A 57671-nucleotide genomic window follows, 5' to 3' on the forward strand; every position below is an offset into this window, starting at 1 on the left:
ACAAAGATAATGTTTTATTGAATACCAGTCAAGGAAAAAGTTAATTATTTTTGACAAAGAAAAACCCTACTGGAAGGTAGGGTTTTGAGGTGTGTATGATTAAAATATTTTCTTAGTTTTACTTTTTCAACAGTAAGGGTATGATACACAGTCAACAAGTTTTCAGTAATATCCATTTAAGGACAAAAGTAGAAGAGACTAATCAAATGCTTTCTGCTCTTCAGCAAATTACCAAATCCTTAGAATCACAGATTACTTCAAAAATTGACTTATCTGGGTTGGATGCTTTTCAAAAAGTGATGGCAGAAAATGCCAAGAATTTGAATAACGCTATGGCAATTTGGAATAGGTCGATTTTGGCAAGCGTATCTCCTTTTCATTCCCTTTCAAAGTCAATTGGGATTAATCCCTTTTTAAACAATCCTGGTTTTTCATATAGCAAAATTCTTTTAAACAGTAATTTAGCTAAAATTAATGACCTGCTAAAGGAATCACCTTTTAATAATATTGATTGGGAGAGGATGGTGGTAGAACGGATTTCAGCAGAAGAAAATGGGGAAATCATACTTAAGCAACCTGATGAACTTGAATCGTCACAGTTATCAATAAAACAGGGTGTTGAAAATTTGATTTCTACATTTCTGGGTTTTGATTTTGTGGGCAAATTTAAGGAATTGCCAATTACAGATAAGGTGATGTACATTTTAACATTACTTTCCTTTCTTCAAGGAATGGTTTCGATATTAACTGATGTTAGTAATAAACAAGCTGTGGAAGAAACAAAGGTGTCAATTGAAAATTTGCAAAAAAGCCTTTTTGAAAAGATTGAACAGGAGGTAAGACCAATTTATAGCTCAACATTGGCGAAGGTGGATGTTGATTTAATGTTCGTTCCAAAAGAAGACTCGCAGATAATTGGTTTGGTGTATAAAGGTCAAAAAGTAACTGTAGTGGAAATCTATCATAATTACTTCCATATTACATACCTTGATAAAGATACCTGTGAACCTAAAGCTGGGTATGTTCTTAAAAAGTATTTTGAAATAAATTGAAAGAGCCACCTTTCTACAGTGGCTCATTTCTTTGTTTAGTGTCAAAAAGCACCTACTTTTTAAGCCACCTTAAACAGCTCATTCATTTTATGGATTTCCCTAGCCTTAATGCTGTCTGCTATGTTCACATATTCTGTTAGCTGGTCTAAGGTGGTATGTCCCGTAATGGATTGGATAACATGCAGTGGAATACCTTTAATAATGGCATTGGTAATGAAGGTTCTTCTGAAGGTGTGGCTCCCTACCAGCTCATATTTAAACATTTGGACTGTGACATGTTCCCCATCCTTAAAAATCACATGTTCTGCCTTACTGGTGACCCCTGCTTCTTCCACCAGCGTCTTAAGGTATTTATTGTATTTCTGGTTACTGATTTTCAGAGGTGAGAAATCGTAATTGTATTTTTCAAACAACTGCACTAATGCAGGGTGAAGCGGAATGTAAATGTTTTGGTGTGTTTTGGTGGCTGTAATGTGAAGCTGTTGGTTTATAATATTGGCTTTGTTCACCTTAACTGCATCAGAATACCTTAGCCCTGTAAACAGTTGCAGAAGGGCTAAATCCTTTACCTTTTGAAGGGACTTAGTCGGTGGGTTGAATCCTAGTATCTGCTTTATTTCATCTTCCACAAAAACCATTTTCTTTTGCCTGAAGGTTTTGGGGAAATTCAGGTTCTTAAATTTATCATCAATCAGCCCTGTTTTATGGTAATGGTTCAGAATCTGAATCAGCAACCTAAAGCTCTTGTGGATTGTAGAAGGTGACTGTACCTTTCTTAGCTGTGGGTTTTCATGTTTTGGAAATTCTGTCTGTAGGTATTTAATAAAGGTGTTTACCCACCTTTGATTTATATGGGAGTAATACAGCTTCTTACCCTTGGTGAAATCTTCCATTCTCGTAATAAGATTATTGAACTTCCTTTTCATGGGTTGCTTAAAGTCCATCCTTAAAGAAACATATTCCTTTGAAAGGGTAATCAAATCCTTCACCCCTACCCTCTTCACTTCCTTAGTCATTTTAAGGCTATCGGCTGTCACTTCTTCACCTTTGGCTTTCAGGGTATCAATCAAGCTGAATACTTCCTTAATCTCCCTGTTTAAATGGTCGGTTAGTTCCTTCCTGTTTGGGTGCAGTTTGATTTTACCAGCAGGATTCCAGTACTTCTTTTCAATCTTGATAGGGGTTTTAAAAAACACCTGCTCCCTACTGCTAAGGTTGTAGAAATCAACACCTACATACACTGTACCCACTCCTGTCTTTGCGCTTACATTTTTCAGAATTGGCTTGATGTTCATAATCGCTTTTTTAAGGGTTTAAAATTTAGTCACAGTCCACAGATAAAAAAGGCTAAAAAACCGTCTAAACTAGCTGGAAATGCCGTTTTTACCCATGAAAATCTAGTCGCAATTTAGTCACAAAACATGCAGAAACAAGGATTTTAAACTACGGTCTTAATTATAAAAAGTGGGTTTAGAGCGTTTTTAAGGGGTTTTTTCGGCTCTGAGGGTTGAGGGTTCGAATCCTTCCGGGTACACACCAAAAAGCTTACACTTTCCGTGTAAGCTTTTTTTAGTTTTAAAAGATTTATGACACTTATTATTAAACTTTTAAGTACCTTGGACTAAAATTTTTACACCTGATTTTTTATAAGCCCAATATGACTATTCAACTCAACAATCAATTGGTAAGGAGAGCCCTTGAGCTGACCTTGCATTTCACACCTGAAACCTCCATTCCGGAGTGCTACAAGGCATTTGTGGCCGGCATGAAACCACACCATCGCGACTCGGAGTTCATAGTGAAAGCCTTTGTGGACAAAGTAAGCTCATGGGAACGGACCGTACACAACCTTATTAATAGTGACTTTGATGTCTGCAGACTCGAGCCTGTATTGTTTTTATCTCCCCTAATTTCTGAGGCAAATTGTGAGGATACCGAGGACTACAATTATTTCATGGAATATTTAGAATACAGGAGATATGTGGAGGACTGCTGCGATAGCGAATACGAAAACCTTATGAACCTGGCCGATGAGTACTGTCTGGAATATGACAAGCTGATGAAAAAGGACCGGAAATTAAAAAATCCTTTGGCGCAGGAGCTCATGGAAACGGGAGAGATTGAGCTAAATGGCCATCAGATTATCTTTTGGCGTGGCCACACCCGCGACACAGTACTGGTTCAGCAAGACTGGAACAGAATAGAGTCATTTGCAGCCCTCAATGCCAACACTGGCAATGAGATGGGCAGGGTAGTTTTTTCCGGTATTTTTCAAATCAGGAGAATGGAATTGGCAACTTATGCTTCAAATATGGGCTTCCGTGTGCAAGCAGCCGTCAATGGTAAAACAAATTTATTGGTGTATGGTAGCGAAAATGTCGGTCCCGAAAAGGTAGCCTCTTTTCTTAAGCAAAGAGAGTTAAGGGATGACATACAGCTGATGAGTGAAAATGAGTATTTGGAAATGGTACTGGACAACTGTCTGGTATAAAGAAAAACTCCGCAGCCAGAAGCCGCGGAGTCTTTGATTTTTTATAAAAAATCAATCAATCCCAGTTGAAAAAGTTATCCCTCAATCTCTATATCCTCTTGAATCATCTCCAAGGGAATGGTAATCCGTTTAATATTATATACTCCAGGCCCTACATCGGCTGAATTGTTTATTCTACCTTTATCTGACAGGATATGGTCAAAGCTTACCCTCACATCCTGGTCAACACTTTTTTCCTTGGGATAAATACTTACTACAAGAGTATGTTCCCCAGCCGAAAGATCCTTATCCAAATATACCACTATCTCACCGGTCACTTCATTTAGTGCCGCAATGGGAAGTTTCTGCAATCCTGTGCCACTCTCCACCATTTGGTAAACTCTCAGACTCTGTAATGTATCCTGAGAACTTACATTGAGCTTAACTTCTTTGAGGAAATGGTCCTTGGTAAGGTTAAGCTTCAATTCTGCGATCTCATTGTATTCACCCAAGTGAATGGAGTCTCGCACATTTCTCACATCAAATCGGTCGTTGCTTTCCCCTACCAGCGCTTTTTGCTGGCATGAGGTGGCTAAAAGTAAAGCGCAAAAAATACAGCTTAAATAATAGAATTTCGGGTACATAATCAAAATCAATTTTAAAGAACAAATATTTTTTGTTGAAGAAAGCAAAAAAATAGCCAATCTCCCTCCTTGATCTTCAGTGCTAATATACGGTGATATTTTTGAACTTTCCAATAGTTTGAATAGCTTTTTATAAAAATTTTTAGATTAAAAAATTAACTTTAGAACCCATTTACCCGAAGTATTATCACTTTTCAAAGCATATTTATCCCTATTACACTTTTAAGTTAGTCCTTTTTTGATAATTTCTGGTAAAAATACTTTTATAAGCCACGAATAATCAATATATTAGATTAGCAATTGGTTTACTGCCTTACGCAGTTCCTTTCACCTTTTTTTAAAATAAATTTTTTATCACTCTAAATTCCCCTTTTATGAAGTTCAGAAAAAGAACCAAGTTATTCCCCGGTGTCACTCTCAATTTCAGTAAGACCGGTATTAGCACAACTATAGGCATACCCGGTGCTAGCGTCAATATTGGCCGTAATGGAAGTTTTTTAAATACAGGCATTCCTGGCACTGGGATTTATGACCGAAAAAGAATTGGAAGAAGCAGAAAACCCTCCTCCACCCAAATCCTAACTTCTGAACACATCGCCCTTGAGGAAATAGATGACCTACTGTACGATGCATGTCCAAGCGAATACACTTCTAGCGAGCTGGGAGAATTGGCCCATAACCTTTCAGCCTGCTATGAAGAAAGGGGAAGACTTCAAACAGAACTTCACAAGGCCAAGAAAAACTTAAAGCATAAAAAAATTTCACGCACGATTGGCCGATTGCTTCTTGTAGGCTTTCTCATCAGCAAGTTTGATGAGGAAGTAAAACAGGCTCAAGAGACTGTCAGGGAAATTGAGGAAGATTTGGACGTTTGCCATATTGACCTTTCCCTAGATATGGACAAAAGCATGGAATATGATTACAAAAAGTTAATGGAAGCGTATTTTGGACTTTTGAACGCAGAAAATATCTGGGACATCAGTTCTTGCACACCAAATAAGTTCGACGATAAAAGACAGGCGAATGAAATAAGTCAAAATCGAGAAAGAATACTCTTGAACTATGCAAAATTAGACTTTATTCACGCCACTGCCAATGCCATGCACTTTCACAACAAGAAAGGCGAGGATTTATATATTTATCCCGGTTTTGCTTTGGTGAAGGGGTTAAACGATAGGCTGGGCATACTTCGATTCCAGGATCTGGAATTGGAATATAAGCAACAAATTTGGACAGAATTTGACCTGCCACCCGTAGACGCCACTATCGTAGGGAAGACTTGGGAAAAAGTCAATAAAAACGGCAAAAGAGATCTTCGCTTTAAAGTCAATAACATGGTGCCAGTGCTGGAATACGCCAGAATAAACCTCAAAAGTGAGTCAGGATTGCTCCAGAGCTATCTCGTCAGCAACAGCCCTGCTGCCAAGCAGTTTGTAGAAAGATTTCAGATTTTTAAAGAGAACTTAGTATAAGTAAAAGCCGGGGATCCGGCTTTCTTTTTTAAAAATGGAAAGGTTTTTGAATTACCCAGTTCAAAAAACTTTTGATATGTCACGATTTCTTTTTTACGATGATAAGATAATCAACCTGCTGTTAGAAAATGAAAAACCTACCGGCGGGGCTGCCGTACAGGCTTTAAACTGGGTAAAAGGCTTATTGGAAGAGGGCCATGAAGTGGCGCTGATGACCAATGTTCCAAAAGACAAACTCAAGTCAGAGTACCGAAACCTCAAGCTCATCCCTCTCTATGATGATAAGAAAGGCATGAGATGGATAAGATGGGTGAGTTATAGAATTCCTTTCATCCACGATCAAATCAGGGAATACAATCCTGACTTTTTATATCAAGGCGTACCTGGTTGGCAGTCCATGGTTTTGGCATTGATCTGTAAAAAACTAGGCATTAAATTCCTAATGAGAATATCCAGTGATGCCATGGTAGACGACAGGTTCTTGAGAAAATATTCCAAGCCACACCAAATAGTAGTTCAAAATGCATTTAACCTTGCAGATTGCATCATTTGCCAAAACGAATACCAATTTGGGCAAATGCAGGAAAAATATCCTAATAACAAAATTCTAAAGATCACCAATCCTATAGAATACAAGTCCACAACCAACAGCTATGCCTGGAAAGGTCACATTTTATGGCTGGGTTTATTTAAAGCGGTGAAAAATCTGGGATTGCTTTATGAAATTGCCTCCCTCCTTCCAAACGAAAAGTTTGTTGTGGCCGGTGAGCCTGCTAAAAGCATTGACTCCAAAACCAGGGAATATATCCAAAAGCTTGAAAAGCTTCCGAATGTGAAATTTGTGGGCTTTCTGCAAAAGACCGAAGTAACCGAATATTTGATCAATGCCAAATTCTTGCTCAACACGTCTCTATTTGAAGGCTTTAGCAATACATTCCTGGAAGCCATGCAGGTTCATACGCCCATATTGACCACAAATAAGGTCAATCCTGACCAGATTATTACCAAACACAATTTGGGAATTACGTATGATTCTGCCGAAGAATTAAAAAATAAAATTAATAATCTCACGGAAGAGCAAATTATTGCCAAACGGGAAAGCATCCAAAAATACCTCTATAATTACCACCATCACCGACATTTGGCCAAAAAGCTTGTAGAAGCTCTTACAGAAAATACCAAATCTTATAACAAAGGCATTCTACAGACTTTGACGCTGGGACAGTTCAAACCCTCTATTGCCAAATAGTTGTTTTCAAATGGCACCTAGATTGAGGCCTAGGATTAATCGATCACTATAAGGTTTTGCTAAAACCTTGTAATGACCGATTAATCTTTTGCCTATGAGAATAGCACAAGTATCTCCGCTCTATGAATCTGTGCCCCCAAAAATGTATGGCGGAACGGAGAGAGTTGTCAGCTACCTCACTGAGGAGCTGGTCAACCAAGGCCACCAGGTGACTTTGTTCGCTTCTGGTGACAGTGTGACCAAAGCCCGTTTGATAGCCCATACAAACGAGGCCTTGAGGTTGGGACAGACTTTTGACCCACTTGCCCATCATATTGTGCAAATGCAGGAAGTGATCGACCGGATCGAAGAGTTTGACCTGCTGCATTTCCATACCGATTACCTTCACTTTCCATTTACCTTCAGCAACCCCAAGCCCCACCTGACCACCTTACACGGCAGGCTTGACCTACCCGAACTTCAATACATTTATAAGAAATTTGGCTGCCAACCGGTGGTGTCCATTTCCAACTCCCAGCGTTTGCCAATTAATCGGGCAAACTGGCAAGGGACAATTTATCACGGATTACCCTTTGACCTTTACGAAAAGGGTTCTGGTGAAGGAAATTATGTGGTTTTTATGGGGAGGATTTCCCATGAAAAAAGGCCAGACCGCGCCATCGAGATTGCCAGAAGGGCTGGGATAAATATAAAAATCGCCGCAAAAATCGACAAGGTGGATAAAGAGTACTTTGACACCAAAATATCCCACCTCATGGAGCAACCTCACGTGGAATTTATTGGGGAAGTGGGCGAAGAAAAGAAAGGTGAAATTTTGAAAAATGCCAAAGCACTGCTCTTTCCAATCGAGTGGCCTGAACCATTTGGGATGGTGATGATAGAAGCCATGGCTTGTGGTACGCCTGTAATTGCCTATCACCGAGGATCAGTCCCCGAAGTGATTGACCGAGGAGAGACAGGATTTATAGTAAATAGTTTAGAGGAAGCGGTCAAAGCGCTGGAAAACATTGAGCTGTTGGACCGGGGTCAAATCAGGCGGATTTTTGAGAAGAGATTCAGCGCCAAAGTGATGGCTAGTAATTATGTAAAGGTGTATGAAAAGCTTCTGAATCGGCATAAACCCATACATCCAATTTTCGGTAAGCCCAATACTAAACTCGCCGGTTAAATTTTCTTCAACCTTCAAACCTCAACATCATGGCTCAAGATGCATCAAGTGCAAATTACCTCCATGAATCGGCCTATGCCGATGACAGAGTGCAAATCCTAAATGACTGCAACACCTTTGGGATTTTCAGCCGCAGCGGGGACATTTTCCCGGGCGCACGCAAGGCCCAGGGCATATTTCATGAAGACACCCGGTACATCAACCATTTGGAATTGAGGTTGGAAAACCTTCCATTTATCCTACTCAGTTCCAACATCAAAGAGGAAAACGAAATCCTCTCGGTGGACCTTACTAACCCCAAGTTAAAATTAAAAAGCGGGACTGTAGTTCCGGAGGAGACCCTTCATGTGCGCAGAAGCCAAATCGTGATGGCAGAGAAGTTTCACGAAAGGATTGAGCTGGAAAACTACGGGGATATTACACATACTGTCAAACTTTCCATCCTAATTAACGGAGACTTCTCTGACATTTTCGAAGTTCGAGGGGCCAAAAGGGCCAAAAGAGGGACGCTAAATAAACCTGAAGTGAGGGGCCAAAATCAATTGCTCATCAACTATACAGGTCTGGACAATGTAATGCGAACCACCGTGCTGACTTCGGAGATTGATTTTACCTTTGATAAAAAGGAAAGCATTCTCTATTACGACCTTACCTTGGAGCCACAAAATCCGGTTTACCTTAACTTCAGTATCCATTTTATAAAAGGAGAAGTAGAAAAGGAGATCAAAAAACCAAAGGCATTTCACGTGATAAAAGAGGAATTGATGCCTGATATTGAAAGTACCAAGTCACTTTTTCCTGACATTTTCTCCTCCAATGAGCGATTCACCCATTGGATCAACCGTTCGAAAACCGATTTGGCATCTTTGCTAGCCGAAACACCACACGGCAAATACCCCTATGCCGGGGTGCCTTGGTACAACACCGCCTTTGGACGTGATGGTATCATTACGGCGTTGCAGGTTTTGTGGGTTGCACCTCAGGTGGCCAAGGATGTGTTGAAGTTTTTGGCGGCCCATCAGTCGACCATTGAAGATGCGGAAGCTGATGCGGAGCCAGGCAAAATCCTGCACGAAACACGCGGAGGGGAAATGTCAGCCTTAAATGAAGTACCCTTCAAGAAGTATTATGGAACAATAGACGCCACTCCGCTCTTTGTGATGCTTGCAGGGGCTTATTATTCCCGAACTGGTGATTTACAAACCATACGATCCATCTGGAGCAACATAGAAGCAGCCTTAGAGTGGGTGGATAAATATGGGGACCTGGATGGGGATGGCTTTGTTGAATATAAACACAAGGCCAAGAACGGGCTGACCAACCAAGGTTGGAAAGACAGCTATGATTCCATTTTCTACAAAGATGGTGAGCTGGCCGAGCCGCCCATAGCCCTTTGCGAAGTGCAGGGATATGTATTTGCCGCAAAGATTCAGGCTTCCAAAATGGCGCTGCATTTGGGAAAAAGTGAGTTGTTTTTGAAATGGAAAAAAGAAGCACGCCAGTTAAAGATGGACTTTAACAGAGCATTTTGGGACAAGGAGATGAACTGCTATATTTTGGCTTTGGATGGAAACAAAAAGCCATGCCGTGTAAAGTCTTCTAATGCGGGCCAGGTTCTCTATACCGGCATAGCCGACGACTCTAAAGCAAAGCTGGTGGCCAAATCCATGACGGCAGAAGACATGTATAGCGGCTGGGGCGTGAGGACCATTTCTTCCAAGGAAGCCCGCTATAATCCCCTCTCCTATCACAACGGCTCCGTCTGGCCACACGATGTTGCCATGATAGCCGCCGGGATGGCCAGATATGGATGTAGGCTAGAGGCGGTGAAGCTCCTCACTGGGCTATTCGATGCCAGCCATTTTATCCAGCTGCAGCGGTTGCCTGAGCTTTTTTGCGGACTGGAAAGAAGGGAGCGCGAAGGACCTACCTCCTACCCCGTGGCCTGCTCGCCACAGGCTTGGGCAGTTGGGGCTGTATTTATGCTACTGGAGGCCTTGCTACAGATTAAAATCCGGCCCGAAAAAAAAGAGATATCTTTCTTCAAGCCCATTTTACCTGATTATATAAAATTCATCAATATCAGTGGTCTCGCTGTGCAGAAGTTTAAAATTGATTTGGAGATCACCAATTATGAAGAGGAGGAAATGTTTAGTGTCAATTGGAAAAATCAGCCTCCAGACTGGAAGTTGGTGGTGATAAAGTAAATTATATTGATTATCCTTAATCATGCAAGTAGCCTATTTTTCATTGATTGGCAGGACGGAAGACGGGTGACCGAAGACCGAACAAAAGTTCCATACTAGCATCAGTCCAAGTTTCTGGCAGTTTCAATGATTACCGGATCCTAGTCGGGATATTCATATAAAGAGTAATGGCTTGGTCATATCATAAATTTTGAGCTTCCTTTTGGGAAAAGTAGCGAAGTCGATAGCAGTTCATGGCGGTCTCCCCCAGATGGTTGACCAGGCGGTAGTTGACCACAACCCCTACTCCTGCCCCGATTACGGGGATCAGTTGCGCCAGCTTGGCTAGGTCCAGATAATCTCTATATTCCAATTGAAAAGTTTTCCAGTCAAAATCCTCAATCTTGGAAGGAAGTTTATGGCTGTATTTTTCCCAGTTTTTGATTAAATTCAACACCTCTAGTCTCTTGGCATGCGTGCAGAAGGCCAACTGGAAAACATGCAGTAAAAACAATCTTTCCCTGAAATCGGAAACGTGATAACCATATAAAGAACCAATTTCCATCAGCATCCTAAACTTGATACCCAAGAAAGCCGGAAAATCTACAAATCCCATGATAATCCCACCGGCTCCCGTAATTCCGCCTTCCACAGCGGCGGTTTTCTTATAAAATTTTATTTTATCGCTGACAAGTTTTTCCCGGATGGCGAGGGGTGTGTTTGGCTCAAGACTGGAAGTGAACATGGAAGTACCGAGCTGAATTCCTTTTACCATCTTTTCAACTATGGCTGTAATGGCCTGATGGAATTTTTCGGGTAGCCAGTTGTTGATTTTGTTTTGGACGGCTTTGGGAAGACTGCCTATGATACTGGGTTTTCTGGTTATTTTCCTCTCCCAATAAAGCATATCCCCATAAATCTCCTTTTCGTAATAATCCATAACGTCTCAATTTTCTCTGCTTTACTGTTCACGCAAATCCAATAGGTTTGTTCGGAATGAAAAAGCTTTAAAGCAAAAAAGCAGGAAAAATTTTCCTGCTCTTTATAATGAAAACTAAACCAACTATTATTTAACTACCACAATTAGAACAAATTTAACAACTTTTTCCAAATAGCAAAACAATTCAAGTAAAATCTTTCAGCGTGCTTACTTTTTATTACCAATTTTATACAATAAACCAATTGCTAGCGCCTGGCTATACTGAACATTCGGGTCCTGATCGAAATCATACAGGTTTATACTGGTAAAAGTCACGTTAACCCACTCCGTAATTTTGGCGGTTAAGGTGAGGTCAAATCGGTGATCTATTCTTTGCCATTCCAAGGTTTCGTAATTGGCAAACATCATATACCTAGACCTGATATTGAAATTTTCGGTGATGTCCTTATCCCAAGTAGCGAATAATTGGAAAGCCAACCACTCCGTTCTCATCCTGCTTCCGATTGGTACACCATAATTATCCGGCACATTTAGGAACAATTCCTGATTTCTCATAAATGTAAATCTTGGCGAAAGAGGTGCTATACGCAGGTTAAATTCCTGGTTAGGTTTGTATTCAATCCCCAACCCCGTGGTAAGGTAACCCGGTGAAAGAAAATCAGAGATCATCAATCTTTCGGGAGTATCATAGTCGTAACCCGGAGCGAATTGTGAAATGAAGTTGGCAGAGAAAAAGGCCCCCCAATTTCCCGTCAATTGATACCCGACTTTGGAGTCCATAAAAATCCGGTCATTTTGCTTTCGGGATTGTTCTCCTTGATTGTTGACTATACCGTAGAGCAACTCGACTTCGTTATCCCAGGTCATTTTGCCTTTCATGTAATTGGCTTTTCCAGCCACTATACCACCAAAGGCGATGGAATTGATACCTCCACCTCTCCAGTTTCCGCTGAAAGAAGCCTGATTAAAATTGATCCCAACACTAAAGTCACTAGTCCAAAAACCTTGTTCCAAGGTATTAATAAGTATGGAATCAGCGGGAATTACTTGTGATTTTGAAGGAAAAGCTGCAAATAGCAGAAAAAATACAATTAGTAAATAATTTTTCATATTATTAGTATATTTAATATAGGATATTCAAATATAACCATATAAAGTTAATTTTTAAATGCAATGGCTGAAGAAACTACGCTCATCATTAGGGATTATCTGGCAAGACAAAGAACAAGAATGGCCAATGAAAGAACTTTGCTCTCCTATATCAGGACAAGCTTATATTTTCTGGTAAGTGGCACAGCACTTGTTAAGGTTGAAGATCTAGCCAACATTAGTAGTTTAGGCTATTTTTCCTTTGCCATAAGTATCGTATTAATAATTGTTGGCTTTTTTAACTTCTTCCGTGTAAGGAGAAAGATGCGAAAAGGCTATTACCATAAAATGTAATGACCGGAGAAATCACCGCAGTTTTTGCCATCATCATTTTGGCCATGGTTCTGTTTTTTACAGAGAAATTCTCTATTGATACCGTTTCTGTTCTGGTCATGGCGCTGTTTATGGTCACAGGGATCCTGACTTTTGAAGAAGGGATTTCCGGCTTTAGCAATTCAGCCACCGTTACGGTCGGGGCAATGTTTGTTTTGAGTGCGGCAATCTTTAAATCCGGCTCCTTAAACAATTTAAACAAGGTTTTTCTCAGGATGAGCAAAAAGAATGAATTCTTGTTTATGCTCACCATGATGGCATTTGCTGGAGGACTTTCTGCATTTATTAATGATACAGCCGTAGTAGCCATTCTGATGCCTACTGTAATCAAAATAGCTAAAGACACCGGTATTTCCCCATCCAAACTATTGATGCCCCTTTCCTTCGGCGCCCTCATGGGCGGGGTTTGCACTCTTTTAGGCACCAGTACCAACATTTTGGTCAGTGGAATCGCCGAGAAAAACGGTTTACAGCCCTTCGGGATTTTTGAAATGAGCGGAATGGGCCTGGTTTTCCTTGTATCGGGCCTGGCATACATGCTCACTATCGGCAGATGGCTGAGCCCAGACAGGCCGGCAAAACGGGATTTGACGGAAACTTTCGACCTTGGGGATTACCTTACCGAAATCAGCATACAGGAAGATTTTAAAGACATTGGGACCTCTATCAAAACTTCCCAATTCTTCAGTGAGCATGAAATAGAAGCTCTGCAGATTGTGCGAAAAGACGGAGAAGTTTTAAATGCATATCCTTATTCTGTCATTAAAGAAGGCGATACCATACGGATAAGTTGTGATAAGGAAACCCTTAAAATAATCAAAGATCACCCCGGGGTATCCCTAAAGGTGGACCTGAAATTTACCGATGAGGACTTGGAAACCGGCAACACCAAACTGTATGAGGCCATGGTCACACCGCATTCTTACCTGGTGGACAAAACGCTAAAATCCATCAACTTCAGGGATTTTTATAGTGGCAATACCGTTTTGGGTATCCGTCATCGAAATGACATCAAGTCCACCAAATTGACCCATTCCAGAATGTCGGCGGGAGATGTATTATTGATCAGGTCAGAAGACAAAATGATCAACAAGATCCGAAACAGCTCGGAGGATTTGCTGATCATATCGGAGGAACCAACTTTCAAGTTCAGCTGGAAAAAAATGATCTTGACATTGAGCGTTGTGGCTTTGGTGGTTTTGCTGGCCACTTTCAAAATATTCCCTATAGCGGTGGCTGCCATTACAGGTTGCGTGTTGCTTATACTTTTGAGGTCCCTGACTGCCGAAGAGGCCTATAAGGCGGTTGATTGGAAAGTGATCTTCATGTTGGCTGGAATTTTATCCATGGGAGTGGCTTTGGAAAAGACTGGCGCGGCAGACCTTCTGGCCAAAGGCCTGACCGAATCTCTGGGTCAATTTGGCCCTACAGTTATAATGAGTGTTATTTTTGGCATCACGTTTTTGGCCACCAACATCATGAGCAATAATGCCACGGCGGCCCTTTTGGCGCCTATCGCAATAGCCGTGGCCAGTTCCATGCAGGTGAGCGAAAGGCCATTTTTGATGGCAGTCACCTTTGCGGCATCCTTGAGCTTTATGACGCCCATGGGATACCAAACCAACACCATGATCTACACCCCGGGTAATTACAAATTTGTGGATTACCTTAAAATAGGCACACCGCTTAATTTGTTATACTGGGTATTGGCAACCCTTTTAATGCCTTATTTCTTTCCATTTTAACCAAACATTGGAAAAATAGACCAATTTCATTCTTGAAATCCTGATAGTTTGGTCAATATTTTGCAGTAACCATTATGCACCAAACTTAACCACTATGAAAGTCTTTGGAATGATACTGGTTGTATTGGGGATTATCATGCTGATCATCACAGGATTTTCCTATACTACCGAAGAGACCATAATCGATGCCGGTCCACTCAATGTGACTGCCGAGCAGGAAGAAACAATAAACTGGCCCCCCTATGTGGGCGGTATTGCCTTGATCACAGGTGTGGTATTATTGGCTATGTCAAGGGATAAAAACTAAAAAGGGGGGGGACTCCCCTTTTAGTTTTTATTTTTTCAAATCCATAGGAATTTTAACCTACATTTTTCAATTTGCCAAAATCAAACCGGAACCAAAACCAGACAACGTATTGAAATTAGCTGCCGTAGATATTGGCTCCAATGCCATCCGTTTGCAAATTACCAATGTCATTAACTATCAAGGTAATATAAATTTCAAAAAACTTGAATACCTCCGATTCCCTTTGCGGTTGGGGAATGATGTATTTTACCATAAAAACATCAGCGATAAAAACAGGAGAAAGTTTTTGAAGCTTATGAAGGCCTTTAAAATCCTGATCGACCTGTATGAGGTAGATGATTACATGGTATGCGCCACTTCGGCCATGCGTGAATCCGAAAACGGGCGAAAAATCGTAGAGGAGGTCAAAGAGGATATCGGGCTGAAAATCCATATTATTGACGGCAACAAAGAGGCCGATCTCATCAATAAGGCGCTAGGCGCATACATCGACGACAAGGCTTATCTCCACATTGATGTCGGCGGGGGAAGCACCGAGCTCAATATCTATAAGGATAAAAACAAAATTGCAAGTAAGTCCTTCAAAATCGGTTCTGTCCGCACTATGGACAGCCAGGAAGACCCAAAGGTCTGGAAAAAGATGGACAAATTCATCCAAGAAAACATCTCTGAAAAGCAAAAGATAACCTGTATCGGCACTGGAGGCAACATCAATAAGATATTTGAGCTTTCAAAACCTTCAAAAAACAAGCGCTATCTCCATATAGAAAAAATACAGGAGATCCAGCATTACCTCGAAGGTTTTACCTTTGAGGAAAGAGTCAACGTGTTGAATTTGAACAATGACCGGGCCGACGTAATTATCCCAGCCTCGAAAATATACCTCCACGCCATGAAAGCCGCCAAATCCAAACGCATGATTGTCCCTGATGTGGGGTTGAAAGACGGGGTGATGAACTTGCTGTATGAGCGGAATAAATAAAAAGACCGGAGATGCAAAAACAAACTGGCCTTTCAAGCTAAATAGACTTGAAAGGCCAGTTTTTTAATCGATCAGTTTGACTTCTCTGACTTTGTTGATGTCCAGGTGGAAAAACTCCCGGTGGATATTGAAGGGTTCCTCGCCTTCTGCAGGACACTTAGGCACATAACTTCCATCTTCCTGCATGACATAACTGTTGACATTGTCTCTTAAATTGAAGGATAGAATATTCATCAATTGTTTTTGAAGCATTGGGGACTCCACACGAAACAGCGACTCTAACCTGCGGTCAAAGCTCCTCACCATCATGTCGGCACTGCCTACATAGGTGCGGAAATCGCCGTTGTTATGGAAATGGTAGATTCTGGAATGCTCCAAAAAGTCACCCACTATGGATATCACCTCAATATTTTCACTCAGATCCACTCTTCCAGGTCTTAAACAACAAATACCCCTTACCACCAATTTAATGGGGACTCCAGCTTGTGAGGCTCGATAAAGGGCATAAATGGTCTCGCTATCTTCCAGAGAATTGACCTTGATGAATATGCCACATTTCAGACCATTTCTGGCATTTTCAGCTTCATTTTCTATAAAATTGATCAGCTGATTTCGCATATCGCGAGGTGCGGTGATCAGGTTTTTATAGGTAGTAGGCATGCTGTGTCCGGTGATTACATTAAAGAATTCTGATACATCATTGGCCAAGATTTCATTGGTAGTCAACAGACCTATATCCGTGTACAGCCTTGAAGTATCTTCATTGTAATTCCCTGATCCTAGGTGGACATACCGGGTCACTCTATCCTCATCCTTTTTCACGATCAAAAGAAGCTTAGTATGGGTTTTCAAGTTACTCACCCCATATATCACAAAGCAGCCGGCTTTTTGGAGTTTTTTAGCCTCCCGCATGTTGTTTTCTTCGTCAAATCTTGCCTTGACTTCAAAAAGAACCGAGATATGCTTACCATTCTCCACTGCCCGCAACAAAGCAGAAGTGATCCTGGAATCCTTCGCCAAACGATAGATGGTCATCTTAATGGCCATCACATTGGGATCATCTGCGGCTTTCTCCAGCAAATCCAAAATCGGGTCAATGTTGTTGTAAGGATGGTGCAAAAGCACATCTTGGTGCTTTAACACTTGGAACACATCCTCCGTGCTGGCATCAGGATAAGAAAGCGGCGGAACCGGATCGGGTATTGGCGGGATTTTATCCTTAAAACGCTTGTTGCCTATCACTTGCCACAACCCTGTAAAATCGAGCATACTGGTTTTGGCTACGGTAAAAATACTGTCGTCCTTTATTACCCAACGCTCCTTCAGCAGGTTGACCATCCATTGGCTGTAGCCATCCTCAATTTCGATCCGGACCACGCGCCCGGTTTTTCTGGCGTTAAGTTTCCTTTTCACCTCCTCCAGGAAGTTGTTGTCCATGTCCTCACTTTCCTCCAAGGTGAAATCACCGTTTCTGGTAATCCTGAAAAGGTTAATGGATTCGATGTCAACATTCCTAAACAAGGACACAATATGCACTCTGATAACCTCTTCAATAGGGACATAAATCACCAGATCCTCCCTTTCGATTTCGAAAAACCTCGGGATATTGGATGGAATCTGAACAAATGAAAGTTTGCGGTTATCCTTTTTGTCTCCCGGACTGATTGTTACCACTCCAAATATCAGGAGCTTGTTCATCAATATGGGAAAGGTATGGTATCCATCAAAAACCATGGGAGTCAACATGGGGTAAACCGCCTTAAAATAATATTCTTTGATATATTCTTGCTCTTCGGGCAGGAGGTTTCGCACATTGCTTAGCATGAAACCGGAGTCTATGAGACTCGGCAACAAGCTGTTTTGAAAGTGATCTTGGATTTTGGCATGAAAATCCTGACATTCCTGCATCAGTTTCATTTTGAAGGGCTCTTCCCGAAGACCGGAATAATCGACCCTTTCTTTATCATAATCCAAGTAATTATATAGGGACCCTACCCTAATCATGAAAAACTCATCCAAATTGGAAGCGGCAATGGCCAGAAACTTCAGCTTTTCAAAAACCGAACGGGTCTCCTTGGTGGATTGATCATATACACGATCATTAAATTTGAGCCAACTCAAATCCCTGCTGATCAGGTCACTGCTATAAATTAACTGTTCTATTTTATCTTGCTGAGCTACTTTCATTTCCATATCAGTTTGGCAAAATCCTTTCTGAATCTGTCTCAAATTCTGCCTTATAAATATAAGGTATTTGTATAAAAAAAGGGGCCCATGGCCCCTTTTCTGCTATCTTTCGACAAACGCTTATCAAGTATCGATTTTGGCGTACTTGGCATTTTTCTCGATAAAATCTCTTCGGGGTGCTACCTCGTCTCCCATCAGCATACTGAATAAATGGTCAGCCTCTGCTGCGGATTCAATGGTAACCTGTTTCAAGGTACGCGTGTTTGGATCCATGGTGGTACTCCAAAGCTGCTCAGGGTTCATTTCCCCAAGACCTTTATATCGCTGAATCGAAACACTTTCCTCTTTCCCATCTTTGGCCAATTCCTTGATCATTTCCTTTCTTTCTTCCTCTGTCCAGCAATAGCGTTCCTCTTTTCCTCTTTTTAACAAATAAAACGGAGGAAGTGCAATGTAGACATATCCCTTTTCAATCAAAGGTCGCATGTATCTAAAGAACAGGGTCAAAATAAGGGTACGGATGTGGGAACCGTCAATATCGGCATCCGTCATGATTATTATTTTGTGATAACGAAGGCTGGTGACATCCAGCTCACGTTCGTCGTTCACCGTACCAAACTTAACCCCAAGGGCAGTCAGTATGTTTTTAATTTCGTCATTGTCATAAATTTTATGCTCATGGGCTTTCTCCACGTTAAGGATTTTACCTTTAAGAGGCAGAATAGCCTGAAAATCACGATCACGGCCCTGCTTGGCAGATCCACCCGCAGAGTCTCCCTCGACAAGGTATAATTCACAGACAGTCGGGTCACTGTTGGCGCAATCGGCGAGCTTTCCTGGAAGTCCCCCTCCACCGAGCACGTTCTTTCTCTGCACCATCTCACGGGCTTTTTTTGCCGCGTGACGTGCCTGAGCGGCCAATACGACCTTACCAACGATGATTTTCGCCTCTTTTGGATGCTCCTCAAGCCAAATCTGCAAAACTTCTGACACAGCCTGATCCACAGCCCCCACCACATCGGAGTTACCCAATTTGGTTTTGGTCTGTCCTTCAAATTGTGGCTCGGCTACTTTTACTGAAATCACCGCCGTAAGACCTTCTCTAAAATCATCACCTGAAATGTCAAACTTGAGCTTGTCAAGCATACCAGATTTATCGGCATAGCTTTTTAGTGTTCTGGTAAGGGCTCTTCTGAAACCGGATACGTGTGAACCACCTTCATAGGTATTGATGGTGTTGACATAAGAAACCACATTTTCAGAATACGAGGAATTATAACTCATGGCCACCTGTACGGGCACACTGTTTTTCTCAGATTCAATGTAGATAGGCTCCGCTATGATCTTTTCCTTGGTTTCATCAAGGTATTGAACAAATTCAACCAATCCGCCTTCGGAAAAGAACTCCTCAGACTTAGGCTGCCCATCCTCTTCTATTTCACGAAGGTCAGTAAGGGTAAGGCGTATACCGGCATTAAGAAATGCCATTTCTCTCAATCGAGTGGCAATGGTTTCGTACTTGTATTCCGTATGTTGAAAAATTTCCCCATCGGGTTTAAAGTGGATGATGGTACCTCTTTTCTCGGTAGTCCCAATTTCGGTCACTTCTGTTTGGGGAATACCTTTGGAGTATTCCTGTTCGAAAATTTTCCCGTTTCTATGAACCGTAGCCCTTAAATGGGTGGAAAGTGCGTTCACACAGGAAACCCCCACACCGTGTAAACCACCGGAAACTTTATAGGTATCCTTGTCAAACTTACCACCGGCGTGGAGCACGGTCATCACGACCTCAAGTGCCGATTTATTTTCTTTTTTGTGCAGGTCGGTAGGAATCCCCCTACCGTTGTCCTCCACCTTGATGGAATTGTCTTCTAAAACTGTAACATGAATGGTGTCACAATGGCCGGCCAAAGCCTCATCAATTGAGTTATCTACAACTTCCCAAATGAGGTGGTGAAGCCCTTTTACACCAACATCGCCAATATACATGGCGGGCCTTTTTCTTACGGCCTCTAATCCTTCTAAGACTTGAATATTACTCGCGCCGTAATCCGCGCGGTTTTCATTTTCTTGACTCATAGTAATCTCAATAACATTCTCAAAGGAGGCATGGGGCCTCAGTTATTCAAAGTTTTTCAATCTTTAATAATACGGCTTTTTTGGCGAAAAACCGCCAAATTAGAGGAAATTTCCTCATTTGGAAGGTAAAATCCGAAGGCGGTGAAAATTAGAACTGATCGGACCTCAGCATGACCAGGGTGCAGCCAAAAACAGTTTCCACACCCTGCTCTTTGGCTTTGTTCATAAGCGACTGATCCTCAGTACCCGGATTGAATATTATTCTTTTGGGATGTAGAGATAAAATGTAATCGTGCCACTCAGGCAAATTTCTGGCTCCAATATATAGCGTGACCGTATGCACATCTGGTACCTCAGGCTTTTGCCTTAGGTCAAGAATTTCCTTTCCGTTAACCTTTCCTGTTTTTATGCCCACAGGGATGTATTCCATCCCATATTCCTCCAACATGTTGGCTGCTACAAATGCGTAGCGGCTGGAGTTGGTCGTTGCCCCAAGTATTACCGTTTTTTTTGGTGTCATCATGTCATTATTTAGTGCGGTGGTATTGTTCGATGAGCTTTTCTGCACATCTTTCCCCATCCATAGCAGCTGAAACTATGCCACCTGCATATCCTGCGCCTTCTCCACAGGGATAAAGTCTTTTTAATTGGGGATGCTCAAAAGTATCCTTGTCCCGCGGAACCCTCACAGGGGATGAGGTACGGCTTTCCACACCGATTATTTGGGCCTCATTGGTCAGATAACCCCTCATTTTTTTCCCAAATGCCAGAAAAGCATCCTTCAACCTGCTCGCCACAAAATCTGGCAAGACTTCGTGCATATTCACAGAAGCCAAGCCCGGCTGATAGGAAGTGCTCAGCAGGGAGTTGCTGACTTTTCCATTGACAAAATCCTGCATGCGTTGGGCAGGTGCCACTTGTGTTTTGCCGCCATAAACCCAGGCATTTCTTTCCACTTCTGCCTGAAACTCCATGGCTGCCAAAGGCCCGTATTTTTGATATTGAGGCAGGTCCTCCAGCTCCACAGCCACGACCATACCGGAATTGGCAAACTTGCTATCTCTCCGGCTGGGGCTCATCCCGTTTACCACCAATTCCTCCTGTGCGGTGGCGGCAGGCACGATAAATCCACCCGGACACATGCAAAAGGAAAATACCCCCCGCTGCTTACCTTTAAACATAGTCTGCTCCACTAAGCTGTAGGAAGAAGCTGGCAGGTATGGCCCGCGGTCAATCTCGCAATGATATTGGATTTGGTCGATTAGATTTTGGGAATGTTCTATCCTGACTCCCAAAGCAAAAGGTTTCGCTTCGATCAGGACTTTATGTTCATGCAATAGGTGAAATATATCCCGCGCAGAGTGGCCTGTTGCCAGAACTACTCCCATACCGGTTATTTTTTCGCCATCCTGAGTCACGACACCCTTGAGTTCATTTCCCTCAATAACAAGGTCGGTGACTTTGGTATCGAAAAGTACCTGCCCCCCAGCATTGCGGATGGTTTCTCTCCATTCCTCTACTAGCTTGGGTAGCTTGTTGGTCCCGATATGCGGATGGGCGTCTACCAGAATCTCTTCGGTGGCCCCATGGGCAACCATAATTTCGAGAATTCTTCTGATGTCTCCTCTTTTCTTGGAGCGGGTATAAAGCTTACCATCGGAATAGGTTCCTGCGCCCCCTTCGCCAAAGCAATAATTGGATTCGGGGTTTACCTTATGCTCTTTGTTGATGGCGGCAAGGTCTCGGCGCCTGGCCCTTACATCCTTGCCCCTTTCAATCACAACGGGTTTAACCCCCAACTCAATAGCCCGCAAAGCGGCAAAAAGTCCCGCCGGACCAGCACCAACGATGATCATTTGCTGGGCATTGCTGACATTGGGATAATCAAAAGTGTTGGTCAGGCGTGATGGAGGTGTTTCTTTGACAAACACCTCAGCCTGTATATTCACCTTGACCTGGCGCCGGCTTCTCGCATCAATGGAGCGCTTCAAAACGCGGACATCCGCGCTTTTTTCCTGCGGTGAAACCCCTGCCTGCCTGAGCAGGATATCACGCAAAACCTGCTCCTGAAACGCCTCTTCCGGCTTCAGTACTAATTTCAGTTCTTTTCTCATATCAGTAAGGTATTTATCCTTAAAAATTTTCAATTCTAATCTTAAGGCAAATAGGCCTTGGTGCAACTTCTTTTAAAACTTTGTGCCCATTGTGCCCATTTCCTTTTGCACTTTCCTTCCTAAAGCTCTTCTTTTCCGAAAACCTCTTTCACAACCCAGCCTTTCCCCCACTCAGCTATCTCCTCCTCAGTCCAAAGTTCGGGATAGAAAATTACCTTTTGGAAACGCGGTGGCAAATACTTTTGCCAATTGGTACCGCCTGTCGCCGCAATGTCAACCGGATCGCGTTGCAAATAGCGCACGGCCGACTTGTAGTGCGAAAGCGGCCAATACACGTTGGCTTTCAGGTCAAAGGTCTTCATCAGCCCCTTCAGCTCCTCATCCTTGTCTTCACAAAGCAGATACTGCTGCCAAAGATTGCTGTGCTTATATTTATCGATCAGTTCCTTGATCTCCTTGCCATATTTTTGCTCAAAGGACTTTAGGGTCAACGTTTTTTCTCCCGTCGCAAGTTCAGTTGCCCCAAACTGCCAGTAAAGCTTATCAAACAGCTCCTGGGTTTGGCTTTCGGGGCTTAGCTCTTTTCTGAATTTCATGGCAGCCAGGGTGTGCGTATCAGTGGCCAGCAACTCGATAAATCTATACTGGGCACTTTGGAAACCACTGGATGGCAGAAGCGACATCCTGAATTTGAGGAATTGCTCTTTCTCCATCCCCTTCCACATCACTGCAAAAGATGAAATCAAATGGTCAAAATACATGATTACCCGCTCCAATCTTTGCTTGAAAAATTCAGCTTTGATATTTTTCTCTTCCGAGAGTTGCTCCATTTCCCAAAGGCATAATTTAAAGTACAGTTCGGTAATCTGGTGGTAGATGATGAAAATCTTCTCATCCTTGAAAGAGGTCTTTGGCTGCTGAAGCGTCAAAAGGGTATCAAGATTGATGTAGTCCCAGTAGGTTAAGTAATCCGCATAGAGTAGGCCCTCCAAATAAGAGGACAAATCCTGTCCGGAAGCCTTGAATTTCTGCTCTAAAAGCTCAATCTTTTGGGTAATGTCATTGTTGGGTTTATGCTTTTCCATAAGGAATAATTTCTGCAGGCAAGGTAGCTTTTTAAGAAAGTTCTTGCTTACTTGAGTTAATCTTAAAGCTGAGCATTTGATCAGCATTCGAAATGTAAAATTCTATTTTAAAAACCAATTAAGCAAAATTAATTATGGAGGCAGCCGAGGCAAAACACAAATCTCAAAAGCAGGACGCATTCGAGGGGGTGGATTTTTACAACTTGGACGATCTATTGACCGAGGAGCACAAGCTGATCCGGAATTCCATCCGGGACTTTGTCAAAAAGGAAATTTATCCGAATATAGAAAACTGGTGTCAGGACGCTTACTTCCCCTATGACATTGTGAAGAAATTTGGTGATGTGGGTGCCTTTGGACCTCAAATACCAGAAAACTACGGGGGCGGAGGATTGGACTATATTTCCTATGGCCTCATCATGCAGGAAATCGAGCGAGGCGACTCGGGCATGAGGTCCACCGCCTCTGTCCAGGGTTCATTGGTGATGTATCCCATCTATAAGTTTGGCTCCGAGGATCAGCGCAACAAATACCTGCCCAAACTGGCTTCCGGTGAAATGCTGGGCTGCTTTGGCCTTACCGAACCTGACCACGGGTCCAACCCAAGCGGTATGGTGACCAACTTCAAGGACATGGGCGACCACTACTTGCTCAATGGAGCGAAAATGTGGATCTCCAACTCTCCAAAGGCTGACATTGCGGTGGTTTGGGCCAAAAATGAGGAAGGCAGAATCCATGGCTTAATCGTAGAAAGAGGTATGGAAGGCTTCACCACTCCAGAAACCCACAACAAGTGGTCACTCCGCGCTTCCTGCACGGGTGAATTGGTTTTCCACGATGTGAAAGTTCCAAAGGAGAACCTGCTTCCTGGCAAATCCGGGCTTGGTGCACCCCTTATGTGCTTGGATTCCGCCCGCTACGGGATAGCCTGGGGAGCAATTGGCGCTGCTATGGACTGCTATGACTCCGCTAGAAGGTATTCGCTCGAAAGGCAGCAGTTTGGCAAGCCAATCGGAGGCTTCCAGCTGATCCAAAAGAAACTTGCCGAGATGCTGACGGAAATCACCAAAGCACAACTCCTCACCCACCGACTGGGCCAATTAATGAACGAGGGAAAGGCAACTACCTCCCAAATCTCCATGGCCAAGCGAAATAATGTCAACATGGCCTTGGAAATAGCGCGTGAAGCACGTCAGATTCATGGCGGCATGGGCATTACCGGAGAGTATCCGATTATGCGCCACATGATGAATTTGGAGTCTGTGATTACTTATGAAGGAACACACGATATTCACCTTCTGATATTAGGAAATGAAATCACCGGGATTCCGGCATTCAAATAAAGTAAAAAGGGAGCTACTCGCTCCCTTTTTTGATTTCCGATGGATTTATGATCACTTTCAGCCGGTTTTTCATGATCCCAATTTTTGCCTTTCTCACATCCCGCTCGACGTCTCCGTCAATTTGAAAAGTTGCCCCATCCGGGTTCTGGATGGTGGCCTCGGTACACTTCCAGGTTTTCACAAAATCGCAGCTTTTCAGCTCGCCTCTCATCAGGTGGTAAAAAAAATTTACAATTTCATCGATACCGTCTGGATTAAATGCCAAGATTTCAAACATTCCATCGTCAATCCTGCCAGCGGGGTTGATAATAGCTCCAGTCCCATATTGATTCCCATTGGCTATTAACAGCATTCTCGCCATCACTTGGATTTCCTTTCCATTTATCTGAAGATTAAATTGGTATGGCTTATTTTCAAACAGCTCTGATAACGCACCTTTTAAATAGGTGATCATTCCCCTACCCTCAATCTGCTCATATTTTGCCACCAAGCCCGCGTTGAATCCAAAATCACTGAGATGGAGACAGATGTTATCGTTGATGGTTAGGATATCCATTTCCGTGGAATCATTGGCAGCCATGGCCTCTAGGGCTTCCTCCAATTCTGACATGCCCAAGCAGGTGGCCAAGCCATTTGCTGATCCCAAAGGAAGAATGCCAAGTGGATAGCTATAATTATCTTTTATAAAAACCTCCACAATTCTCCGTACCGTACCATCTCCCCCTGCCACAATGACCAAATCCCATTGGAATAAATCCAGACTTTTTTTGATGCTCTCAGGTGATTTGTTTTCACCTTTGAGAATGTGGCTGTGCAAATTTTCCAATGCAGGAAAGGTGAGGTTAATCCTGGATAATAAAAACTCTTCCGCCACCTGGGTTCTTCCAGCAGTGGGGTTAAAAAAAAGCAAGATTTTCTTCATATTGTATTGGGCTTGATAAAGCCATTTTCAAGTGCATGGTCAATTGCTTCATGGGTGTTTTTGACGTAAGCAATCACCACCTTATTTTTAAATCTGTCGAGCAATCCCCGGCGTTCATCGTCCATGGGTTTGATGATCCGAATATACACGGCGATGACTTTGTCGGGAAACTCTTCGATGGCTTCAGCGTAAAGTTCCGGATCATGCTGCCCACTATCCCCTACAAGGATAAACTTCATGCTCCGATAAAGTTTAAAAAGTAGGATGATTTTATCTTTCTTGTGCTGATGGCTTCCCCCTCCCGATTTCCAGATGTTTCTGATGTTGACGTGCAGATCCTGCAACAAAAGAGGGCCTCTGGGTATATGTCGGTATTCCAAAAAGTCTTTGATCAATTCATTTAAATTCCAATCACTGCTAGAGACATAGAAAACCGGGTTTTCCTCATGGTTGGTAAGCCCTTTGTAAAACTTGCTAATACCGGGAAAGGGCCTACGGGTGTAGGCATTTTTGGAAATGGACAGCCATAATTTTTCGCCAAGCTGTGTAGCTTTTGACACCAAAATGGTGTCATCGATGTCCGATATGATGCCCAAAGGGTGATCGGATGAATAGCGGCTTACTGGAAATAGCACCTCTTTCTGCTGGTAGGAAAGGTCTCCATTCTCAATAAAGGTAAAGCTTACGAGTTCTTGCTTGGCGGTTTTTGGAGTTTTAAACTTCCCTTCCAAAATCCCCTCTTCATCACTCACCATTACAATTTCCTTATCCCCCAGTCGAGCAGCAACCTCCACATCGGAAACACTGCTACCGGAATACCTTCTCACAGCGGCCAGCATATTTTTTGGCGCTGACTTCCGCTCCGAGGGTACGCTTTGCTTGTAGGATTCTACCACCCGTGCTTTTATATAGACTTTCCTTTCATTGCCAAACGCATACAGAGGTTCAATTTGGATCATGTCCAACTTTCCCACGGCTCTTTTGAGCTTTGAAAACCCATAGCGAAAAGGTAATGTCAAAAGCCTAGCTATCATATGTTTTAGAAAACTGGTAGAACTAAACTTAGAGCAAAAAGAAAGCCTCAAAAAACTTTGAGGCTTAAAACTTATTTGATGCTGCTTTTTATCAGAATTGTTCTGGTGGGGCTAAGCGGGTCGTTACTGAAAATTGTAATGGTTTTATGGTCCAGCCCCTGTCTGCCCCGAGGGTCAAAGGTAAACCTCAGTTGCTCTTTGTCACCAGGCGCGATATCATAATTTCTAAGCTCCACTTGCAAACATTCACAATTGGAAACCACCTTGCGGATGTTGACAGGCTGCCCGCCCATGCTGCTCAAGGTCACGGCATTGCTAACCGGTCTGTTACTGGAAACATTACTCAGATTCACATTCACGTCGGATATTCCCAGCTTAGGCTGATCGTTTACCTCAGACTTTTTTACCGGAGGAAAATACTCATGCACTGTAGTCAAAAGGCGGACTTCCATTTCGGTAGTCCCCCTGTCTTCAATGAAAAACTGTATCCTCTCATCGAAAAAGCCCAGATCCCCCTTTTGTTCCCCATCATAGGTGATTTCCAAAATCCCTCTGGATTTGGCTGGCACAATTGTCGGGCTCATTTTCAGCTTGATATGGTCTGGCAGTACGGTTTTGGAATCGTTGAGCGTCACAGACATATCCTTGAAGTTAAAAAAGTCCACGTATTTGGTCTTGGGCTCATTATTAATTACATCCCCAACATTTACACTGGTAAATTTGAACCCCATATCGCCCACCCGGTGCGAATAATGCACATCCACATTTTCGGGGTAAGGCAGGTTATAACCTTCCAGAAAAAGTGTATCCCCGTCGGAATCAATGTTGGTTTTGACGATTACCATCTTACTGAACTGCCCTCCCCTATTGGTAGGGTCGTATGCCACCTTGATCTCACCGATTTTGTCTTGGTACAGGGTATCAGTAGTGTAGGAGGCCACTGTACAGCCGCAGTCGGTTTCTACATTTTGAATAAAAACTGGAAAATCAGCTCTATTCACAAAATAGAAATCGCTGGTGACCATCCCCGATTCTTCCATCACCATGCCGAGGTCTACCCGTTGTTTTTCCCAAATAATTGGCCGGTCAGCAATCGACTGAGCAGCAAGACCATGGGCAAATCCCAAATAGAAAATCACACCTAAAAGACTGAATACTGAATTTCTCATAATGGCAAATAACGGTAAAAAAACAGGGATTTGTGTGCACATTTCTTTAATTTGCGCCAAAAATTTTATCGATGGCGAGAGTATTAACAGGAATTCAAAGTTCAGGTAGGCCCCACTTGGGCAATTTGTTAGGAGCAATCGAACCTGCGATTGCCTTGACGAAAAAAAACAACAACGAATCTTTCATTTTTATTGCCGATTTTCATTCTTTGACCACTATCAAAGATGCTTCCACCCGAAGGGAAAACGTGCAGGCTGTGGCTGCTGCCTGGCTTGCTTTTGGGCTGGACATCAACAAAAGTGTATTCTACCGACAGTCCAGAATACCAGAGGTAGCCGAATTGACTTGGTATCTCAGCTGCTACACCCCTTTTCCAATGCTTGCCAATGCGCACAGTTTTAAGGACAAAGCGGACCGTTTATCTGATGTTAACGCGGGGCTTTTCACATACCCAGTGTTGATGGCTGCTGATATTTTGCTTTATCAAGCGGATATCGTCCCTGTCGGGAAAGACCAACTGCAACATTTGGAAATGACCCGTGATATCGCCAGTTCATTTAACCACAAGCTGGGAGAGGACTTCTTCACCCTTCCGGAGGCCCGAGTAAACGAAGAGGTGATGATCATTCCGGGTACCGATGGACAAAAGATGAGCAAATCATACAACAACTATATCGACATCTTCCTACCGGAAAAGCAGCTTAAGAAAAATATCAACAGCATAGTCACCGACAGTACCCCATTGGAAGACCCCAAGGACCCGGACGCCTGCAATGTGTTTAAACTATTTAAACTTATAGGTACAGCTGAGGAAACCCAGGTGCTTAGAGAAAAATACGAAGCGGGTAATTTCGGATATGGCCATGCCAAGAAAGAATTTATGGGCTTAATTCTGGACAAATACGCGGAGCAACGCAAGGAATTTGATTTCTATATGAGCCACTTGGAAGAGCTGGATTTGAAACTTTCAGAAGGTGAGGCCAAGGCTAGGGAAATTGCCAGTGAGCTGATGAGAGACATTCGGTTCAAGTTAGGCTTTTAAATAAAAAGGCGCGACGGGGAAATCCAGTTGCGCCTTTTTAATTGTTTTACTTCATTTATCTTGATCTCCAGAGGTCTTTTAAAGAGACCCCGTTGATTTGCATCACAAATCTCGTTGGATTGGGTACAAGGATAATTCTCACATCCTGTCCGTCAAATTGCTCAGATTCCACCGGCACACCTTCCATGCCTTTTACCTCATAGCTCACTACACCTCTTGCATCGGGAAGCATCGGGGTGTATTTGTTTGCCAAATAGGCGGAAGGCAATAAGACATCATTGTCTGGACAAAGCTTGTCATATATATTTTCCAACTGCGTTTCCAGATATGGTCCAAATTCCTCATTTAGATCATCTTCCAAATCGTGAAGCTCTTCTTCAATATCATCATAGTCCGGATCGGCATAGGTTTTCTTGCTCAGTGAGATTCTCTTTTCCACAATCGCCGTCAAATCCCTGTCGAGTTTGTCTAAATCCATAAATAAAGGTTTGTAGTTTTCAATGTAAATATGAAGGTAAAGAATAAGGAAAAAGTTTCCAAAAAGGGCTGAATTTAAAGTTTTCCCCTCATTTGGGCATAGTTCAACTATTGCGGGAATGTATTGCCGAAATTGGCTAGAAAATTTTATCTTTGTCTACACCAAAAATGAATATAAACCCAAAACTATAGATTATGCAAGAAGATTTTCTGCCTATAAACGGCACAGATCACGTTGAAATGTATGTGGGGAATGCAAAGCAGTCTTCACTTTTTTATCAGTACGCATTCGGTTTTGAGCAAATCGCTTATGCCGGGCCCGAAACCGGAGTAAAGGATCGCGCCTCGTATGTTCTTAAGCAGGGGAAAATCAGATTGGTGCTCACTACCCCTCTACAGCAGGATCACCCCATCGCCGACCATATCAAAAAACATGGTGATGGCGTGAAGGTTTTGGCCCTATGGGTGGATGATGCTGAAAAAGCCTATCAGGAAACCACTTCCAGAGGCGCTGAATCCTATGAGGCCCCAAAGGTGCTTTCTGACGAAAACGGCGAGGTGAAGGTAGCATCCATCAGAACATACGGAGAGACAATCCACACCTTTGTGGAAAGAAGTAAATACAATGGTCCTTTCCTTCCAGGTTTCATTGAAAAGAAAAGCTTGTACAAATCCACTCCGGTAGGTTTCAAGTTCATAGACCACTGCGTAGGTAATGTCGGATGGGGCGAAATGAACAAATGGGTAGAGTTTTATGAAAAAGTAATGGGCTTCAATTTGCTGGTTACTTTTGATGACAAGGATATTTCCACAGAATATACCGCCTTGATGTCCAAGGTTGTTTCCAACGGAAACGGCTACATCAAGTTCCCAATCAACGAACCTGCAGAAGGAAAGAAAAAAAGCCAAATCGAGGAGTACTTGGACTTCTACAATGGCGCGGGCGTTCAGCACATGGCTATTGCTACTGACAATATTATCGAGACCGTGACTGAGTTGAGAAATCGCGGTGTGGAGTTTTTGGAAGTGCCTGGCACGTATTATGATGACTTGCTAGACCGAGTTGGGGCGATCGAAGAGGACCTGGAGCCGTTGAAGAAGCTGAACATATTGGTGGATAGAGACAATGAGGGCTACCTGTTGCAGATTTTCACCAAGCCGGTTCAAGACAGACCTACCCTGTTTTTTGAAATCATCCAGAGAAAAGGTGCAAAATCCTTTGGAAAAGGCAATTTCAAAGCTCTTTTTGAAGCAATCGAAAGGGAGCAGGCGCTTAGGGGCAATCTGTAAGCTAAGATAAACAAATTAAACAAGTCCCAAGTTTTTAAAGCACCGAACAATCAAAAATGGTTTTTGGTCTTAGACTTGGGGCTTTTTTATTCCTTTAGCAAAACGTATTTTATTTATATATAACTTTTTATCAGAAAATGACAGATACACTTATCACCCAAAAAGCTGAAAAATGGCTTAAAAGTAACATTGATGAGGCAAGCAGGTTGGAAATCACCCGAATGATGGCCGCAGAAGACCAGTCTGAGCTGGTGGATTGTTTTTACAAAGACCTAGAATTCGGTACCGGCGGCCTTCGTGGAGTTATGGGCGTGGGCTCAAACCGGATGAACGTATATACCGTAGGCATGGCCACACAAGGCTTGGCCAATTACTTATTGGCATCCTTTCCAGGCCAGGAGATTAAAGTGGCTATCACCCATGACAACCGCATCAACAACACGCTTTTTGCCGAAACTACGGCCAATGTTTTAACCGCCAACGGCATCCATGTTCTTTACTTTAGGGAATTGAGACCAACCCCCATGTTGTCTTTTGCAATCAGGCATTTTGGCTGTAAAAGCGGTGTGATGGTTACCGCCTCACACAATCCAAAGGAATACAATGGATACAAGGCTTATTGGGAGGATGGTGCACAGATAGTGGCCCCTCACGATAAAAGTATTATCATGGAGGTCCAGAAGATCGACTCTTTTGACAAGGTAAAATGGGAGAAAAATGAATCCCTCATCACCTATATCGAGGAGGACTTTGACTTGATCTACTTGAATGAAGTGAAAAAACTAAGCCTTTCGCCGGAGGCTATTCTTACCCAAAAAGACATGCCCATTGTTTTTTCCCCAATCCACGGGGCAAGTGGCAAAATGGTGCCGGCTGCCTTGAAGGTATTTGGCTTCGAAAACGTTCATGTGGTAAAAGAACAGGCTGAGCCCGACGGAAATTTCCCTACGGTGGTATATCCTAACCCAGAGGAGCCAGAGGCTTTGGACATGGCCCTCCAATTGGGCGGAAATGTGAACGCAGCTTTGGTTTTGGCTTGTGACCCTGACGGGGACAGATATGCTGCGGCCATATTGAATGAAACGGGTGCCTATGAATTGCTGAATGGCAACCAGGCTGGCGTAATCCTCACAGAGTATTTACTCTCTAAAATGCAGGAGCAAGGCAGATTGACCGGGGAACACTTTATGGTGAGTACCATCGTGACCACCGACCTGATCCACGAAATTGCCAAAGCTTACCGCACTAAATATTATAGCACCCTTACCGGCTTTAAAAACATTGCGATGGTGATCCGGGAAAAAGAAGGTAAAGAAATCTACATTGCCGGCGGGGAAGAAAGTTTTGGATTTTTGATCGGGGATTTTGTGAGAGACAAAGATGGCGTGTCTGCATGCGCTTTGACTGCTGAAGCAGTTGCCTATTATAGATCCAAGGGTAAAAGCCTTATTGATGTACTCGCTGACATCTACATGAAGCATGGTTTCTACAAAGAGGCCCTCATATCCGTGACTAAAAAAGGAAAAGACGGTGCAGAGCAGATCCAACAACTGATGCATGGCTTCAGAACAGCCCGACCAACCCACATTAATGGAATCAAAGTAGTAAAAATTGTGGATGTTCAGGAAAGCATTGAATACGATGTAGTGAACAATGCTGAAACACCATTATTGCTTGACAAGTCTAATGTGCTGCAATTCTACTTAGAGGATGGCAGTAAGATTTCGGCTAGACCTTCGGGCACAGAGCCAAAAATAAAATATTACATTTCTGTACATGAACGGCTTCCAAATCGCGAAGCCTACAGGAAAGTAGAAGAGTCCTTGAATAGAAAAATTGAAGCGCTAAAAACTTTCTTTGAGTAAAGAAAAAAGCCTTGCAATGATTTTGCAAGGCTTTTTTTATTTTTAACCCCTATTCACAGACTCTTGACCTTTCACCTGTCGGTGGGTCAACCAAGTAAAAACAAATCCCAATTGTGGTATGAGGAACAATAAAATTGCTGGCGTCAGATTTTCGGCAGCAAGGCCAAATTCAATCTCCAGGGTTCTTCCTGCCATCAACATAATGATGGTAGCAAATAAAGCAAATATATTAGCAGCGATTAATTTATTTCGATTAGACATGGCAGTTTGCGGTATAAGGTTATACAATTAATTAAAACAATCTTTCCATAAGAAAGCAAACACTCTTCCAAAAATTATAATTAATAATTTTTTAATTACAAAAAATGGTTAAAGCATCCAATTTTGTTTATAAACGACCGTGAGGTGTAAAATAAAAAGCATTTCCTTTTCAAAGGAAATGCTTTATAAAAGATTATAACTGATTGATTTATTGAAATTTAGGATTTCACCCAGAGGCTATCCGAGAAAAAAGCTTCGTCATCCATAAAATTCTTCTCTACTTTAAACCCTTTTTCCTGGCTTAAGGCGTCAATATCATGAAGCCCATATTTTTTGGAAACTTCGGTGAAAATTGGTTCTGCATGGGTAAATTGAAAGGTTTTATTGAGAGCCTCAATGAAAACCTGCTGTTCTTCCAAACTCACCAAGAAACTTTTGCATTCCCCACTTACCGGATCGTAAATGGGCCAATGCTTGAATTTATCAAGCTCAAAATTTCCTCCCAATTCCCTATTGATTCTTTCCAATAGATTTAAATTAAAATCCCTGGTCACTCCCTGAGCATCATTGTATGCCGCCAAAATAAGTTCAGGGTCTTTTTTCAAGTCAAAACCCATCAAGAGTCCATCATTTATCCTAAGCGAATCTGAAATCCTGTCTAATAGCTCTTTGGCGTCTTCTTCCAGAAAATTGCCATAATTGGATCCCAAAAACAGCATAAGGGTTGGGCTGCCGTTATCCCATTCGCGGTCCTTCAAAGCGTGTCTGTAGGTCCCTGTGATTGGATGGACTTTTACTTGGGGACATATCTCTTTAAGGTCCTCTTCCAGCTCCTTCAATACGTAACCCGAGATATCAATGGGAAAATAGGTAAACTCCACTTTCTGATCACATAAATATTGAATAAGTATTTTGGTTTTTAAGCCATTCCCGGCACCGAGCTCCACCAGGTTAAAAGGCTTTCCCGATTTTGCAAACCTGTCCAGGATTTGGGCCTTATAGGTTTCCAAAATTGCATATTCGGTGCGTGTAAGGTAATATTCCGGCAATGCCATAATAGCCTGAAAGAGCTTGTCGCCCTTCTCATCATAGAAATACTTGGAGGGGAGTGTTTTGAGCGGGGATGAAAGCCCCTGAAGCACATCCTGGGCAAAAATTTGGTCGTAAGTGGTAGTGTGGTTCATATAGTTATTTAGCTAATCTAATTCCTGAAAATTGCCATCTGGATGGCGTACTGAAAAAATTCCTATAGGTTTTTCTGGAGTGATTTGGAGAAGTGGCAATTGACGCCCCTCTCAAAACCATCTGGTTCACCATAAATTTCCCGTTATACTCCCCTATCGCCCCGGGAGCCTTGGCGTATCTGGGGTAGGGCAAATAGGCCGAACTGGTCCACTCCCACCGCTGTCCCCAGTCAAATTGGTCGGAGGCAGCCTCCCATTCGAATTCGGTGGGAAGCCTACAGCCTTTCCAAGCGGCATAAGCAGCAGCCTCGTAAAACGAAATATGGGCTACCGGGGCATCCCACTCAATCGGTTTTAGTCCATTAAGAGTATAATAAAAAAATTGATCGTTTTGTTTGTGCCAGTAAAGGGGTTTGTCGAATTCATGCTTATTTAACCAATCCCAGCCCTCCGAGTGCCAAAAGTTGTGATCTTCATAGCCACCGGCCTCCATAAATTCTAGAAACTCTCTATTGGTCACCAAGCTTTTGGAGATCTCAAAGGGCTCCAAAAAAACTTTGTGACGGCCATGTTCATTGTCATAAGAAAAGCCGTCTCCCTCAAACCCTATTTCATACAGTCCTTCTGTCATCTTAACCCAACCTTCTGCGTCTTGAACCTTATATTCATTGCAGTCCAATACTACCGGAAATAAGGGATTGAGGGAAAGGTTGTATTTTAAATCTGTAAGCAATAGCTCCTGATGCTGCTGTTCATGATTGAGCCCCAACACCATCAAATCGTGGATTTTTTGGTTGATTTCTGTTTTTTGGAAAAAGCGCTCAACACCCCGATTCACATGGTCTCTATATGCAAAGACCTCCCTCACGGTAGGCCTCGTCATCAGGCCACGATGATCCCGTTGGGTTCGGTCTCCCTTACCATTGTAGTAACTATTAAAAAGAAAATTGAAGTCTGGATGAAATTCCGAATACTCTGGGTCGAGCTCCTTCAATACAAAAGTCTCAAAAAACCAGGTTGTATGGGCAAGGTGCCATTTGGTCGGGCTAACTTCTTCGCTGGCTTGGATTACAAAATCTTCTGTTTCGAGGTTTTCGCTGAGTTCTTCAGTTAAACCTCTAACAGATTTGAATTGCTCAAAATTAATCATTTCAAAGTTTTAAAAGGTGAAACGATTCAATTTAGCAATTTTTTTATTAAAATTTAAATATTTATTATCACTAAACCCGACCTATGTGGACGAGCGCATCGCCTGCATTTACAACTGGCTGATTGTTAAGACCTACCACATAGCCGTTTGACGTACTTTTCACAGGGACCTTCACCTGTCCATAAGGATCAGATATCTTGGCTAACATTTGCCCCTTCTTTACTTGCTCGCCCAACTTGACGGTGGGTACAAAAATCCCTGAAATCTTGGCCCTGAGCCAAGAGCTTTCTGTTACCACCAGAGACTCCCGCAGCTTCAGGTCTCCTTCTATCATCCCCAAATATTGCAACATCCTCTTGGTACCGGCTATGGCCTCTTCCACAGATAAATCATCCAGCCTCATCGATTCCCCGCCTTCATATACCAAGATATGCTTATTGTTTTTGAAAGCTTCTTTTCGGAATGATTTGTCAATATGGGGAGAATTAATAATGAAGTAAGAGCCAAATGCTTTCGCAAGATCCAAACCCATTTTGTCCTTAAAATCCACCCGGATTTGGGGATAATTGCTGAGCATCCTGCCACCCGTATGGATATCAATACCGTAATCGATGTGAGGGATGATTTCCGTGGTCAAGATATTGGCAATTTGCGAGGCCAGAGAACCTTTGTTGCTTCCTGGGAAGCTTCTATTCAGGTCCCTTCCATCGGGAAATGTACGGCTGTTGCTCAAAAATCCATACACATTTACCAAAGGAATAAAAATCAGGGTCCCCTTGATCGGGTCAAACATTTCCTCCTCAAGCATCTTTTTCACCGTCACGATCCCATTGATTTCATCCCCGTGCACTCCCCCGCTAATTAAAACCACCGGACCTTCCTGTTTGGAACGTTTTATGAATACCGGCAGATCAATCAAAGTATGCGTAGGAAGTCGCGCAATCGCTATGTCTATATTGATGGATTGTCCGGGCCTGATATTGACGCCATTGATGATAATTTCCTTATTTTCCTTCATCTAGTTCTGGTTTGGGTTGAGGTGAAAATCGGAAGGCAAAAAAGCCAATTCCTTTCTTATTGGCCAAAAACTTATTTAATTCGCAATAATAAACAAGGCATGAATATACAAGAAAACATTTCTTTAAAAGAATACAATACCTTCGGAATTGACAAAAAAGCGCGTTTTTTCACAGAGGCCCATAATATTGAGGATATTTTGGAAGCACAGCAGTTTGCCAGAGATAAAGGGCTGGAGCTTTTTGTTCTTGGCGGAGGCAGCAATATACTTCTCACCCAAGATCTAAATGCGGTAGTTTTAAAAATAAATCTATGCGGAATTGAGCTACTAGAAGAGAATGAGGACTCGGTTTTGGTGAAGGTCGGAGCCGGCGAGGTATGGCATGATTTTGTACTTGAGGCGATATCAAGAAATTGGGCCGGGGTGGAAAACCTAAGCCTTATCCCCGGAACGGTTGGCGCTTCCCCAATGCAAAACATTGGGGCCTATGGGGTAGAGATCAAAGAAATATTCCACAGCTTGGAAGCTGTGGAAAGGTCCACTGGCAAAGTCAAAACATTCACCCAGCAAGAGTGCCAGTTTGGATATAGGGAGAGCATTTTCAAAACCACAGAGAAAGGGAAATTCATCATCACCTCGGTTACTTTCCAGCTCAGCAAACAACCGGTTTTCAACACCAGTTATGGAGCTATTTCTGATACGTTGAAAGCCATGAAAGTGACAGATCTGAATCTAAAGGCCATTAGTGACGCGGTAATCCAAATCAGACAAAGTAAACTTCCAGACCCCAAAAAAATTGGTAATGCCGGCAGCTTTTTTAAAAACCCAACCATCGCTGAAGGGCAATACCAAGAATTGAAAGCAACGCACCCATCTATCCCAGGGTATCCTAACGACGAAGGAGTAAAAGTACCTGCTGCTTGGCTGATTGAGCAGGCCGGCTGGAAAGGCAAGCGTTTTGGCCAAATTGGCGTACATGAATTGCAGCCATTGGTACTGGTTAATTATGGGGATGGTGAGGGTGCGGATATCAAAGCTCTAAGCCGTAAAATCCAAGAAGATGTGAAAAGCAAATTCGGGATTGACCTACACCCGGAGGTCAATTTCATTTAGATCAATACGTCCTGGAATTCTATTTCCTTTTCGTATTTCTCCACTTCCACTCCAAATTTCCTCAGAAAAGCCAACCCCTCATCTTCCTTCAAACCTTTGTATTCCGCATAGCTAAAAAGGAAGACGACTTTGGCTATGCCCATGCTGAATATAATCCGTGCACAAGCCAAGCAAGGCGCCAATGTCACATACAGCGTTGAACCTTCCACAGAGGCATTATTTTTTACCGCATATAATATGGCATTCTGCTCCGCATGAAGGGCAAGTGAGCAACTCCCCTTGCTGTCCCTGCTGCAGCCGTGCTCAGGGAATTCTTCATCGCAATTGTGCGTGCCTGGAGGTGGCCCATTATACCCAATGGAGATGATCCTGGTTTCTTTGGTCAATACCGCACCCACATGCTTTTTAATACAGTGCGAACGCTTGGCCAGATTGACGGCCAGCTCCATAAAAATATCATCAAAATCCGGCTTTGCCATTTTTGTCTCAAATATTTGATTGCCACAAATGTAAGGAATGGCGGCAATTTAGGCTATTCCCTTTAATATTATTTAAAGTTTCCAGCACAACCTGTCCATTTTCTGGCCGTTAATTACCTTGAAAATGGAAAGTCTGAAGGTGCAATACCTTCCCTAAACATATATTACCAGAAGTTTATCATGAAATCAAATATTAAATTAATCCCAGTCATCGCTTTGATGGCCATCGTTTCTTTGGCTTGCAGTCCTGTGAAGGTATATACGGAGAAAAGCGATTTTGTCGAAGCCAAGCAGTACCAGACCTTTGCCATACTCAGTGAGGTAAAAGGCAAGCCCGCTTTCAACTCACCCATAGTAGAGGAAAGACTCCAGCAACATTTGGTGGAAGGGATGGAGCAGAGAGGTTTTTCCTATAATGCAGACCAGCCCGACCTGATCATCCGCTACAATACCGATGTGACGCCCAATCAGCGCATCATTTACCCCAACCCCTATGACATGTGGTGGCCCATGTGGGGACCTCCTACTACCCGGACACAAAAGTATGACCAGGGTGAGGTTATCATAGATTTCATCGATCCGCAGGCCGACCGCGTGATCATGAGGGCAACAGCTGTGGGCACGGTGAACAATCCGGATGAAAAGCAAAAAAAGGTAAAAGCAGCAGTTGACAAGATTCTAAAAGAATTCTCTACCAAACTAGTCAACGTCAATTCTTGACCTCCCCGATAAACATATATTGGGCATCCTAGTGAATCCAAAGCTAACCCGCTGATTCACTAGGATTAAAAATGTATTTTAAGTACAAAAAATTTGCTTTCGAATAAAATATTTTGCAATTTGTATTGCGTGATAATATTTAATAACTACTTTTACATCATTATTTATGCTATTCGACACCCATATTTTGTACTTCAATGGTTAAGATTGTTCTGATTGATGACGACCCTATCAGTACTTTTGTGACGGAAAAACTGATTTCCAAGAACATAAAAGAACCTTGCGAGATTTTTAAATTTGATAAGGCCACTGATGCTCTAGAGCGCATTACCAATATAAATCCCAATTATTTGTTTCTGGATTTGAATATGCCTGAAATGAACGGTTGGGAATTTTTAGATGCCTTTACCTCCAGAGAAACTCATTACCCTGAAATCTACATCCTGAGCAGCTCCGTAGATGAAAGCGACATCAATAAAGCCATGAATTATTCGGTGGTGAAGCGCTATTTGTCCAAACCGCTGGTAAAAAAATACATACGCACCATTTTCAATTGACAAAAATTTGGCCCTGATCATTTCAGGGCTTTTTTCTTACCCCTCCACACCACACCCCTCATACAAACCACTGAAAACCAAATTCTTATATAGATATTTTTTTTTTGATAATTTTTTATTTACACAAATAGTTAATTCTTTTTCAATTAATATATTTGTATCAAACAAACCATTATCCTTATGTTTGACGATTTTGATGACGACATGGATGAGCTCAATGACATTGATGATGATGTCAACGAGTTCGAGGCCGAATTCCGCGAAGAAGTTTACGATTTAGATGAAGAAAATGAATTCGTAGACGACAGTTATGTTGATTTCGATGATGACCTCAGCGAAGACGATGGGGACTTCGAAGATTTTGACGATGAGATCGATTAAAAACACCCTTTAAAAGAACGTAAGCCAACCTGATAGAGGTTGGTTTTGTTTTTAGGTACATATTCCTTTGTCTTAAGGTGAGTCTGTATTAAATTGCGCAAAATTTGAAACTATAAATCCACTTTCATATGCTATTGGAAATTTTCAGCGCTCCGATCATGCCAGGAGCCCAGACGTTTTTACTAATCGTCAGTATTTTAGTAGGCCTAGGAGCCGGTATCACTGCCATCGATTTTAGAAAGTCTGTCAGCAAAGACAAAAACGAACATTAATAATAGCAAAAAGGGCCGTTTCATCAGAAACGACCCTTTTTGTTTAGTGGACTTCCTTCATCCATTTATTCATAAACGGCGAGAGGATCAACACGATAACCGCCCCTGCCATGGCATACTGCGCAATAAGCACAAAACCATCCGCATATACATCCAAAGTTGCCAATCCGGCTGTAGCCCTACCTTCGGTGTTTTCCACGGATAGTTGCTTGGCGATGAATCCTACGATCTGAAATGCATAAGCCGAGGACAAAAACCAAACCCCCATCATAAAGGCCACCAACCGGGCCGGTGAAAGGGACGTAATCTTCGACAGACCTACCGGGGACATAAACAATTCACCAGAGGAAATCAACAGATACATTAATATCAAATAAATAAAGGGTACGTACCCTTGCGCATCAGCAAATACCCTACTGAATCCGAGGATATAAAACCCAACCGCCATAAGTCCCAGCCCGAAAGAAAACTTATAAGGAGTCCTTGGGTTGAGTTTGGCTTTGTCAAGACCAGTCCACATCTTAGAGACAGGTATGGAAAGCAAGATGATGAATATCGGGTTTATGGCATTCGTTTCGGCGGCCCCAATCGACCAGTTTCCTTCCACAAACGGAAGCCATCCAAAGCTGATGTTGGGCAGGATGACATTCCTATCGGCAAAAAGCGTGATCACACTTCCACTAAGCTCATGGAACCCCCAGAACAGGGTCATGAAAATGGTCAGCAAAATAGCCACGAAGAGCTTGCCTCTTTCAGCAGCGGAGGCCCTGTAAATTTCATACCCCAAGTAAACCAAGATGGCCAAACTTATGCCATAAAACAATACGTTGACAATAGTCACTTCTCCTAGAAACGTATTTCCCCCACCAATATAATTGTAGGAAGAAATCAGAAAAGCGATAAAGGGTACCGCAAGTACAGCGAGTATAGGAATCAAGGTCCCCAATGGAATCCCCATCACTTTTTCCTTTAATTTTTCTGGATTTGGAGGAAGGCCTTTGTCCATAAATACACCTTTTCTCATCCCATTCCAAAAGAAAAACAGGCCTAAAAGCATCCCTACACCCGCCAAGCCGAAACCGTAATGCCAACCATAATAGGTGGCAAGAAGTCCGCAGAGAATCGGTGAGGCAGCTGCACCGATATTGATCCCCATATAGAATATGGTAAATCCGGAATCCTTGCGGGGATCAGTAGCCCGATAAAGGGAGCCTACAAAGGTGGAAATGTTGGGTTTGAAGAACCCATTACCCACTACGATTAGGGCGAGGGCTAGGAAAAATGCCACATTGTTTTCAATGGCCAACACAAAATGCCCTACGGACATCAAAAGACCTCCAAGCATAATGGATTTTCGGAATCCCAAGTAAGAATCGGAAATTTTCCCTCCAATGACCGGGGAAGCATATACTAGGGATCCATAAGCAGAATAAATTACTGCGGACACTGCATCTCTGTTGGCCAATGCCTGAAAGATCTCATTTACCATGTAGAGCATCAACAGGGCCCTCATCCCGTAAAATGAAAATCTTTCCCAAAGCTCAGCAAAGAACAGATAAAATAACCCTTTCGGGTGGCCAAACAACTCCGGTTCGGTCAGGTTTTCAGGCGCATGGTGCTTGCCCTGATACATTTCTTCGTTTTCCAACTCTATATATTTAGGTTCAAATTCAATTTCGCACCTGCAATGATAACAGATTTTTTCGAATTGAAGGAAATTGCCCGAAGGGAACTCTAAAACCGATTGCGATATTTTGAAAATTAAGGGTAGATAAACAGTAATATTTTGTGTATTTTTTGTTATTTTTAATTATTGTTTAAAATCTAACCAATGGGTTATGAAAACGATTGAATTGCGAATAAATCCACTTTTTTGGCATACTACTTGTCAATTATATCTATCTTTACGCAACAAATTAACAATCCTTTTTAATACCCAAAATTATGCAAGATCTTATGCTCAAGTCTGCTGAAAAAACACTGTCTTCAATAGGAATCGAAAAGGTCAACAAGGCCTTTTGGAACTTGTCTCCGGCAGAACTAGTAGAACATGCCCTTCAAAACAAGGAAGGCAAACTCACTAATGACGGAGCCTTGATGGCTGACACTGGTAAATTTACCGGAAGATCCCCGAAGGACAGATTTGTAGTCAAAGACGACAAAACCGCAGAAAGCGTATGGTGGGGAGATATCAACATCCCGATCAGCCAAGAAAACTTTGACGGCCTACACCAGAAAATGGTGAAATTTTTGGCAGACAAAAACGTCTATGTGAGAGACGCCTATGCCGGTGCCGACCCAAATTACCGTTTGAACCTTCGTGTAGTCAACACCCACGCTTGGCAAAACCTATTTTGCCACAACATGTTTCTCCGCCCTACTGCAGAGGAATTGGAAGATTTCGATCCAAATTTCACCATCATCTGTGCCCCGGAATTTGAGGCAGACCCTGAGGTGGATGGAACGAGACAGAAAAACTTTGCTATCCTCAACCTTTCCAAGAGAATGATTTTGATTGGAGGCACTGGATACGCCGGAGAGATGAAGAAAGGAATTTTCTCTGTACTAAACTATATCCTTCCTCACGAGCATGAAGTGCTTTCTATGCACTGCTCAGCCAACATAGGCAATGAAGGCGATACCGCTATCTTCTTTGGTCTATCGGGTACCGGAAAGACCACTTTGTCAGCAGATCCTGAGAGAGGCCTAATTGGCGACGATGAGCACGGCTGGACTGAGAATGCGATCTTTAACTTTGAAGGGGGGTGCTATGCCAAGGTGATTGACTTGACAAGAGAAAAAGAGCCGGATATTTGGGATGCCATCAAATTTGGGGCGATCGTAGAAAACACGAGATTCTACCCAAATTCCAGAACTGTAGACTATTCAAACAGCGAAGTAACTGAAAACACACGGACTGCATACCCAATTCACCATATTTCCAATGCAGTATCTCCTTCAGTGGGAAATATTCCTAAAAACATCTTCTTCTTGACAGCGGATGCATTTGGGGTGATCCCTCCGATCTCCAAGCTGAACACCAGTCAGGCCATGTACCACTTTATCTCTGGATACACTGCCAAAGTAGCCGGTACTGAAGTAGGCATCACGGAGCCTCAAACCACCTTCTCTGCCTGTTTTGGAGCAGCCTTCCTTCCTTTGCACCCAACGCAGTATGCGACACTTTTTGGCAAAAAGATGGAAGAAAATGATGTAAACGTATGGTTGATCAACACAGGCTGGACTGGTGGTCCTTACGGAATCGGCAGCAGAATGAAGCTAAAATACACCAGAGCCATGATCACTGCGGCATTGGAAAATCAGCTGGACAATGTGGAATTCAAGAAGCATGACATCTTTGGCGTAGAAGTGCCTCAGACTTGTCCTAACGTTCCGGATGAAGTATTGAATCCAAGAGAAACTTGGTCTGACAAGGCTGCTTATGACGCAAAAGCGCAAGAGCTGGCTAAGTCATTCGTGAAAAACTTCGAAAAATATGCTGACTATGCCAGCGAAGAGATCCTATCTGGAGCTCCTAAGGTATAAACACCTATATATTATATAAACCCAAATATAAAACGGGCCAACCTCAGTGGTGGCCCGTTTTTATTATTACTCCTCTTCCTTATCCAAGCCGTGCTCCTGTTCAAATTGGTTTCTGCGGATTTCAAACCGTTCAAGTTCCTCATTCAGCATATCCAGAGATTCATTATACCTGGAATAGAGATCCCCCATATTTTTCTCCATGTTCGTAAAACTGAATTCCATGGCGTCCAATTGTAACTGGCTGGCTTTCTCAATCAAGGCCACCTGACTGTTTTTTAGATCCTCAAGTAGTCGGAGAGCCCGATCCATTTTCTCTAATTTTTCTCTATTGTTCATAATGCTATACAAGTTGGTAGTCTTAATTTAATCAAATTCTTTATCCTAATGTTTAAATTAATTTGACCTCCCCATGAGAATCAGTATTTTTGCAAAAATCAAAATCAAATATGAGAACAGGAGAAATACATACCGCCAAAGGAGTCATGAAGGTTTCCTTCTACGACGAAGACGCCCCAAAGACCGTTGATAACTTTGTAAAACTATCCAAAGAGGGTTTCTATGACGGACTTACTTTTCACCGAGTAATCCCTAATTTCGTAATCCAGGGAGGTTGCCCTAATGGAACGGGTGCCGGTGGCCCAGGATATACCATAGACTGCGAACTTAACGGCGATAACCAACACCACGAAAAAGGCGTGCTAAGCATGGCTCATGCAGGAAGAAACACAGGCGGAAGCCAATTCTTCATTTGCCATAATAGAGATAATACTCGCCATTTGGATAGAAACCACACTTGCTTTGGAAAAGTAACTGAAGGTTTGGACATTATCGACCAAATCAAAGCTGGTGATAAAATCGAGAAAATTGTTATCAACGACTAATCAAAAGTAAAACTATTAAAAAAGCCATGGAGTTAATTCCATGGCTTTTTTTAATGTCTTTATCTTATCAGCTAAACAATGCCCCAGCAATGGTTGCAGTCATCAAGCAGGCCAATGTGGCTGCCAACAATGCCCTCATCCCCAATTTTGAAAGGTTACCCTGCTGGTTGGGCGCAATTGATCCGATACCACCTACTTGGATGGCAATGGAGCTAAAATTAGAGAACCCACAGAGGGCGTAGGTAGCAATTACCACTGACTTGGCAGTAAGCGTACCTGCCTGCTTCATATCAGCAAGACCTAAATAGGCTACAAACTCATTGATTACGGTTTTTTGTCCCAACAAAGAGCCCACCTGAAGAGAATCGGACCATTCTACTCCAATAATAAAGGCAAAAATCCTAAATACTTGTCCCAGAATATATTCTAAGGAAAAGCCGCTGAATTGCCCATTGGTGGATGCAACCACAAAAGAATTCAATCCGGTAACTTCCCCAATCAAACCGGTGAGAATGTAGTTTACGGCTGCAATTACCGCAATAAAGGCCAGAAGCATCCCGGCCACATTCACTGCCAGTCTCAAACCATCAGAGGCCCCTCTAGACATGGCGTCAATCAGATTGACTCCCATGTTTTCTTGGCTAACTTCTAGTTCATCGTTCAGGTTTTCCCGGTTGGTTTCTGGGATAATGATTTTGGACATAACAATCGCGGCAGGGGCATTCATGATACTTGCTCCCAAAAGATAAGCCGCAAACCTGCTTTGTTCCTCCAGACTATCACCTCCCAAGAAGGCCACATATCCTGCCAGCACCCCTCCTGCAATAGTAGCCATCCCCCCAGTCATCAAACACATGAGCTCAGAACGTGTCATGGTGGGCACAAATGGCCTAACCAGCAATGGGGCTTCCGTTTGCCCGAGAAAGATGTTGCCGGCTGCCGACAAGCTCTCCGCTCCAGACAGCCTCATGGTACGCGACATCACCCAGGCGATGGCAAAAACAACCTTTTGCAAAACACCCAAATAATAAAGCCCAGCTGAAACGGTGGAAAAGAAAATGATGGTGGGCAGTACCTGAAAGGCAAAAATAAACCCGAAGGAGTTGGTGGCCAAGTCCCCGAATAAAAATATCGCTCCATCACTGGAGAAGCTTAGAAACTTTACAAAACCACGGCTAACTGCGGAAAATATTTGGGCGACAAAGTCCACTTTGGTGATCAAAAACCCAAATACACACTGAAGAATTACCCCAATGCCTACCAAGCGCCAATCCACCGATCGCTTATTGGATGAAAAAATCAGCGCAAACGCAAGCAGGGCGACAATCCCTATAATACCTCTTATGTAATCCATTTATATCTTGACGAATTGCCCCTTGAACAGGACAATACATTATTTTTCAAGGCGGTAAAGATAATGGATTTTGGCTGGAATTTGTATACAAAAAACAAAAGCCTGAATAATCTTCAGGCTCTGTTTTCTATTTATCAATTACGTCTGTTTATCTCGTCCCGTATTCGGGCTGCTCGCTCATAATCCTCACTGTTAATGGCCTTGTCAAGCATCTGATTCAATTTCTCTAAACTGAAATCCTTCAGATTGCCCTCTGAAGAAGTGGCTTTGGCTGCTGGCTTTGGGGCTTTCTCCCCTCTGGCAGCGCTTTTATCCTCTTCTTCCTCCTCCGTAAACTCAATGGCAGCTTCAGACATCACCTTCTGCGTGCAATAAATCGGGGCGTCAAAACGCACCGCTATGGCAATAGCATCAGAGGGTCTGGCATCAATCTCCACGTTTTTCACCGAACTTTGGCACACGATCTTGGCGTAAAACACCCCTTCGCGCATGTCAGAGATCAGTATATGGTCAATGGAAAAGTTGAAGTTGGCCGCAAATGATTTAAAAAGATCATGGGTCATAGGCCTATTAGGAATAATCTTCTCAATCTCTATAGCAATGGCTTGGGCTTCAAACATACCGATCACAATCGGCAGTCGCCTACTCCCATCCTGCTCACCCATCACCAAGGTAAAAGACCCCGATTGGGAATGATTGGAAGACAATCCTAATATTTCTAATTCTACAGTGTTATCCACAGCAAGTTATTTTAACGCTTTAACAGCTTCTGTAAGTTTTGGCAACACCTCAAATGCATCGCCGACAATTCCGTAGTCAGCTGCCTTGAAGAAAGGAGCTTCCGGATCTTTATTTATAACTACAATATACTTGGAAGAATTGACTCCTGCAAGATGTTGAATGGCTCCCGAGATACCCACAGCCACGTACAAGGTTGGCGCTACTTTCACACCTGTTTGCCCCACGTGCTCATGGTGAGGTCTCCATCCAATGTCTGACACCGGCTTGGAACAACCTGTGGCCGCTCCCAACTCCTTGGCTAAATCTTCGATAAGGTTCCAGTTTTCAGGCCCTTTCATACCCCTTCCTCCAGACACAACGATATCTGCTTCAGGCAAAAGAATATCACCGGTAGCCTGATCTGTAGAAGTAATTTTGGCAGCAAATACAGATTCATCAAGGCTCACCTCGAAATTTTCAACAGCGGCATCAGCACCATCCGTTTTCAGATCAATCGCGTTTTTCTTAACAGCCAAGATCTTGTTGTCGGTAGAAAGCTCAGTTTCAGCGAAAGCTTTTCCTGTATAAATGCTTCTTTTCACTTTGTAGCCTGAACCTGTATCGGGAAGGTCGGTGACGTTAGAGACCAACCCAGCATTCAGTTTGATCGCCAATCTGGCAGCCACTGCATCCCCAAGGGAACTTTTGGCAAGCACCAAAGTTTTGGCTCCTACTTTTTCAAACGCCTGTGCTACGGCAGCGGCATGCGCTTGGATCACGCCAGCGTTAAGTTTTTCGTCGTTAACATGAAGAACTTTGGCAGCGCCTGCCGAACCGGTCTTTGCAAGCTCACCTTGATCGATACTACCTAACGCAACCGCCGTTACGTCACCACCTTCTTTATCAGCCAAAGCCTTGGCAAAAGAGATGGCCTCCAATGATGTTTTTTTGATGGCTCCGTCAGCCTGTTCTATATAAACTAAAATAGACATATTTTTCAATTTTGAATTCAAACAATAAATTAAAGGACCTTGGCTTCGTTTTTCAAAAGCCTCACCAGCTCTTCCACATTGTCCTTATCGATAAGTTTCACATCACCTTTTGCAGGTGGTAGCTGAAACTCAACCACACTAGTGGCGGTCTCGTCAGATACGGCATCCACTATATTCAATGGCTTGGTTCTGGCAGACATGATTCCTCTCATGTTTGGGATTTTCCATTCGGCGATCGGCTCTTGGCATCCGGCAATAAAAGGAAGGCTGACCTCCAAATATTCCTTACCACCTTCAATCTCTCTGGCCATTTTAGCAGTGCTGCCTTCAATGTCCAGCTTCATTACCGGCGAAATCGAAGGCATACCCAATAGCTCTCCCACCATTCCGTGAACCATACCTCCATTGAAGTCAATAGATTCTCTGCCCATAAGGATCAAATCATAACCACCCTCTTTGGCATAGTGGGCAATTTGCTTGGCTACAAAAAGTGAATCTTTTGGAAAGGCATTTACCCTAATGGCATCGTCAGCACCAATAGCCAAAGCTTTTCTGATGGTCGGCTCAGTTTCAGCCTCACCCACATTGAGTACGGTCAAACTTCCACCGGTCTGTTCTTTCAATTCCACAGCCCTTGCCAATGCATAATCATCGTAAGGACCTATAATAAACTGAACACCAGACTTGTCGAATTTGGTGTTGTTATCTGTAAATTGAATTTTGGATGTTGTATCCGGCACGTGAGTGATGCATACAAGAATTTTCATATATTTTATTATTTTATTTTTCTTTAATTTGTCGTGAATTTAATGAATACAATGTTAATTAAAAAACGTAATCATGAGCAATTTAGGCCGTATTGAGCAACTACTGGACTTTGCAAAGGAAGAACCTGACAACCCATTCAACTTTTATGCTTTAGCTCTTGAATACCAGAACACCAACACTGAAAAAGGCGTCCATTATTTTAATTTGCTGCTTGAGAAGTTTCCGGAGTATCTCCCTACCTACTATCATGCGGGTCTGTTTTTTGAAAAAAAGAATGAGTTGGAAAAAGCAAAATCAATATTTGAACAGGGAATCTCCCTGGCAAAGGCTAAAAATGATAACCATGCCCAAAGGGAGCTGCAAAATGCTTACCAAAATTTTCTTTTTGAAAACGACCTTGATTAATCCATGCTGATAACAATCTTTCCGATCTGATCCCCGGCTTTCATCCTGTCAAATGCCTCGACAGCTTCTTCTAGCTTATAAACCTTGTCAATCACAGGCAAAATTTGTTTTTCCTGGACAAAGGCCAACATTTCCTTAAAATCGGCATCACTCCCCATAGTGCTTCCCTGGATGGTCAACTGATTCCAAAAAACCCTGCGCATATCCAGCTCCTTGGGATTGCCCAACGTGGCCCCATAAAAAACAAGCTTGGCACCTGGATTCATCACTTTGAGCAGTTTGCCCCAAGTATCCCCTACCGCGCTGTCAATGACCAAGTCAAAGCCACCGGTTTCTTTTTTTGCTTGCTCGGTCCATGCCTCCTCTTTATAATTAAACCCTCCTTTGGCACCTTGCTTTTTGGCCACCTCTATCTTTTGGTCATGTCCGCTGCTTACATACACTTCTCCACCTGCCGCTATGGCAAACTGAGCTGCATACTGGGCCACTCCCCCACCAAAACCAGTAACCAGCACTTTTTGGCCTTTCTCCACTTTTCCATGAAAGAAAACTGCCCGATACGCCGTGAGCCCCCCCAAGGGCAATGCACCAGCCTGTTCCCAATTAAAATGCTCTGGCTTTTCATGCAGCCTGTCTGCTTTGACAATGACATATTGGGCAAAAGTCCCATGAGAAGGCATGCCTAAGATCTCAAAATCCTTGGATTGGGCTTTTTGGTCTTCCCCCCAGTTCATGGCCGAATTGATAACCACTTCTGTCTCAAGCCACTTGGAGTCAACATTTTTGCCCACCTTGCTCACCACTCCAGCCCCATCGGAACCCAAAACCACACCATTGCGGATGTTTGGATATCGGCCTTCACGGCACCACTGATCCCGGTGATTTAAGGCTGCAGCCTTGACCTCAACCAGCACCTCATCATCTTTCAATTCTGGTAATTCTACCTCCCTGACCTCAATTTTGGAGGGATTTTTATCATTTAAGATTAGTCCTTTCATTTAAAAAACTGGATTAAAACCTTTTGCGAATATAACTTTAACCATTAAACCTTAACTAAAAACACAAAAAAGAGGCTGCGATACCACAGCCTCTTTAAAGGTTATTTAAAACTCAATCTTTTTTGTGACACACCGTAAAGATTGCACATTCTGTACAATACTCTAGCACCCACATTGCCGTCCCATTCATCCTCACCTGGCCCCGGTGCCACTTCCACAAGGTCAAAACCGACAATCTCCTTCCCGGCTCTCACTACTTGCTTCATCAGGTACAGCACTTCCTCCAATTCAAAACCGCCAGCAACTGGCGTTCCTGTGTTTGGACAAAGTTTTGGGTCCAGACCATCAATATCGATGGTGATATAAACTTTATCCGGCAATTCCCGGATGATATCATCACAGATTGACCTCCAGTTTTTTCCTTCATACAATGCCTCCTTGATGGATTTGTCATAGAAAGTACTGATTTTCTTATTACTTTGAGCCAATTCAGCTTCTGCTTCACAATAATCTCTGATCCCAACCTGCACCAATTTGCTGACTTGGGAATATTTTAAAGCATTGTAAGAAATGGAAGCATGGCTGTACTCAAAGTTTTCATACGCCACCCTCAAATCAGCATGGGCATCGATCTGGAGAATACCAAAGGAGTCATGCTCCTCAGATAGCGCCTTGATCATGCCAAGCGGGGTGCTATGATCACCTCCCAGAAGAGCGACCAACTTACCTTGGGACTTGTATTTTTTAACGGTGTCGTAAACCCAGGCATTCATTTCTTCACAGGCTGTATTTATTAGGTCTGGAACTGCAGAGAATCTTTCCTGATCCTGCTCAGGTGATCCTTCTTCCAAAAACTTAATATAGTTGGATGACAGGATTCTAAAATTGTTGCTTGAAACTTTAATATGGTCAGGAATCGGAATCATATGGATCCCCATCTTCCAGGCATCATTAATGTCATCTTGGTAGAGATCCAACTGAGGCGAGGCTGCCAATACCGCTTCCGGACCATCAGCAGTACCTGGGTTGTAGGACACTGTCACCTCCCAAGGCACAGGAACCACGATTAATTCGGCTGTATTTTCATCAAAAGGCAACCCAAAAAGAGTTCCCCCTTCTCCAACCCCATTAGGATCAAAACTGTCAATTATTTGAGATTTTGCAGACATAGACTAGGATTTTGGCTGTATCATTTTCTGAACAAAGTTAGGCAGCACAAATGCGGCCTGGTGGATTTCAGGATTGTAGTAATTCAAGTCAAAGGAAGGAAGCAACGCCTGTGCCTTTTCCTGAACTTGTTTTGGAGAGCAGTCGCCTTTGGCACTGTAAGAGAAAGACCACATACCTGTAGGATAAGTAGGGATGTGTACTAAGTAACAATGTACATTCTCCTTTCCGAAAATTCCTCTATAGCAATCGTAAATTTCCACAAAGACTTTCTCGTTGAAACGTGGGGACTCTGACTGGGTCACCATGATGCCGTCTTTTTTAAGAATTCTGTGCACTTGGGTGTAAAATTCAGCGGTGAACAAGCCTTCTCCAGGACCCACTGGGTCAGTACTGTCCACCAACACTATATCGAAAGACTCGTCAGCAGCTTCATTCACATACTTGATTCCGTCTTCGATCTTAAGGTTCAATTTGGGATGGTCAAAGGATGCTGCGATGCTAGGCAAAAACTCTTTGGAAGCCTCCACTACTTTTTCGTCGATTTCCACCATCACCACTTCCTCAAGTTGTTCATATTTCAGGATTTCTCTGGCCGTTCCACCATCTCCTCCACCGATAATCAATACCCGCTTAGGATCTGGATGCGTTTGCATCGGCACGTGAGAAATCATCTCGTGATACACATATTCGTCTTTTTCTGTGGTCATCACCATGCCGTCAAGCGTCAGCATGTTTCCGTAAGCAAATGTTTTGTAAACCTCCACTTTTTGAAATTCAGATTCCTGTTCGTACAATTTACCGTCATGCTTCAAAGACAAAGCAATGTTGTCGTTTCTTTCGGTAAACCACACGTTTTTGGTTCTCATCGGACCGCCTTCTTCAGAGGATTTTTCATCACGCATCTGGTTGATGTCAAAATCCTTGTGTGTAAGCAATGCCATTTCTCCTCTTCTTAGCTCGACAGCCGATCCGTGGGCTGCTTCAAAAGCTTTTTTCAAATAGTTATAAGAAACCCATGGGTTAACTGTTTCCCCGCAGGTAAACAAATCCACGGATGCATATCCAAACTCTGGCCAGGTGTGAATCGCCAAGTGGCTTTCCTGGATCACTACTACCCCCGACACTCCATAAGGCGAGAAGTGGTGGAAAGTGGAGTTAATTATTGTGGCGCTTGCCTCCTCGGCCGCCTCTTCCATACTGTTCTGAATATGTACCACATCATTGAGAATTTCCGGATTACAGTCGTAAAATTCTACAATGATATGCCGTCCTAATGCGCTCATAACTGCTATTTTATATTTTTTCTAAAGTTTTAACCTCGCAAAAAAAATAAAATTTTGCGTCTAATTAAAGAATTATATTCTTTCCTTGGCAAATTATCTATTGGACCACCTCCAATACGGACCCGCAATTACCTGATATATAGGACCATTTTTCAATTTGCAGCTCCATTATCACACAGGTGCCCGGCTGCAGGTAATATAAGGGCTGGTCGGTGAGGTAATTGACTAATTCCATCAGGCCGGGATTGTGCCCCACCAGCATCAGCCTGGATACATCGTCCCCCACGGATTGTACTACCTTGATTAGATTGGACAAGGAACTTTCATAGACACTTTCCTTTTTAATAATCGATGAAGCCGAAAAATGTTCCTGTATAATTTGAGCGGTCTGGGTCGTCCGGACAGCCGGACTATGGATCAAAAGTTCAGGCTTGGAATATTGTACGCTCAGAGATTTTCCCACCCGTTGAATATCCATTTGACCATTTGGAGTAAGATTTCTCTTGAAATCCTCGGAAAAACTTCCCCCATGTTCTGCTTCTCCGTGTCTTAAAATATAAATTAACTTTGTCATTGGTGTTTAAATAATTCATCTTTGCACATTATAGCAAATAATTGTGCCACAAAAAAGACCAAGGTCTGGGATTTGGACATGAAAAATATCAGGTCTAATTTTACATTTTTATTGTGGCCTCCCAAAAGACCAGTAATTAAACCATAAACTTATGCCAAAAAATCTAGTCATAGTCGAGTCACCTGCCAAAGCCAAAACCATTGAAGGCTATCTGGGCAAGGACTTCAAAGTAGCCTCAAGCTACGGTCACGTCCGTGATCTCCCCAAAGGTGATAAGGCCATTGATATAAAGAATAAGTTCAAGCCCACCTATGAGGTCACTCCGGACAAGAAGGAAGTGATCAAACAGCTTAAAGGCTTGGTCAAGGATGCAGAGACCATCTACCTAGCGAGTGACGACGACCGCGAAGGAGAAGCTATCAGCTGGCATTTGAAAGAAGTATTGAAACTTAAGGATGAGGCTACCAAAAGAATTGTCTTTAGGGAGATCACCAAAAACGCCATCTCAAAGGCGATAGAAAATCCACGCACCATTGATATTGACTTGGTGAATGCACAGCAGGCAAGGAGAATACTCGATAGGCTGGTGGGGTTTGAGCTTTCCCCTGTATTGTGGAAAAAAATCAAAGCAGGCCTTTCCGCCGGCCGGGTGCAGTCCGTAGCCGTGAGGTTCATAGTGGAAAGGGAGCGGGAAATCGACAAGTTCAAGGCAAAAGCCGCCTATAGAATCACCGCTCAGTTTTTAGTGGATGGCAAACCACTTTCTGCTGAATTACCCAAGAAATTTGACACCGAGGAGGAGGCTGAGCAATTTTTGCAAACCTGCCTCAACGCAGAGTTTTCCATCAAAAACCTGGAGAAAAAACCTGCCAAAAAGACCCCGGCACCCCCTTTTACCACCTCCACCCTTCAGCAGGAAGCGAGTAGAAAAATGGGTTTCTCGGTAGCACAGACCATGAGCGTGGCCCAAAAGCTATATGAATCAGGTAAGATCACCTATATGCGTACCGATAGCGTGAACCTTTCCGAAGAAGCCATGCAGAAGGCTCAGAATGAGATCCAAAGTGCCTATGGAAAAGAATTCCATAAAGCCAGAAAATACAGCAGCAAGTCGGAAGGGGCCCAAGAGGCCCACGAAGCCATCAGGCCGACTAATTTTACCGAGCATGATGCCGGAAACGACCGGAATGAGCAGAGACTTTACGAATTGATCTGGAAAAGAGCAATTGCCTCCCAGATGGCCGATGCCCAATTGGAAAAAACCAATGTCACCATTGGCATCTCCAATGCCGAACAGACCCTTTCCGCAAGCGGTGAGGTGATCAAGTTTGAGGGTTTCCTGAAAGTGTACCTAGAAAGTACCGATGATGAGCCTGAAGAAGAGGAAAGCACCAACAAGGGTCTTTTGCCTCCATTAGCGATCGGCCAGCAGCTTGACTTGGTGGAAATGAAGGCAAAGCAGACCTTTACAAGGCCACCGGCCAGATATACGGAAGCTTCCTTGGTAAAGAAACTGGAAGAAATGGGTATTGGGCGACCATCTACATATGCCCCGACCATTTCCACCATACAGAAAAGAAACTATGTAATCAAGGAGTCCAGAGATGGTACGCCAAGGGATTATGTAGAAATGAAAATCAGTAACGGCAAGTTTGCAAAAGCCACCAAGACCGAAAACGCAGGCTCCGACAAAAACAAACTGTTCCCTACCAATATTGCTATGGTGGTAAATGACTTCTTGGTAGAGCATTTCCCCAATGTAATTGATTACACTTTCACCGCAAGGGTGGAAAAAGAGTTTGACGACATTGCCCAAGGCAAGCAGGAGTGGGAAGAGATGATCGAAAACTTCTACTCAGTCTTCCACAGCAAAGTAGAGCAAACTGAAAATGTAAGCCGAGCGGATGTCAATTCCAGTAGGGAACTGGGTACCGACCCCAAGACCGGAAAACCTATCATTGCCAGACTTGGAAAATTCGGACCTCTTGTTCAGATTGGAGATCAAGAAGATGAAGAGAAACAATTTGCCAGTTTAAAAAAGGGACAGTTTATCGAAAACATCACACTTGAAGATGCGCTTGAACTATTCAAGTTGCCGAGAGATGTTGGTCATTTTGAAGATAAAAAAATTGTTGCGGCAATTGGACGCTTTGGCCCATATATCAGACACGACGGTAAGTTTGTTTCATTAGGCAAAGAATTGGATCCGTTGAGCATCACCGAGGATGAGGCCATTGAGCTCATCAAAGATAAGAGAGAGGCGGATGCTAAAAAACATATCAAAACCTTCGAGGAAAATCCCGAAATACAGATATTAAATGGCCGTTGGGGACCTTATATAAAGTTTAACAAGAATAATTATAAGATCCCGAAGGATAAGGAAGCTGAAAACCTAACCTATGAGGAAACCCTTCACATCATAGAAAACCAGCCTGAAAAGAAAAAAGGGCGTTTTGCAAAAAAGAAAAAATAATCAAAGCTTCCCCGATTGGGGAAGCTTTTTTCATATTAGCGCTTTGTTGGAATGCCTATTGCTTTTTATAAAATTTAATTTTGACTTTTTCCAATACACTTATGCAACTCTACTATATAATCATTCTTATTTGCTCGCTTGCCGGTTTGGGGTGGACTTTTATGGCTTATAAAAAAAGGGACCGGGTAGAAGTTAAAGAAGATGACCCGAGAGACCACATTAGAGGGATGTACTTTTTAAAAATCCCCTATGAGAAAATCATTATAGGTTTCTTTGCCTTCACAGCTTTGGTTTACACCGTCAAACTTTTTGTGCAGGCCTTTATAAATCACCTGGATTTGGCCATGTTTATGGTTTCAATGGCTATTGTATTGCTCTTGGTTTACAAGATCCTGATGAGTTTTACAGCGGTGGCAGAGTTTCAATGGAGCTCGGTCGGAATGCTGGTGTTAAATGGGGTTATAAGCTTTTTCATTTATCAGCAGATGACCGGAGTGATCGAGCTTTTTCAGGAAGCGAGGGAATATACCCTCACAGTACATTTGCTGGGCATGGTGCTTGGTCTGGGCGGAACCACAGTTATAGACATCATGATTTTCCATTTCCTGCGAAATTTCAAAATCAATAATCAAGAGGCGGTAATCATGCACCTCATCAGCCAAATCATCATCATTGGCTTGATTTTGCTTATCGTAAGTGGGGTCGCATTGTTCTTAACCGATATTGAGGGATATTTATCCAATGACAGGTTCATGATGAAAATGACCGTTATGGTTGTGGTGATATTAAATGGGGGTGTCCTAAACCTATATATTACGCCAGCCTTGGAGGAAATCAGCTTGCTTAAAAAAGACCTTCAGAAAAATAATACCTTGAAGAAAACCTCCTTCGCCGTAGGGGCCATCAGCATGCTGTCCTGGTATTCGGCATTCTTTTTTGCCATGATCAAAGATTTAAGCTATTTTTCCTATGTGGCGCTGTTAATCCCCTACCTGCTCTTTCTGGGCCTGGCCATAGGGATCAGCCAGTTTGCCAAAAAACAGATGGAGAAAAAAGTCTTGAACCAATCATGAAAAAACTAGTAGTACTGACAGGGGCAGGGATTTCGGCAGAGAGCGGAATCCAGACTTTTAGGGATTCCAACGGCCTCTGGGAAGGCCATGACGTCATGGAGGTGGCCACACCTGAAGGCTGGAAAAAGAATCCTGAATTGGTATTGGAATTTTATAACCAAAGAAGGAGGCAGGCATCCACTGTCAAACCCAATGCGGCGCATTACCACCTGGCAGAATTAGAGAAACATTTTGATGTGACCATTGTTACTCAGAATATTGATCCGCTTCATGAAATGGCCGGATCCAAAAAGGTGGTTCACCTGCATGGCGAGTTGTTCAAAAGCCAAAGCTCATTGGATCCTAGCCTTGTTTATGATATTGAGGGCTGGGAACTGAAGAAGGGCGACAAGTGTGAGAAAGGCTCACAACTTAGGCCCTTTGTGGTGTGGTTTGGGGAACCTGTCTTGAAAATGGAAGAAGCAATTGAGATCGCCGCTGAGGCCGATATTTTTGCCATCATTGGAACGAGTCTGGTCGTTTATCCTGCCGCCAGCCTGATTGGGTATACCAAACCAGAAATAAGCAAATACATTGTCGACATCAAGGTCCCACATGTTGGCTTTGTGGAAAATTTGACAGCCATCGAAAGTACCGCAAGTCAGGGTACGGGAAAATTAAAGGAAATTTTAATCAACAACGAACTATAAAACCACTCAAATTCTATGAAAAGAAAAGCAACATCCATTTGGAAAGGCAACGGCTTGGAAGGAAAAGGTCACCTCTCCTCCCCCAGCGGATTTTTCGACAATACACCCTATACCACCAAATCACGTTTTGAAAACGAGGATGGCAAGTTGGGCACGAACCCTGAAGAACTATTGGCTGCAGCCCATGCTGGGTGCTTTAACATGGCCTTGAGTTTTCAGGTAGCCAACAAAGGCTTTGACGCAGACGAACTGCACACGGTCGCCACAGTCACCATTGACAAGGAGCAGGGAAGCGATGATTTTGGCATTCAGGAAATTCATTTAAAGCTCAAAGGCAAAGTGAAAGGTATGAGCAAGGAGGATTTTGAAGTTGTAGCCAGAGTAGCAAAGGACAACTGCCCCATTAGCAAAGCTCTAAAAGCGGTGCCTATATCCCTTGATATTGAATTTGAAGGTTAAAAATAATAAAGGCCAGTCCCATAATCATGGAACTGGCCTTTTCAATTATCTCACCACTTTCTCCAAAGTAGCAAGATAGACCCATTTTTGATCTCTGGATTGAAGTCCTCTCTCCACTGCTTGCTTATCTTCCTCGGAAGCCTCTAAATCCTCATATTCCATAGAATTGAAAAACTGCAGGTAATCCCTGTAAAAATTCATTGTCATATGCGTTGACTTGGCTTCACTTCCAAAGGGAAGTGCGGTACGAAGCAGACGCCAGCCCCCCATCAAATCATTATCAATTCTTTTTTGGTGAAAAGGCTGAAAAACCTCCTTCTCGGCCGCCTCGTATTCTTCAAACCTTCCTTCTACGGCCTTCATCAAATCGAAGGAGGCCAACACCCCAGGCTTCATCTCAAATTCCGTATCCGTGCGGGCTATTTCTTCCATATAGGACCTCACCGCCAAGTCTCTACTGGTTTCGGCATCCTTTAGCATCTTGGTCAGTTGTTGCTCATTCAAGGTATCATACACCTCTTTACCGTACTCCACCAATTTATTCAGGGGGATACCGTTCATCATTTTGACTGGATCCTCATAATAGGTCACCGTGACATACTGGAATTCACCACTGTCGGTGCCGGATTTGAGAGACCAGAAATCCCATCCCGAGATATCGCCTTTTTCCACGGCTTTCTTATAGATGCGTTCCAAGAAATCCTTATGATCCATGTAATTGATCGTGTTTCCAGTTTCTACTTTCATAAACTCAAACACCATATACTTCTTCTCCTGTCCAAATACCAGAGCAGTATTGAAGCACAGGGCCAACAATAATAGGGTTAACTTTCTCATAGACGTATC

Annotated in this window: 55 protein-coding genes; 26 read left to right on the forward strand and 29 right to left on the reverse strand. The window is 43.0% G+C overall.

The window, feature by feature from the left end; genetic code table 11:
- Positions 1-140 precede the first annotated feature (140 nt).
- Entirely contained in the window at positions 141-1052 is a 912-nt protein-coding gene (locus KI659_RS13520) for an SH3 domain-containing protein (protein ID WP_213945897.1), read from the forward strand.
- A gap of 59 nt (positions 1053-1111) precedes the next feature.
- Here KI659_RS13520 and KI659_RS13525 read toward each other — a convergent pair whose 3' ends face one another.
- Positions 1112-2347, reverse strand: a complete 1236-nt coding sequence (locus tag KI659_RS13525; RefSeq protein ID WP_213945898.1) for a site-specific integrase — start codon at positions 2345-2347, stop codon at positions 1112-1114.
- 362 nt (positions 2348-2709) lie between these two features.
- Between KI659_RS13525 and KI659_RS13530 the strand changes: the two genes are divergently transcribed.
- Positions 2710-3543 carry a BRCT domain-containing protein gene (locus KI659_RS13530; protein WP_213945899.1) on the forward strand — a complete coding sequence of 278 codons (834 nt, stop codon included), beginning with the start codon at positions 2710-2712 and terminating at the stop codon, positions 3541-3543.
- A 74-nt stretch (positions 3544-3617) separates the two neighbouring features.
- Here KI659_RS13530 and KI659_RS13535 read toward each other — a convergent pair whose 3' ends face one another.
- Positions 3618-4166: a hypothetical protein gene (locus KI659_RS13535; protein ID WP_213945900.1), complete on the reverse strand. Its 549-nt coding sequence runs from the start codon at positions 4164-4166 to the stop codon at positions 3618-3620.
- Between the two features lie 374 nt (positions 4167-4540).
- Here KI659_RS13535 and KI659_RS13540 point away from each other — a divergent pair, with 374 nt between their 5' ends.
- The 4 genes from KI659_RS13540 (at position 4541) to KI659_RS13555 (ending at position 10262) form a co-directional block, all read left to right on the forward strand.
- Positions 4541-5638, forward strand: coding sequence for a DUF4236 domain-containing protein (locus KI659_RS13540; RefSeq protein WP_213945901.1), 1098 nt, complete (start codon positions 4541-4543; stop codon positions 5636-5638).
- Positions 5639-5714: 76 nt separating this feature from the next.
- The gene (locus tag KI659_RS13545) at positions 5715-6887 is read left to right on the forward strand and encodes a glycosyltransferase family 4 protein (RefSeq protein ID WP_213945902.1); all 1173 of its coding nucleotides are present in this window, start codon (positions 5715-5717) and stop codon (positions 6885-6887) included.
- Between the two features lie 94 nt (positions 6888-6981).
- On the forward strand, positions 6982-8055 hold the full coding sequence (locus tag KI659_RS13550; protein ID WP_213945903.1) for a glycosyltransferase family 4 protein: 1074 nt from the start codon (positions 6982-6984) through the stop codon (positions 8053-8055).
- A 29-nt stretch (positions 8056-8084) separates the two neighbouring features.
- Positions 8085-10262, forward strand: coding sequence for an amylo-alpha-1,6-glucosidase (locus KI659_RS13555; RefSeq protein ID WP_213945904.1), 2178 nt, complete (start codon positions 8085-8087; stop codon positions 10260-10262).
- Between the two features lie 181 nt (positions 10263-10443).
- Here KI659_RS13555 and KI659_RS13560 read toward each other — a convergent pair whose 3' ends face one another.
- Complete coding sequence (locus tag KI659_RS13560; protein WP_213945905.1) at positions 10444-11181, reverse strand: EcsC family protein; 738 nt, start codon at positions 11179-11181, stop codon at positions 10444-10446.
- A 207-nt stretch (positions 11182-11388) separates the two neighbouring features.
- Positions 11389-12291: a DUF3078 domain-containing protein gene (locus KI659_RS13565; RefSeq protein WP_213945906.1), complete on the reverse strand. Its 903-nt coding sequence runs from the start codon at positions 12289-12291 to the stop codon at positions 11389-11391.
- 63 nt (positions 12292-12354) lie between these two features.
- On the opposite strand from KI659_RS13565, the gene KI659_RS13570 reads away from it, so the two are divergent.
- From KI659_RS13570 to KI659_RS13585, 4 genes are all read left to right on the forward strand, one after another.
- On the forward strand, positions 12355-12624 hold the full coding sequence (locus KI659_RS13570; RefSeq protein ID WP_213945907.1) for a YidH family protein: 270 nt from the start codon (positions 12355-12357) through the stop codon (positions 12622-12624).
- Positions 12624-14408 carry an SLC13 family permease gene (locus tag KI659_RS13575; protein ID WP_213945908.1) on the forward strand — a complete coding sequence of 595 codons (1785 nt, stop codon included), beginning with the start codon at positions 12624-12626 and terminating at the stop codon, positions 14406-14408. The genes KI659_RS13570 and KI659_RS13575 overlap by 1 nt, the downstream gene beginning before the upstream one ends.
- A 94-nt stretch (positions 14409-14502) precedes the next feature.
- A complete protein-coding gene (locus tag KI659_RS13580; RefSeq protein WP_213945909.1) occupies positions 14503-14715 on the forward strand; it encodes a hypothetical protein in 213 nt (70 codons plus the stop codon).
- Positions 14716-14824: 109 nt separating this feature from the next.
- Complete coding sequence (locus KI659_RS13585) at positions 14825-15697, forward strand: Ppx/GppA phosphatase family protein (protein WP_213945910.1); 873 nt, start codon at positions 14825-14827, stop codon at positions 15695-15697.
- 63 nt (positions 15698-15760) lie between these two features.
- Here the strand turns inward: KI659_RS13585 and ppk1 are convergent, their stop codons facing one another.
- The 5 genes from ppk1 to KI659_RS13610 all read right to left on the reverse strand — a co-directional run bounded on the left by ppk1 (position 15761) and on the right by KI659_RS13610 (position 23162).
- The gene (ppk1, locus tag KI659_RS13590; RefSeq protein WP_213945911.1) at positions 15761-17884 is read right to left on the reverse strand and encodes a polyphosphate kinase 1; all 2124 of its coding nucleotides are present in this window, start codon (positions 17882-17884) and stop codon (positions 15761-15763) included.
- A 123-nt stretch (positions 17885-18007) separates the two neighbouring features.
- Entirely contained in the window at positions 18008-19963 is a 1956-nt protein-coding gene (gene gyrB / locus KI659_RS13595) for a DNA topoisomerase (ATP-hydrolyzing) subunit B (protein WP_213945912.1), read from the reverse strand.
- A gap of 148 nt (positions 19964-20111) precedes the next feature.
- On the reverse strand, positions 20112-20486 hold the full coding sequence (locus KI659_RS13600; protein ID WP_213945913.1) for a CoA-binding protein: 375 nt from the start codon (positions 20484-20486) through the stop codon (positions 20112-20114).
- 4 nt (positions 20487-20490) lie between these two features.
- Positions 20491-22077: an NAD(P)/FAD-dependent oxidoreductase gene (locus KI659_RS13605; RefSeq protein ID WP_213945914.1), complete on the reverse strand. Its 1587-nt coding sequence runs from the start codon at positions 22075-22077 to the stop codon at positions 20491-20493.
- Between the two features lie 119 nt (positions 22078-22196).
- Positions 22197-23162: a tryptophan 2,3-dioxygenase family protein gene (locus tag KI659_RS13610; protein ID WP_213945915.1), complete on the reverse strand. Its 966-nt coding sequence runs from the start codon at positions 23160-23162 to the stop codon at positions 22197-22199.
- Positions 23163-23296: 134 nt separating this feature from the next.
- Here KI659_RS13610 and KI659_RS13615 point away from each other — a divergent pair, with 134 nt between their 5' ends.
- Positions 23297-24505: an acyl-CoA dehydrogenase family protein gene (locus KI659_RS13615; protein ID WP_213945916.1), complete on the forward strand. Its 1209-nt coding sequence runs from the start codon at positions 23297-23299 to the stop codon at positions 24503-24505.
- Positions 24506-24518: 13 nt separating this feature from the next.
- On the opposite strand, the gene KI659_RS13620 is transcribed toward KI659_RS13615, so the two are convergent.
- From KI659_RS13620 to KI659_RS13630, 3 genes are all read right to left on the reverse strand, one after another.
- Positions 24519-25427, reverse strand: a complete 909-nt coding sequence (locus KI659_RS13620) for a diacylglycerol/lipid kinase family protein (protein WP_213945917.1) — start codon at positions 25425-25427, stop codon at positions 24519-24521.
- Positions 25424-26461: a phosphatase domain-containing protein gene (locus tag KI659_RS13625; RefSeq protein WP_213945918.1), complete on the reverse strand. Its 1038-nt coding sequence runs from the start codon at positions 26459-26461 to the stop codon at positions 25424-25426. The genes KI659_RS13620 and KI659_RS13625 overlap by 4 nt, the downstream gene beginning before the upstream one ends.
- Before the next feature lie 71 nt (positions 26462-26532).
- A complete protein-coding gene (locus KI659_RS13630) occupies positions 26533-27630 on the reverse strand; it encodes a DUF1573 domain-containing protein (protein ID WP_213945919.1) in 1098 nt (365 codons plus the stop codon).
- A 71-nt stretch (positions 27631-27701) separates the two neighbouring features.
- On the opposite strand from KI659_RS13630, the gene trpS reads away from it, so the two are divergent.
- Positions 27702-28673 (forward strand): tryptophan--tRNA ligase, encoded by a 972-nt coding sequence (trpS, locus tag KI659_RS13635; protein WP_213945920.1) that lies wholly within the window; start codon positions 27702-27704, stop codon positions 28671-28673.
- A gap of 55 nt (positions 28674-28728) precedes the next feature.
- On the opposite strand, the gene KI659_RS13640 is transcribed toward trpS, so the two are convergent.
- Positions 28729-29151 (reverse strand): hypothetical protein, encoded by a 423-nt coding sequence (locus tag KI659_RS13640; RefSeq protein WP_213945921.1) that lies wholly within the window; start codon positions 29149-29151, stop codon positions 28729-28731.
- A 194-nt stretch (positions 29152-29345) separates the two neighbouring features.
- Between KI659_RS13640 and hppD the strand changes: the two genes are divergently transcribed.
- Positions 29346-30440: a 4-hydroxyphenylpyruvate dioxygenase gene (gene hppD / locus KI659_RS13645; protein ID WP_213945922.1), complete on the forward strand. Its 1095-nt coding sequence runs from the start codon at positions 29346-29348 to the stop codon at positions 30438-30440.
- Positions 30441-30577: 137 nt separating this feature from the next.
- Complete coding sequence (locus tag KI659_RS13650) at positions 30578-32305, forward strand: phospho-sugar mutase (protein ID WP_213945923.1); 1728 nt, start codon at positions 30578-30580, stop codon at positions 32303-32305.
- A 42-nt stretch (positions 32306-32347) separates the two neighbouring features.
- On the opposite strand, the gene KI659_RS13655 is transcribed toward KI659_RS13650, so the two are convergent.
- From KI659_RS13655 to KI659_RS13670, 4 genes are all read right to left on the reverse strand, one after another.
- Positions 32348-32566, reverse strand: coding sequence for a hypothetical protein (locus KI659_RS13655; RefSeq protein ID WP_213945924.1), 219 nt, complete (start codon positions 32564-32566; stop codon positions 32348-32350).
- 218 nt (positions 32567-32784) lie between these two features.
- The gene (gene egtD / locus KI659_RS13660) at positions 32785-33750 is read right to left on the reverse strand and encodes an L-histidine N(alpha)-methyltransferase (RefSeq protein WP_213945925.1); all 966 of its coding nucleotides are present in this window, start codon (positions 33748-33750) and stop codon (positions 32785-32787) included.
- Between the two features lie 4 nt (positions 33751-33754).
- Positions 33755-34900 (reverse strand): ergothioneine biosynthesis protein EgtB, encoded by a 1146-nt coding sequence (gene egtB, locus KI659_RS13665; RefSeq protein ID WP_213945926.1) that lies wholly within the window; start codon positions 34898-34900, stop codon positions 33755-33757.
- 70 nt (positions 34901-34970) lie between these two features.
- A complete protein-coding gene (locus KI659_RS13670) occupies positions 34971-35918 on the reverse strand; it encodes a succinylglutamate desuccinylase/aspartoacylase family protein (RefSeq protein ID WP_213945927.1) in 948 nt (315 codons plus the stop codon).
- Positions 35919-36017: 99 nt separating this feature from the next.
- Here KI659_RS13670 and murB point away from each other — a divergent pair, with 99 nt between their 5' ends.
- Positions 36018-37031 (forward strand): UDP-N-acetylmuramate dehydrogenase, encoded by a 1014-nt coding sequence (murB, locus tag KI659_RS13675; RefSeq protein ID WP_213945928.1) that lies wholly within the window; start codon positions 36018-36020, stop codon positions 37029-37031.
- On the opposite strand, the gene KI659_RS13680 is transcribed toward murB, so the two are convergent.
- Entirely contained in the window at positions 37028-37510 is a 483-nt protein-coding gene (locus tag KI659_RS13680; protein ID WP_213945929.1) for a deoxycytidylate deaminase, read from the reverse strand. The two genes, murB and KI659_RS13680, sit on opposite strands and share 4 nt — an antisense overlap.
- Before the next feature lie 180 nt (positions 37511-37690).
- On the opposite strand from KI659_RS13680, the gene KI659_RS13685 reads away from it, so the two are divergent.
- The 4 genes from KI659_RS13685 to KI659_RS13700 all read left to right on the forward strand — a co-directional run bounded on the left by KI659_RS13685 (position 37691) and on the right by KI659_RS13700 (position 39440).
- On the forward strand, positions 37691-38230 hold the full coding sequence (locus KI659_RS13685) for a DUF4136 domain-containing protein (RefSeq protein ID WP_246535414.1): 540 nt from the start codon (positions 37691-37693) through the stop codon (positions 38228-38230).
- A gap of 197 nt (positions 38231-38427) precedes the next feature.
- The gene (locus KI659_RS13690) at positions 38428-38787 is read left to right on the forward strand and encodes a response regulator (RefSeq protein ID WP_213945930.1); all 360 of its coding nucleotides are present in this window, start codon (positions 38428-38430) and stop codon (positions 38785-38787) included.
- A gap of 180 nt (positions 38788-38967) precedes the next feature.
- The gene (locus tag KI659_RS13695) at positions 38968-39168 is read left to right on the forward strand and encodes a hypothetical protein (RefSeq protein WP_213945931.1); all 201 of its coding nucleotides are present in this window, start codon (positions 38968-38970) and stop codon (positions 39166-39168) included.
- Positions 39169-39296: 128 nt separating this feature from the next.
- Complete coding sequence (locus KI659_RS13700; RefSeq protein WP_213945932.1) at positions 39297-39440, forward strand: hypothetical protein; 144 nt, start codon at positions 39297-39299, stop codon at positions 39438-39440.
- 43 nt (positions 39441-39483) lie between these two features.
- Here the strand turns inward: KI659_RS13700 and KI659_RS13705 are convergent, their stop codons facing one another.
- Positions 39484-41088: a peptide MFS transporter gene (locus KI659_RS13705; RefSeq protein WP_213945933.1), complete on the reverse strand. Its 1605-nt coding sequence runs from the start codon at positions 41086-41088 to the stop codon at positions 39484-39486.
- A gap of 296 nt (positions 41089-41384) precedes the next feature.
- Here KI659_RS13705 and pckA point away from each other — a divergent pair, with 296 nt between their 5' ends.
- The gene (gene pckA, locus KI659_RS13710) at positions 41385-42986 is read left to right on the forward strand and encodes a phosphoenolpyruvate carboxykinase (ATP) (protein WP_213945934.1); all 1602 of its coding nucleotides are present in this window, start codon (positions 41385-41387) and stop codon (positions 42984-42986) included.
- Positions 42987-43052: 66 nt separating this feature from the next.
- On the opposite strand, the gene KI659_RS13715 is transcribed toward pckA, so the two are convergent.
- Positions 43053-43322, reverse strand: a complete 270-nt coding sequence (locus tag KI659_RS13715; protein WP_213945935.1) for a hypothetical protein — start codon at positions 43320-43322, stop codon at positions 43053-43055.
- A gap of 110 nt (positions 43323-43432) precedes the next feature.
- On the opposite strand from KI659_RS13715, the gene KI659_RS13720 reads away from it, so the two are divergent.
- Positions 43433-43867 carry a peptidylprolyl isomerase gene (locus KI659_RS13720; RefSeq protein WP_213945936.1) on the forward strand — a complete coding sequence of 145 codons (435 nt, stop codon included), beginning with the start codon at positions 43433-43435 and terminating at the stop codon, positions 43865-43867.
- 67 nt (positions 43868-43934) lie between these two features.
- Here KI659_RS13720 and KI659_RS13725 read toward each other — a convergent pair whose 3' ends face one another.
- The 4 genes from KI659_RS13725 to KI659_RS13740 all read right to left on the reverse strand — a co-directional run bounded on the left by KI659_RS13725 (position 43935) and on the right by KI659_RS13740 (position 47700).
- Positions 43935-45221 carry a NupC/NupG family nucleoside CNT transporter gene (locus KI659_RS13725; RefSeq protein WP_213945937.1) on the reverse strand — a complete coding sequence of 429 codons (1287 nt, stop codon included), beginning with the start codon at positions 45219-45221 and terminating at the stop codon, positions 43935-43937.
- 134 nt (positions 45222-45355) lie between these two features.
- Positions 45356-45961, reverse strand: coding sequence for a bifunctional nuclease family protein (locus tag KI659_RS13730; RefSeq protein WP_213945938.1), 606 nt, complete (start codon positions 45959-45961; stop codon positions 45356-45358).
- A 6-nt stretch (positions 45962-45967) separates the two neighbouring features.
- Positions 45968-46933 carry an electron transfer flavoprotein subunit alpha/FixB family protein gene (locus KI659_RS13735; protein ID WP_213945939.1) on the reverse strand — a complete coding sequence of 322 codons (966 nt, stop codon included), beginning with the start codon at positions 46931-46933 and terminating at the stop codon, positions 45968-45970.
- Between the two features lie 29 nt (positions 46934-46962).
- On the reverse strand, positions 46963-47700 hold the full coding sequence (locus tag KI659_RS13740) for an electron transfer flavoprotein subunit beta/FixA family protein (protein ID WP_213945940.1): 738 nt from the start codon (positions 47698-47700) through the stop codon (positions 46963-46965).
- A gap of 73 nt (positions 47701-47773) precedes the next feature.
- On the opposite strand from KI659_RS13740, the gene KI659_RS13745 reads away from it, so the two are divergent.
- Entirely contained in the window at positions 47774-48106 is a 333-nt protein-coding gene (locus KI659_RS13745; protein ID WP_213945941.1) for a tetratricopeptide repeat protein, read from the forward strand.
- Here the strand turns inward: KI659_RS13745 and KI659_RS13750 are convergent.
- The 4 genes from KI659_RS13750 to KI659_RS13765 form a co-directional block, all read right to left on the reverse strand.
- On the reverse strand, positions 48103-49104 hold the full coding sequence (locus tag KI659_RS13750) for a quinone oxidoreductase family protein (protein WP_213945942.1): 1002 nt from the start codon (positions 49102-49104) through the stop codon (positions 48103-48105). The genes KI659_RS13745 and KI659_RS13750 overlap by 4 nt on opposite strands.
- Before the next feature lie 101 nt (positions 49105-49205).
- A complete protein-coding gene (locus tag KI659_RS13755) occupies positions 49206-50273 on the reverse strand; it encodes an agmatinase family protein (protein ID WP_213945943.1) in 1068 nt (355 codons plus the stop codon).
- 3 nt (positions 50274-50276) lie between these two features.
- Positions 50277-51557, reverse strand: a complete 1281-nt coding sequence (gene speE, locus KI659_RS13760; protein WP_213945944.1) for a polyamine aminopropyltransferase — start codon at positions 51555-51557, stop codon at positions 50277-50279.
- A gap of 97 nt (positions 51558-51654) precedes the next feature.
- Positions 51655-52131, reverse strand: coding sequence for a SixA phosphatase family protein (locus KI659_RS13765; protein ID WP_213945945.1), 477 nt, complete (start codon positions 52129-52131; stop codon positions 51655-51657).
- 151 nt (positions 52132-52282) lie between these two features.
- On the opposite strand from KI659_RS13765, the gene topA reads away from it, so the two are divergent.
- The 4 genes from topA to KI659_RS13785 all read left to right on the forward strand — a co-directional run bounded on the left by topA (position 52283) and on the right by KI659_RS13785 (position 56825).
- The gene (gene topA / locus KI659_RS13770; protein WP_213945946.1) at positions 52283-54604 is read left to right on the forward strand and encodes a type I DNA topoisomerase; all 2322 of its coding nucleotides are present in this window, start codon (positions 52283-52285) and stop codon (positions 54602-54604) included.
- 161 nt (positions 54605-54765) lie between these two features.
- Entirely contained in the window at positions 54766-55677 is a 912-nt protein-coding gene (locus KI659_RS13775) for a hypothetical protein (RefSeq protein ID WP_213945947.1), read from the forward strand.
- Positions 55674-56366, forward strand: a complete 693-nt coding sequence (locus KI659_RS13780; RefSeq protein WP_213945948.1) for an SIR2 family NAD-dependent protein deacylase — start codon at positions 55674-55676, stop codon at positions 56364-56366. The genes KI659_RS13775 and KI659_RS13780 overlap by 4 nt, the downstream gene beginning before the upstream one ends.
- Positions 56367-56381: 15 nt before the next feature.
- Positions 56382-56825, forward strand: coding sequence for an OsmC family protein (locus KI659_RS13785; protein ID WP_213945949.1), 444 nt, complete (start codon positions 56382-56384; stop codon positions 56823-56825).
- Between the two features lie 45 nt (positions 56826-56870).
- Here the strand turns inward: KI659_RS13785 and KI659_RS13790 are convergent, their stop codons facing one another.
- Positions 56871-57662 (reverse strand): hypothetical protein, encoded by a 792-nt coding sequence (locus KI659_RS13790; protein ID WP_213945950.1) that lies wholly within the window; start codon positions 57660-57662, stop codon positions 56871-56873.
- Positions 57663-57671 lie beyond the last annotated feature (9 nt).

Source organism: Litoribacter ruber (genome assembly GCF_018449405.1).
GTDB classification, from domain to species: Bacteria; Bacteroidota; Bacteroidia; order Cytophagales; family Cyclobacteriaceae; genus Litoribacter; species Litoribacter ruber.

What these genes read in the sequence shown, in the direction of transcription:
- KI659_RS13655 (WP_213945924.1), bottom strand. Translation starts at nt 32,566, where the DNA reads ATGTCTAATCGAAATAAATTAATCGCTGCTAATATATTTGCTTTATTT.
- pckA (WP_213945934.1), top strand. Translation starts at nt 41,385, where the DNA reads ATGCAAGATCTTATGCTCAAGTCTGCTGAAAAAACACTGTCTTCAATA.
- KI659_RS13670 (WP_213945927.1), bottom strand. Translation starts at nt 35,918, where the DNA reads ATGAAGGAAAATAAGGAAATTATCATCAATGGCGTCAATATCAGGCCC.
- KI659_RS13725 (WP_213945937.1), bottom strand. Translation starts at nt 45,221, where the DNA reads ATGGATTACATAAGAGGTATTATAGGGATTGTCGCCCTGCTTGCGTTT.
- KI659_RS13700 (WP_213945932.1), top strand. Translation starts at nt 39,297, where the DNA reads ATGCTATTGGAAATTTTCAGCGCTCCGATCATGCCAGGAGCCCAGACG.
- KI659_RS13685 (WP_246535414.1), top strand. Translation starts at nt 37,691, where the DNA reads ATGAAATCAAATATTAAATTAATCCCAGTCATCGCTTTGATGGCCATC.
- KI659_RS13520 (WP_213945897.1), top strand. Translation starts at nt 141, where the DNA reads ATGATACACAGTCAACAAGTTTTCAGTAATATCCATTTAAGGACAAAA.
- KI659_RS13650 (WP_213945923.1), top strand. Translation starts at nt 30,578, where the DNA reads ATGACAGATACACTTATCACCCAAAAAGCTGAAAAATGGCTTAAAAGT.
- KI659_RS13600 (WP_213945913.1), bottom strand. Translation starts at nt 20,486, where the DNA reads ATGATGACACCAAAAAAAACGGTAATACTTGGGGCAACGACCAACTCC.
- KI659_RS13785 (WP_213945949.1), top strand. Translation starts at nt 56,382, where the DNA reads ATGAAAAGAAAAGCAACATCCATTTGGAAAGGCAACGGCTTGGAAGGA.
- KI659_RS13615 (WP_213945916.1), top strand. Translation starts at nt 23,297, where the DNA reads ATGGAGGCAGCCGAGGCAAAACACAAATCTCAAAAGCAGGACGCATTC.
- KI659_RS13570 (WP_213945907.1), top strand. Translation starts at nt 12,355, where the DNA reads ATGGCTGAAGAAACTACGCTCATCATTAGGGATTATCTGGCAAGACAA.
- KI659_RS13565 (WP_213945906.1), bottom strand. Translation starts at nt 12,291, where the DNA reads ATGAAAAATTATTTACTAATTGTATTTTTTCTGCTATTTGCAGCTTTT.
- KI659_RS13580 (WP_213945909.1), top strand. Translation starts at nt 14,503, where the DNA reads ATGAAAGTCTTTGGAATGATACTGGTTGTATTGGGGATTATCATGCTG.
- KI659_RS13610 (WP_213945915.1), bottom strand. Translation starts at nt 23,162, where the DNA reads ATGGAAAAGCATAAACCCAACAATGACATTACCCAAAAGATTGAGCTT.
- KI659_RS13540 (WP_213945901.1), top strand. Translation starts at nt 4,541, where the DNA reads ATGAAGTTCAGAAAAAGAACCAAGTTATTCCCCGGTGTCACTCTCAAT.
- gyrB (WP_213945912.1), bottom strand. Translation starts at nt 19,963, where the DNA reads ATGAGTCAAGAAAATGAAAACCGCGCGGATTACGGCGCGAGTAATATT.
- egtB (WP_213945926.1), bottom strand. Translation starts at nt 34,900, where the DNA reads ATGATTAATTTTGAGCAATTCAAATCTGTTAGAGGTTTAACTGAAGAA.
- KI659_RS13680 (WP_213945929.1), bottom strand. Translation starts at nt 37,510, where the DNA reads ATGGCAAAGCCGGATTTTGATGATATTTTTATGGAGCTGGCCGTCAAT.
- KI659_RS13625 (WP_213945918.1), bottom strand. Translation starts at nt 26,461, where the DNA reads ATGATAGCTAGGCTTTTGACATTACCTTTTCGCTATGGGTTTTCAAAG.
- KI659_RS13745 (WP_213945941.1), top strand. Translation starts at nt 47,774, where the DNA reads ATGAGCAATTTAGGCCGTATTGAGCAACTACTGGACTTTGCAAAGGAA.
- KI659_RS13630 (WP_213945919.1), bottom strand. Translation starts at nt 27,630, where the DNA reads ATGAGAAATTCAGTATTCAGTCTTTTAGGTGTGATTTTCTATTTGGGA.
- KI659_RS13555 (WP_213945904.1), top strand. Translation starts at nt 8,085, where the DNA reads ATGGCTCAAGATGCATCAAGTGCAAATTACCTCCATGAATCGGCCTAT.
- KI659_RS13775 (WP_213945947.1), top strand. Translation starts at nt 54,766, where the DNA reads ATGGCTTATAAAAAAAGGGACCGGGTAGAAGTTAAAGAAGATGACCCG.
- KI659_RS13740 (WP_213945940.1), bottom strand. Translation starts at nt 47,700, where the DNA reads ATGAAAATTCTTGTATGCATCACTCACGTGCCGGATACAACATCCAAA.
- KI659_RS13575 (WP_213945908.1), top strand. Translation starts at nt 12,624, where the DNA reads ATGACCGGAGAAATCACCGCAGTTTTTGCCATCATCATTTTGGCCATG.
- KI659_RS13535 (WP_213945900.1), bottom strand. Translation starts at nt 4,166, where the DNA reads ATGTACCCGAAATTCTATTATTTAAGCTGTATTTTTTGCGCTTTACTT.
- speE (WP_213945944.1), bottom strand. Translation starts at nt 51,557, where the DNA reads ATGAGCGCATTAGGACGGCATATCATTGTAGAATTTTACGACTGTAAT.
- KI659_RS13790 (WP_213945950.1), bottom strand. Translation starts at nt 57,662, where the DNA reads ATGAGAAAGTTAACCCTATTATTGTTGGCCCTGTGCTTCAATACTGCT.
- KI659_RS13690 (WP_213945930.1), top strand. Translation starts at nt 38,428, where the DNA reads ATGGTTAAGATTGTTCTGATTGATGACGACCCTATCAGTACTTTTGTG.
- KI659_RS13695 (WP_213945931.1), top strand. Translation starts at nt 38,968, where the DNA reads ATGTTTGACGATTTTGATGACGACATGGATGAGCTCAATGACATTGAT.
- KI659_RS13525 (WP_213945898.1), bottom strand. Translation starts at nt 2,347, where the DNA reads ATGAACATCAAGCCAATTCTGAAAAATGTAAGCGCAAAGACAGGAGTG.
- KI659_RS13545 (WP_213945902.1), top strand. Translation starts at nt 5,715, where the DNA reads ATGTCACGATTTCTTTTTTACGATGATAAGATAATCAACCTGCTGTTA.
- ppk1 (WP_213945911.1), bottom strand. Translation starts at nt 17,884, where the DNA reads ATGAAAGTAGCTCAGCAAGATAAAATAGAACAGTTAATTTATAGCAGT.
- KI659_RS13720 (WP_213945936.1), top strand. Translation starts at nt 43,433, where the DNA reads ATGAGAACAGGAGAAATACATACCGCCAAAGGAGTCATGAAGGTTTCC.
- KI659_RS13715 (WP_213945935.1), bottom strand. Translation starts at nt 43,322, where the DNA reads ATGAACAATAGAGAAAAATTAGAGAAAATGGATCGGGCTCTCCGACTA.
- KI659_RS13530 (WP_213945899.1), top strand. Translation starts at nt 2,710, where the DNA reads ATGACTATTCAACTCAACAATCAATTGGTAAGGAGAGCCCTTGAGCTG.
- KI659_RS13605 (WP_213945914.1), bottom strand. Translation starts at nt 22,077, where the DNA reads ATGAGAAAAGAACTGAAATTAGTACTGAAGCCGGAAGAGGCGTTTCAG.
- trpS (WP_213945920.1), top strand. Translation starts at nt 27,702, where the DNA reads ATGGCGAGAGTATTAACAGGAATTCAAAGTTCAGGTAGGCCCCACTTG.
- topA (WP_213945946.1), top strand. Translation starts at nt 52,283, where the DNA reads ATGCCAAAAAATCTAGTCATAGTCGAGTCACCTGCCAAAGCCAAAACC.
- KI659_RS13640 (WP_213945921.1), bottom strand. Translation starts at nt 29,151, where the DNA reads ATGGATTTAGACAAACTCGACAGGGATTTGACGGCGATTGTGGAAAAG.
- murB (WP_213945928.1), top strand. Translation starts at nt 36,018, where the DNA reads ATGAATATACAAGAAAACATTTCTTTAAAAGAATACAATACCTTCGGA.
- KI659_RS13550 (WP_213945903.1), top strand. Translation starts at nt 6,982, where the DNA reads ATGAGAATAGCACAAGTATCTCCGCTCTATGAATCTGTGCCCCCAAAA.
- egtD (WP_213945925.1), bottom strand. Translation starts at nt 33,750, where the DNA reads ATGAACCACACTACCACTTACGACCAAATTTTTGCCCAGGATGTGCTT.
- KI659_RS13755 (WP_213945943.1), bottom strand. Translation starts at nt 50,273, where the DNA reads ATGTCTGCAAAATCTCAAATAATTGACAGTTTTGATCCTAATGGGGTT.
- KI659_RS13780 (WP_213945948.1), top strand. Translation starts at nt 55,674, where the DNA reads ATGAAAAAACTAGTAGTACTGACAGGGGCAGGGATTTCGGCAGAGAGC.
- KI659_RS13620 (WP_213945917.1), bottom strand. Translation starts at nt 25,427, where the DNA reads ATGAAGAAAATCTTGCTTTTTTTTAACCCCACTGCTGGAAGAACCCAG.
- KI659_RS13560 (WP_213945905.1), bottom strand. Translation starts at nt 11,181, where the DNA reads ATGGATTATTACGAAAAGGAGATTTATGGGGATATGCTTTATTGGGAG.
- KI659_RS13750 (WP_213945942.1), bottom strand. Translation starts at nt 49,104, where the DNA reads ATGAAAGGACTAATCTTAAATGATAAAAATCCCTCCAAAATTGAGGTC.
- KI659_RS13735 (WP_213945939.1), bottom strand. Translation starts at nt 46,933, where the DNA reads ATGTCTATTTTAGTTTATATAGAACAGGCTGACGGAGCCATCAAAAAA.
- hppD (WP_213945922.1), top strand. Translation starts at nt 29,346, where the DNA reads ATGCAAGAAGATTTTCTGCCTATAAACGGCACAGATCACGTTGAAATG.
- KI659_RS13765 (WP_213945945.1), bottom strand. Translation starts at nt 52,131, where the DNA reads ATGACAAAGTTAATTTATATTTTAAGACACGGAGAAGCAGAACATGGG.